This window comes from Buchnera aphidicola (Hyalopterus amygdali) (genome assembly GCF_964059015.1).
Classification (GTDB): Bacteria; Pseudomonadota; Gammaproteobacteria; order Enterobacterales; family Enterobacteriaceae; genus Buchnera; species Buchnera aphidicola_BN.
Genome location: NZ_OZ060383.1, coordinates 576,714 through 632,418 on the forward strand (window position 1 = coordinate 576,714; position 55,705 = coordinate 632,418).

Annotated in this window: 51 protein-coding genes, 7 tRNA genes and 3 pseudogenes (1 of these 61 running past the window's edge); 27 read left to right on the forward strand and 34 right to left on the reverse strand. The window is 24.0% G+C overall.

From position 1 onward, the window contains the following. The 4 genes in view from gshB to hemW are tightly spaced (at most 40 nt apart) and all read left to right on the forward strand, a layout consistent with a single transcriptional unit that may run on beyond the window. A protein-coding gene (gene gshB, locus AB4W74_RS02790; protein ID WP_367681930.1) for a glutathione synthase crosses the window boundary here: on the forward strand, positions 1-835 show its 3' portion. The gene continues 158 nt to the left of window position 1, outside the view; only the last 835 of its 993 coding nucleotides appear in the window; the start codon falls outside the window, past its left edge; the stop codon is at positions 833-835. Continuing rightward, on the forward strand, positions 816-1,238 hold the full coding sequence (gene ruvX / locus AB4W74_RS02795; RefSeq protein ID WP_367681931.1) for a Holliday junction resolvase RuvX: 423 nt from the start codon (positions 816-818) through the stop codon (positions 1,236-1,238). The genes gshB and ruvX overlap by 20 nt, the downstream gene beginning before the upstream one ends. A gap of 15 nt (positions 1,239-1,253) precedes the next feature. Beyond that, positions 1,254-1,934: a YggS family pyridoxal phosphate-dependent enzyme gene (locus AB4W74_RS02800; protein ID WP_367681932.1), complete on the forward strand. Its 681-nt coding sequence runs from the start codon at positions 1,254-1,256 to the stop codon at positions 1,932-1,934. Positions 1,935-1,974: 40 nt separating this feature from the next. Then, positions 1,975-3,102 (forward strand): radical SAM family heme chaperone HemW, encoded by a 1,128-nt coding sequence (hemW, locus tag AB4W74_RS02805; RefSeq protein WP_367681933.1) that lies wholly within the window; start codon positions 1,975-1,977, stop codon positions 3,100-3,102. A gap of 5 nt (positions 3,103-3,107) precedes the next feature. Here hemW and trmB read toward each other — a convergent pair whose 3' ends face one another. After that, positions 3,108-3,830 carry a tRNA (guanosine(46)-N7)-methyltransferase TrmB gene (trmB, locus tag AB4W74_RS02810; RefSeq protein ID WP_367681934.1) on the reverse strand — a complete coding sequence of 241 codons (723 nt, stop codon included), beginning with the start codon at positions 3,828-3,830 and terminating at the stop codon, positions 3,108-3,110. Between the two features lie 110 nt (positions 3,831-3,940). On the opposite strand from trmB, the gene mutY reads away from it, so the two are divergent. From mutY to murI, 3 genes are read left to right on the forward strand one after another with little or no spacing between them, the layout of a single operon-like run. Continuing rightward, entirely contained in the window at positions 3,941-4,984 is a 1,044-nt protein-coding gene (gene mutY, locus AB4W74_RS02815; protein WP_367681935.1) for an A/G-specific adenine glycosylase, read from the forward strand. Positions 4,985-4,999: 15 nt separating this feature from the next. Continuing rightward, positions 5,000-5,236: an oxidative damage protection protein gene (locus AB4W74_RS02820; RefSeq protein WP_367681936.1), complete on the forward strand. Its 237-nt coding sequence runs from the start codon at positions 5,000-5,002 to the stop codon at positions 5,234-5,236. 53 nt (positions 5,237-5,289) lie between these two features. Further along, complete coding sequence (gene murI / locus AB4W74_RS02825) at positions 5,290-6,060, forward strand: glutamate racemase (RefSeq protein WP_367681937.1); 771 nt, start codon at positions 5,290-5,292, stop codon at positions 6,058-6,060. Here the strand turns inward: murI and sbcB are convergent. Continuing rightward, on the reverse strand, positions 6,047-7,510 hold the full coding sequence (gene sbcB / locus AB4W74_RS02830) for an exodeoxyribonuclease I (protein WP_367681938.1): 1,464 nt from the start codon (positions 7,508-7,510) through the stop codon (positions 6,047-6,049). The two genes, murI and sbcB, sit on opposite strands and share 14 nt — an antisense overlap. Before the next feature lie 84 nt (positions 7,511-7,594). Between sbcB and AB4W74_RS02835 the strand changes: the two genes are divergently transcribed. Continuing rightward, positions 7,595-7,903 (forward strand): DUF496 family protein, encoded by a 309-nt coding sequence (locus AB4W74_RS02835; RefSeq protein ID WP_367682261.1) that lies wholly within the window; start codon positions 7,595-7,597, stop codon positions 7,901-7,903. A gap of 15 nt (positions 7,904-7,918) precedes the next feature. Here AB4W74_RS02835 and AB4W74_RS02840 read toward each other — a convergent pair. After that, positions 7,919-7,991 (reverse strand) — tRNA-Asn (locus tag AB4W74_RS02840). A gap of 134 nt (positions 7,992-8,125) precedes the next feature. On the opposite strand from AB4W74_RS02840, the gene AB4W74_RS02845 reads away from it, so the two are divergent. Continuing rightward, positions 8,126-8,198 (forward strand) — tRNA-Ile (locus AB4W74_RS02845). Between the two features lie 89 nt (positions 8,199-8,287). Next, positions 8,288-8,946: pseudogene (gene pyrE / locus AB4W74_RS02850) on the forward strand (orotate phosphoribosyltransferase). 2 nt (positions 8,947-8,948) lie between these two features. Here the strand turns inward: pyrE and dut are convergent. The 14 genes and pseudogenes from dut to pgi form a co-directional block, all read right to left on the reverse strand. After that, complete coding sequence (gene dut, locus AB4W74_RS02855; protein WP_367681939.1) at positions 8,949-9,407, reverse strand: dUTP diphosphatase; 459 nt, start codon at positions 9,405-9,407, stop codon at positions 8,949-8,951. A 30-nt stretch (positions 9,408-9,437) separates the two neighbouring features. Beyond that, positions 9,438-10,193, reverse strand: a complete 756-nt coding sequence (gene cysQ / locus AB4W74_RS02860; protein ID WP_367681940.1) for a 3'(2'),5'-bisphosphate nucleotidase CysQ — start codon at positions 10,191-10,193, stop codon at positions 9,438-9,440. Positions 10,194-10,238: 45 nt separating this feature from the next. Continuing rightward, the gene (rplI, locus tag AB4W74_RS02865; RefSeq protein ID WP_367681941.1) at positions 10,239-10,691 is read right to left on the reverse strand and encodes a 50S ribosomal protein L9; all 453 of its coding nucleotides are present in this window, start codon (positions 10,689-10,691) and stop codon (positions 10,239-10,241) included. Positions 10,692-10,761: 70 nt separating this feature from the next. Continuing rightward, a complete protein-coding gene (gene rpsR, locus AB4W74_RS02870) occupies positions 10,762-10,992 on the reverse strand; it encodes a 30S ribosomal protein S18 (protein WP_367681942.1) in 231 nt (76 codons plus the stop codon). Between the two features lie 64 nt (positions 10,993-11,056). Continuing rightward, a complete protein-coding gene (gene rpsF, locus AB4W74_RS02875; protein ID WP_367681943.1) occupies positions 11,057-11,398 on the reverse strand; it encodes a 30S ribosomal protein S6 in 342 nt (113 codons plus the stop codon). A gap of 172 nt (positions 11,399-11,570) precedes the next feature. Beyond that, entirely contained in the window at positions 11,571-13,775 is a 2,205-nt protein-coding gene (gene rnr / locus AB4W74_RS02880; RefSeq protein ID WP_367681944.1) for a ribonuclease R, read from the reverse strand. 137 nt (positions 13,776-13,912) lie between these two features. Then, a complete protein-coding gene (locus AB4W74_RS02885; protein ID WP_367681945.1) occupies positions 13,913-15,205 on the reverse strand; it encodes an adenylosuccinate synthase in 1,293 nt (430 codons plus the stop codon). Between the two features lie 36 nt (positions 15,206-15,241). Next, complete coding sequence (hflC, locus tag AB4W74_RS02890) at positions 15,242-16,162, reverse strand: protease modulator HflC (RefSeq protein WP_367681946.1); 921 nt, start codon at positions 16,160-16,162, stop codon at positions 15,242-15,244. A gap of 4 nt (positions 16,163-16,166) precedes the next feature. Beyond that, the gene (gene hflK / locus AB4W74_RS02895; RefSeq protein WP_367681947.1) at positions 16,167-17,387 is read right to left on the reverse strand and encodes an FtsH protease activity modulator HflK; all 1,221 of its coding nucleotides are present in this window, start codon (positions 17,385-17,387) and stop codon (positions 16,167-16,169) included. 252 nt (positions 17,388-17,639) lie between these two features. Beyond that, positions 17,640-18,529, reverse strand: a pseudogene (gene miaA / locus AB4W74_RS02900) (tRNA (adenosine(37)-N6)-dimethylallyltransferase MiaA). Between the two features lie 35 nt (positions 18,530-18,564). Beyond that, positions 18,565-20,298, reverse strand: a complete 1,734-nt coding sequence (gene mutL / locus AB4W74_RS02905) for a DNA mismatch repair endonuclease MutL (RefSeq protein ID WP_367681948.1) — start codon at positions 20,296-20,298, stop codon at positions 18,565-18,567. Between the two features lie 28 nt (positions 20,299-20,326). Then, positions 20,327-21,490: a mannitol-1-phosphate 5-dehydrogenase gene (locus tag AB4W74_RS02910; protein ID WP_367681949.1), complete on the reverse strand. Its 1,164-nt coding sequence runs from the start codon at positions 21,488-21,490 to the stop codon at positions 20,327-20,329. Positions 21,491-21,509: 19 nt separating this feature from the next. Continuing rightward, the gene (locus tag AB4W74_RS02915) at positions 21,510-23,453 is read right to left on the reverse strand and encodes a PTS mannitol transporter subunit IICBA (protein WP_367681950.1); all 1,944 of its coding nucleotides are present in this window, start codon (positions 23,451-23,453) and stop codon (positions 21,510-21,512) included. Between the two features lie 167 nt (positions 23,454-23,620). Next, positions 23,621-25,273 carry a glucose-6-phosphate isomerase gene (gene pgi, locus AB4W74_RS02920; RefSeq protein WP_367681951.1) on the reverse strand — a complete coding sequence of 551 codons (1,653 nt, stop codon included), beginning with the start codon at positions 25,271-25,273 and terminating at the stop codon, positions 23,621-23,623. 160 nt (positions 25,274-25,433) lie between these two features. Between pgi and orn the strand changes: the two genes are divergently transcribed. The 3 genes from orn (at position 25,434) to AB4W74_RS02935 (ending at position 27,077) form a co-directional block, all read left to right on the forward strand. After that, positions 25,434-25,970, forward strand: coding sequence for an oligoribonuclease (gene orn, locus AB4W74_RS02925; protein ID WP_367681952.1), 537 nt, complete (start codon positions 25,434-25,436; stop codon positions 25,968-25,970). 66 nt (positions 25,971-26,036) lie between these two features. Further along, a tRNA-Gly gene (locus AB4W74_RS02930) sits at positions 26,037-26,112 on the forward strand. Positions 26,113-26,387: 275 nt separating this feature from the next. Beyond that, on the forward strand, positions 26,388-27,077 hold the full coding sequence (locus AB4W74_RS02935; protein ID WP_367681953.1) for an N-acetylmuramoyl-L-alanine amidase: 690 nt from the start codon (positions 26,388-26,390) through the stop codon (positions 27,075-27,077). Between the two features lie 123 nt (positions 27,078-27,200). Here AB4W74_RS02935 and rpmE read toward each other — a convergent pair whose 3' ends face one another. After that, a complete protein-coding gene (gene rpmE / locus AB4W74_RS02940) occupies positions 27,201-27,419 on the reverse strand; it encodes a 50S ribosomal protein L31 (protein ID WP_367681954.1) in 219 nt (72 codons plus the stop codon). A 538-nt stretch (positions 27,420-27,957) separates the two neighbouring features. Between rpmE and hslV the strand changes: the two genes are divergently transcribed. The 5 genes from hslV to coaD all read left to right on the forward strand — a co-directional run bounded on the left by hslV (position 27,958) and on the right by coaD (position 32,452). Then, positions 27,958-28,488 (forward strand): ATP-dependent protease subunit HslV, encoded by a 531-nt coding sequence (gene hslV, locus AB4W74_RS02945; protein ID WP_367681955.1) that lies wholly within the window; start codon positions 27,958-27,960, stop codon positions 28,486-28,488. A gap of 11 nt (positions 28,489-28,499) precedes the next feature. Next, positions 28,500-29,831 carry an HslU--HslV peptidase ATPase subunit gene (gene hslU, locus AB4W74_RS02950; protein ID WP_367681956.1) on the forward strand — a complete coding sequence of 444 codons (1,332 nt, stop codon included), beginning with the start codon at positions 28,500-28,502 and terminating at the stop codon, positions 29,829-29,831. Positions 29,832-29,994: 163 nt separating this feature from the next. After that, positions 29,995-30,483, forward strand: coding sequence for an Hsp20 family protein (locus AB4W74_RS02955; protein WP_367681957.1), 489 nt, complete (start codon positions 29,995-29,997; stop codon positions 30,481-30,483). 102 nt (positions 30,484-30,585) lie between these two features. Next, positions 30,586-31,362 carry an FAD-binding oxidoreductase gene (locus tag AB4W74_RS02960; protein ID WP_367681958.1) on the forward strand — a complete coding sequence of 259 codons (777 nt, stop codon included), beginning with the start codon at positions 30,586-30,588 and terminating at the stop codon, positions 31,360-31,362. A 592-nt stretch (positions 31,363-31,954) separates the two neighbouring features. After that, positions 31,955-32,452 carry a pantetheine-phosphate adenylyltransferase gene (coaD, locus tag AB4W74_RS02965; protein ID WP_367681959.1) on the forward strand — a complete coding sequence of 166 codons (498 nt, stop codon included), beginning with the start codon at positions 31,955-31,957 and terminating at the stop codon, positions 32,450-32,452. 73 nt (positions 32,453-32,525) lie between these two features. Here the strand turns inward: coaD and AB4W74_RS02970 are convergent, their stop codons facing one another. Both AB4W74_RS02970 and AB4W74_RS02975 read right to left on the reverse strand, forming a co-directional pair. After that, positions 32,526-33,554, reverse strand: coding sequence for a hypothetical protein (locus tag AB4W74_RS02970; RefSeq protein ID WP_367681960.1), 1,029 nt, complete (start codon positions 33,552-33,554; stop codon positions 32,526-32,528). A 131-nt stretch (positions 33,555-33,685) separates the two neighbouring features. Then, on the reverse strand, positions 33,686-34,003 hold the full coding sequence (locus AB4W74_RS02975) for a hypothetical protein (RefSeq protein ID WP_367681961.1): 318 nt from the start codon (positions 34,001-34,003) through the stop codon (positions 33,686-33,688). Positions 34,004-34,314: 311 nt separating this feature from the next. On the opposite strand from AB4W74_RS02975, the gene AB4W74_RS02980 reads away from it, so the two are divergent. Next, positions 34,315-35,070 (forward strand): class I SAM-dependent methyltransferase, encoded by a 756-nt coding sequence (locus tag AB4W74_RS02980; protein ID WP_367681962.1) that lies wholly within the window; start codon positions 34,315-34,317, stop codon positions 35,068-35,070. 47 nt (positions 35,071-35,117) lie between these two features. Here the strand turns inward: AB4W74_RS02980 and AB4W74_RS02985 are convergent, their stop codons facing one another. The 3 genes and pseudogenes from AB4W74_RS02985 to dapF form a co-directional block, all read right to left on the reverse strand. Then, positions 35,118-36,590, reverse strand: coding sequence for an inorganic phosphate transporter (locus AB4W74_RS02985; RefSeq protein WP_367681963.1), 1,473 nt, complete (start codon positions 36,588-36,590; stop codon positions 35,118-35,120). A gap of 121 nt (positions 36,591-36,711) precedes the next feature. Further along, a pseudogene (locus tag AB4W74_RS02990) lies at positions 36,712-37,911 on the reverse strand (MFS transporter). 19 nt (positions 37,912-37,930) lie between these two features. Beyond that, positions 37,931-38,782, reverse strand: coding sequence for a diaminopimelate epimerase (gene dapF / locus AB4W74_RS02995; protein WP_367681964.1), 852 nt, complete (start codon positions 38,780-38,782; stop codon positions 37,931-37,933). Between the two features lie 131 nt (positions 38,783-38,913). Between dapF and cyaY the strand changes: the two genes are divergently transcribed. The 3 genes from cyaY to AB4W74_RS03010 all read left to right on the forward strand — a co-directional run bounded on the left by cyaY (position 38,914) and on the right by AB4W74_RS03010 (position 41,065). After that, entirely contained in the window at positions 38,914-39,264 is a 351-nt protein-coding gene (gene cyaY / locus AB4W74_RS03000) for an iron donor protein CyaY (RefSeq protein ID WP_367681965.1), read from the forward strand. A 95-nt stretch (positions 39,265-39,359) separates the two neighbouring features. Then, on the forward strand, positions 39,360-40,304 hold the full coding sequence (hemC, locus tag AB4W74_RS03005; protein ID WP_367681966.1) for a hydroxymethylbilane synthase: 945 nt from the start codon (positions 39,360-39,362) through the stop codon (positions 40,302-40,304). 11 nt (positions 40,305-40,315) lie between these two features. After that, a complete protein-coding gene (locus AB4W74_RS03010; RefSeq protein ID WP_367681967.1) occupies positions 40,316-41,065 on the forward strand; it encodes a uroporphyrinogen-III synthase in 750 nt (249 codons plus the stop codon). Between the two features lie 5 nt (positions 41,066-41,070). Here the strand turns inward: AB4W74_RS03010 and AB4W74_RS03015 are convergent. The 9 genes from AB4W74_RS03015 to AB4W74_RS03055 form a co-directional block, all read right to left on the reverse strand. Further along, positions 41,071-41,147, reverse strand: a tRNA-Pro gene (locus tag AB4W74_RS03015). Between the two features lie 26 nt (positions 41,148-41,173). Then, a tRNA-His gene (locus AB4W74_RS03020) sits at positions 41,174-41,249 on the reverse strand. 37 nt (positions 41,250-41,286) lie between these two features. Next, positions 41,287-41,361 (reverse strand) — tRNA-Arg (locus AB4W74_RS03025). A gap of 111 nt (positions 41,362-41,472) precedes the next feature. Further along, positions 41,473-42,732 carry a transcription termination factor Rho gene (rho, locus tag AB4W74_RS03030; protein WP_367681968.1) on the reverse strand — a complete coding sequence of 420 codons (1,260 nt, stop codon included), beginning with the start codon at positions 42,730-42,732 and terminating at the stop codon, positions 41,473-41,475. Between the two features lie 127 nt (positions 42,733-42,859). Next, positions 42,860-43,192, reverse strand: a complete 333-nt coding sequence (trxA, locus tag AB4W74_RS03035; protein ID WP_367681969.1) for a thioredoxin TrxA — start codon at positions 43,190-43,192, stop codon at positions 42,860-42,862. Positions 43,193-43,304: 112 nt separating this feature from the next. After that, a complete protein-coding gene (gene rep, locus AB4W74_RS03040) occupies positions 43,305-45,278 on the reverse strand; it encodes a DNA helicase Rep (RefSeq protein ID WP_367681970.1) in 1,974 nt (657 codons plus the stop codon). A 75-nt stretch (positions 45,279-45,353) separates the two neighbouring features. Further along, on the reverse strand, positions 45,354-46,829 hold the full coding sequence (ilvC, locus tag AB4W74_RS03045) for a ketol-acid reductoisomerase (RefSeq protein WP_367681971.1): 1,476 nt from the start codon (positions 46,827-46,829) through the stop codon (positions 45,354-45,356). A 55-nt stretch (positions 46,830-46,884) separates the two neighbouring features. Then, positions 46,885-48,729: a dihydroxy-acid dehydratase gene (gene ilvD / locus AB4W74_RS03050; protein WP_367681972.1), complete on the reverse strand. Its 1,845-nt coding sequence runs from the start codon at positions 48,727-48,729 to the stop codon at positions 46,885-46,887. Between the two features lie 142 nt (positions 48,730-48,871). Beyond that, positions 48,872-48,945, reverse strand: a tRNA-Trp gene (locus tag AB4W74_RS03055). A gap of 163 nt (positions 48,946-49,108) precedes the next feature. On the opposite strand from AB4W74_RS03055, the gene AB4W74_RS03060 reads away from it, so the two are divergent. The 5 genes from AB4W74_RS03060 (at position 49,109) to fdx (ending at position 53,545) form a co-directional block, all read left to right on the forward strand. Further along, entirely contained in the window at positions 49,109-50,323 is a 1,215-nt protein-coding gene (locus tag AB4W74_RS03060; RefSeq protein WP_367681973.1) for an IscS subfamily cysteine desulfurase, read from the forward strand. Positions 50,324-50,359: 36 nt separating this feature from the next. Continuing rightward, entirely contained in the window at positions 50,360-50,746 is a 387-nt protein-coding gene (gene iscU, locus AB4W74_RS03065) for a Fe-S cluster assembly scaffold IscU (RefSeq protein ID WP_367681974.1), read from the forward strand. A 99-nt stretch (positions 50,747-50,845) separates the two neighbouring features. Next, positions 50,846-51,340 carry a Fe-S protein assembly co-chaperone HscB gene (gene hscB / locus AB4W74_RS03070; protein WP_367681975.1) on the forward strand — a complete coding sequence of 165 codons (495 nt, stop codon included), beginning with the start codon at positions 50,846-50,848 and terminating at the stop codon, positions 51,338-51,340. A 37-nt stretch (positions 51,341-51,377) separates the two neighbouring features. Beyond that, positions 51,378-53,210: a Fe-S protein assembly chaperone HscA gene (hscA, locus tag AB4W74_RS03075; RefSeq protein ID WP_367681976.1), complete on the forward strand. Its 1,833-nt coding sequence runs from the start codon at positions 51,378-51,380 to the stop codon at positions 53,208-53,210. Beyond that, positions 53,210-53,545, forward strand: coding sequence for an ISC system 2Fe-2S type ferredoxin (fdx, locus tag AB4W74_RS03080; protein WP_367681977.1), 336 nt, complete (start codon positions 53,210-53,212; stop codon positions 53,543-53,545). The genes hscA and fdx overlap by 1 nt, the downstream gene beginning before the upstream one ends. On the opposite strand, the gene der is transcribed toward fdx, so the two are convergent. Together der and AB4W74_RS03090 are read right to left on the reverse strand one after the other, a co-directional pair. Then, on the reverse strand, positions 53,546-54,904 hold the full coding sequence (gene der / locus AB4W74_RS03085; RefSeq protein WP_367682262.1) for a ribosome biogenesis GTPase Der: 1,359 nt from the start codon (positions 54,902-54,904) through the stop codon (positions 53,546-53,548). It abuts the gene before it with no gap. A 15-nt stretch (positions 54,905-54,919) separates the two neighbouring features. Next, positions 54,920-55,525 carry a YfgM family protein gene (locus AB4W74_RS03090; protein ID WP_367681978.1) on the reverse strand — a complete coding sequence of 202 codons (606 nt, stop codon included), beginning with the start codon at positions 55,523-55,525 and terminating at the stop codon, positions 54,920-54,922. Positions 55,526-55,705: the final 180 nt, after the last annotated feature.

Here is a 55,705-nt window from a genome sequence, read left to right on the forward strand (position 1 = left end):
TCAATCATACGCAACGGCAAAAATAATAGAAGTACAAAAAAAAGAAAAAAATTATTTTAATATAATTAAAAAAAAGGATATGTCATTAAATGAATTAGATGTAATTCTCATGCGTAAAGATCCTCCATTTAATACTGAATTTATTTATGCAACATATATTCTTGAACGAGCAGAAGAAAAAGGATTATTAGTTATCAATAAACCAAAAAGTTTAAGAGATTGTAATGAAAAAATATTTATATCATGGTTTTCAAAATTTACTGCAGATACATTAGTAACAAGACAATTATTAAAAATATATGACTTTTGGAAAGAAAAAAAAGATATTATCGTAAAACCATTAGATGAAATGGGAGGGAAAAACATTTTTCGAATTAAAAAAAATGATCCTAATTTTTCTGTTATTATAGAAACACTTACACAGTATGAAAATAAATATTGTATGGTACAAACTTATCTTCCAGAAGTAAAAAATGGTGACAAAAGAATTCTTATTATAAATGGTAAACCTATACCTTGGTGTTTAGCGAGAATACCGAAATGTGGAGAAACAAGAGCAAATTTAGCTGCAGGTGGAATAGGAAAAGTACAAAAATTGAGTAATGAAGATTGGGAAATAGCTAACTATTTAGGTCCAGTTTTAAAGAAAAAAGGATTAATTCTTGTCGGATTAGATATAATAGGAAATAAATTAACAGAAATCAATGTTACAAGTCCAACATGTATTTGCGAAATCGAATCAAAAAAAAATATTTCCATTACAGGTGATTTAATAAACTATATTGAAAAAAAAATATATAAAAAGAGACTATCCAATGATAGTAATAGCTTTTGATTTCGGATTAAAACATATCGGAGTTGCAGTTGGAGAAAATATTCTTAAAAAAGGCAGAGCTTTAAATAAATTATCTGTACATAATGGAAATCCAAATTGGAATAATATAAAAATATTGTTAAAAAATTGGCAGCCTCAATTTTTAGTTGTAGGGCTTCCACTAAATATGGACGGAACAAAACAAAAAATAACAAAAAAAGCAGAAAAATTTGCTTATCTATTAAAATATAAATTTAATATTATTGTTTTTTTACATAACGAATGTTTAAGCACAAAAGAAGCTAGGTCATTAATATTTCACAAACATGGTTTTAAAGCACTACAAAAAAATAATATACATTCTATTGCAGCTGTCATTATACTAGAAAGTTGGTTTAACCATAATTCATTATTAGGAATTTAAAATAATTAATATAATATGAATAAGGTAAATGAAAATATTGAAATAGTGAAGAACTATATTAAAAATTTTTTCAAAAAAAATAATTATCCCTATAAAAAAATAAAAATAATAGGTGCAAGTAAAAACCAAGAAATTGATACCATTAAATTAGCAATACTATCTGGAATAGATGAATTTGGAGAAAATTATTTACAAGAAGGAATCAAAAAAATTCAAAAATTAAAAAAATACAAAAATATTATTTGGCATTTTATAGGAAAAGTACAATCTAAAAAAACCAAAATAATTGCAAAATATTTTGATTGGTGTCAAACAATAGATCGAGAAAAAATTGCGATTTTATTAAATAAACATAGATCAAAAAATTCAATTCCCATGAATGTTTTGATGCAAATAAATATTTCTAATGAAATTAATAAAAATGGTGTATCTATAAAAAATTATAAAAAATTAGCAAATATTATTTCTTTAATGCCGCATCTAAATTTTCGTGGGATTATGATTATGCCTGAAATAATAAAAAAAAATGTAGAAAAAGATAATGATTATAAAAATGCACAAATTATTTTTAATCAATTAAAAAAAGAATATAAATCAGTTGACACTTTATCATTAGGTACAAGTTTTGATATCGAAAAAGCTTTATCATTTCAAAGCAATATGATAAGAATCGGACATTCTATTTTTAAAAAATAGTATAAAACACTAAAATTTATCAAAATAAAAATACATTACTATGTTTAAACTTCCTCCTATTAGCTTATATATACATATTCCTTGGTGTTTAAAAAAATGTGGATACTGCAACTTTTATTCAAAAGTCAAAAAAAGCACTCTTCCAGAAGAAGAATATATTAAACATTTATTAAAAGATTTAGAAAAAGATGCTATTTTGATAAACCAAAGAACAATAAAAAGTATTTTTATCGGAGGTGGAACACCTAGCTTACTCACTAGTAATGGGATAAAAAAATTAATAAAAGAAATTAAAAAAAGAATAAATATTTCCCATACAGCAGAAATTACAATAGAAGCCAATCCAACAACATTAGAATATAAACGTTTTTTAAATTATAAAGATTCAGGTATTAATCGTTTTTCTATCGGTATTCAAACATTTAATTCAGATCTATTAAAAAAAATAGAACGTACATATGACAAAAAAGAAGCGATATTAGCAATAGAAGAAATAAAAAAAATTAATATAAATTTTAATTTAGATCTTATGTATGGTTTGCCAAACCAATCATTAAATGATGCATTATTAGATTTAAAAATTGCGACCAAATACAATCCATCGCATATATCATGGTACCAATTAACTATAGAACCTAATACTATTTTTTATACAAAAAATCTAAACTTACCCAATGAAAAAATTATATTTCAAATTTTAAAGCAAGGAGATAATTTTTTAAAAAAATCAGGATATAATAAATATGAAATATCTTCATATTCAAGATTAAATTATGAATGTAAACATAATCTTAATTATTGGAATTTTGGAGACTATATAGGAATAGGATCCGGAGCACATGGTAAAATTACAAAAAAAAACGGAGATATTATTAGAACCGTTAAAAATAATATTGATCATTTTATTAATGGAAATTATTTAAAAAAAAAATTTATTGTTATAAAAGAAGAAAAATGTTTAGAATATTTTATGAACGCTTTTAGACTATATCAATCTATATCACAAAAACAATTTGAAGAAAGAACTAATATTAATAAAAGTTATATAAAAGATAAAATTAAAAAAGCAATAAAAGAAGGATATATAAAAGAAAAAAACAATTTTTGGAATACAACAAAAAAAGGTAAAAAATTTCTTAACTCGTTATTAGAAATTTTTTTAGACTAGTAAAATTAGTATTTCTGAAATTGAAACATAAAATCAAAAACTTTTCTTCCTGAAATATTAGCCTTTCTTTCAAATTTTGTAGTTGAACGAAATTGATCTTGTTGACTAAATTTATTTTTTTTTGACAAAAATGTATAATTATCAATATTTTTTATATGATTTAATATATAATAACTATATTCTTTTGAATCAGTAACAATATGTAATATTCCGTTGAAAATTAATTTTTTTAAAATATTTTTCAAAAAACTATATTGTATCAACCTTCTTTTATGATGTCGTTTTTTATCCCATGGATCTGGAAAAAAAATTTGTACTTTTGATAAAGTATGATTTAAAATCATGTTATCTAGTACTTCAATAACATCATGATGAATAATTTTTAAATTATAAACACCATAAAAATGAGCTAAACGTAAACAAGATCCTATTCCTGGTTTATATACTTCTATTCCTAAAAAATTTATTTCAGGAAAATTAATGGCGGATTGTACTAAAGATTCACCCGATCCAAAACCAATGTCTAAAATAATAGGAGCATAATTATCAAAAATAGATGATAGATTTAATGGATATAATTGAAAATCAATACCAAAATTAGGCCAATAGTGCAAAATAGCATTTAATTGAGCATTCGTCATGCGACCTTTTCTAGATACAAAACTACGATTTTCTCGTAAAAAAATACCTTTTTCATTATATTTAGGTATAATAATATTATTTTTCATAATAGATTCACTTTTTCGTAAAATATAAAAAATTAAAATAAACTATAATTATATTTTATTTAAAAAAATATTTGTATTATTTTTTTTCTAAATTAAAAAACTTCTTTAAAATGACTATATATAACTTTTCACAGTTAATACTTAATTGGTATCACAAACACGGAAGAAAAAATCTTCCATGGCAAAAAGATAAAACACTATACAAAGTTTGGATATCAGAAATTATGTTACAACAAACAACTGTTAAAACAGTAATTCCATATTTTCAAAAATTTATATTACATTTTCCAAACATACAAGCTTTAAACAATGCTCAATTAGATGATATCTTATATTTATGGAGTGGACTTGGATACTATAAAAGAGCTGAAAACATTTACAAAACAGCAAAAATCATTAAAGAAAAATACAAAGAAAAATTCCCGACAGAATTTGTAAAAGTCCTTCAATTACCAGGTATTGGAAAATCTACAGCAGGTGCTATATTATCTTTGTCTATGAATTATTTTTTTCCTATTCTAGAAGGAAATGTAAAAAGAATTTTAATGCGATATTATGGTATAATTGGATTTATAAAAGAAAAAAAAACAGAAAAAAAATTATGGAAATTAATTGAATCTATTACTCCAATGAATAATACTGGTAACTTTAACCAAGGAATAATGGATATCGGTGCTTTAATTTGCACTGTAAAAAAACCAAAATGTAATATATGCCCATTAAAAAAAAAATGTATAGCATATTCAGAAAAAAATTGGATACAATACCCTCTAAAAAAAAATAAAAAAATAAAATTAGAAAAAAAATCTTGGTTTATTATAATTAAGCATAAAAATACATTTTGGATGGAAAAAATAAATGAAAAAAAAATCTGGAATAACTTATTCTGTTTCCCAAGATTTAATACTGAAATATGTGCTGCAAAATGGTTAAAGGAAAAAAAAATTGATATATATCAAAAAAACAATATTATTCAAGATTTTAAGCATCATTTTAGTCATTTTGTATTACATATCGTACCAATCCTTATTCAACTACCTTTTTATAAAAATTTTAAAAATACAAAAAAAATAGGAATTTGGTATAATATAAAAAAAAATAACCATATGGGTTTGCCGCAACCAGTTTTAAAAATATTAAATAAATTTAGATAAAAAGGTATTCATATAATGCATCGTATCATTTTTTGTACATTTTTAAAAAAAAAATCTGAAGGTCAAGATTATCCTCCTTATCCAGGAAAATTAGGAAAAAAAATATACAATGAAATATCTAAAGTAGCTTGGAAAGAATGGAAATTACAGCAAACAAAAATTATCAATGAAGAAAAGCTAGATATGTTTAACAAAAATGATAGAAAAAAAATAGAATATTATATGAAATTATTTTTGTTTAAAAATGAATAAACAAATCTTCTATATTAAAATATCAATAATCTTATATTATATATATAAAAAAAGTGCTAATAATTGATTCCGGAATAGGTGGATTATCTGTATTAAATAATATAAAAAAAGAATTACCTAATATACACTATATTTATATGTTAGATAATGAAGCGTTTCCTTATGGAAAAAAAAGAGATAATTTTATAATAAAAAGAATGATTAAAATTATTAATATAATAAAAAAAAATTATCCAATTAAAATTGTTATACTAGGGTGCAATACAGCAAGTACAATATCTTTATCTATTTTAAGAAAATTTTTTAATATCCCTATTATAGGAGTTTTACCTACTTTAAATACTGCTATTAAAACAACAAAAAATAAAATTATTGGTTTAATCGCAACTGAAGGAACAATTAATAGTACTTATATAAAAAAAATGATCTATCAATCTTCTTTTCGATATAATATAAAAATAATAGCTACAAATGAACTTGCAAAAATTGCTGAAAAAAAAATTAGAAAATTATCTATTTCAAATGCAAAATTAAAAAAAATTTTTAATCCATGGATACTACTGCCAATTCCACCTGACACAATTATACTAGGTTGCACACATTTTTCTTTTCTTAAAATAGAAATTAAAAAAAATTTTTATAATCAAATTAACTTTATTGATCCAGGAGAAATAATTACTAATGAATTAAAAAAAACATTTTGTTCGGAAAAAATTAAAAAAAACATTTTATTATGTTCAAAATATAATAAAAAAATTAAACAATTATTATTTTTTTTAAAAAAATATGAATTTAAAAAAATACAGGAAATTAATTTAAATTAATATTTTTATAAAATAAATCTTTATATTGCTTAAAAACATATTTTAATAAATCATGCAGTAATCTGATTTTTTTTTCATCGTTAGAATAAATTTTTAACAAAATTTCAATTTCATTTATATATCCTTCTTTAAATAAAAAGTTAAATTTTTTTAAACAATAATTTAACCATTTTTTCTTCTCATTTTTATTTAATATATAAAAAAAATTACGTGCTTTGTAACGAAAAAATAATTTTTTTAAACGAATATCCTTAAACTCTAATTGTATTTTATTTAAAAAACTTGGTTCCGTTGAGCTAACTTTTTTTATTAATTTTTTATCATATAAATTAAAAAAGGCATCATAAATTTGTAAATCTACATTAGAATGTTGTTTACTATTACTATTTATTTTTAATAAAACTTTTTTAATAAAATTTACTATAAAATAATTTTTCTTTATTAAATTTATTCTCCTTTTATATAAATCAATGTTGAAATTTAATCGATTAGTATCTTCTTTTCGAACTGATTCTATTGGTGCTAAAATAGGACAACGATTTAAATATATTAATATAATTCCTAAATCAAATAAATTTTTACTTGAAACGTTATCAATAGACATAATCTTACAAAAAGTAATTAATTTTTTAATATTTTTAAATAAATCAATTGATATCAATATGTTTTTATTATGTTCATCCCATAATAATGGTAATATACAACTAATATTATTACGTTGAGATCCAAAATAATTGGACACATGTATTATTGGAGTAAAAGATTTTACATTGATTAATTTATATAGTTCATTTTTTTTTCTATATTTGAAAAAAAAATCAAATAATTTTGGTTGTTTTTTTTTTATTAATTTTGCTAATTCAATAGTAGCATATACATCTGAAGTAGCATCGTGAACGTGACTATGTGATATACCATTAATTTTAGATAATTTTGAAAGATTAAAAATAGGAAATCCAGATTCATTTTTTGGCCATTTTATACCACTTGGTCGCAAAGCATAACATGCTCTGGCAATATTTAGTAAATCCCAACGAGAATTGTTATTTTTCCAACTCCATTCATAAGGATCTAAAAAATTACGATATAAAATATTTCTTGTGATTTCGTCATCGAAATGAATATTATTATATCCTATAATGCAAGTATTAGGTTTTGAAAAAATATCATTTATTTTTTTTGAAAATTCATTTTCATTAAGACCATTTTTCTTTACATATGAAGGGGTAATACCAGTAATTAAAATAGAATATGCATTAGGAAAATAGTCATCTGGTGGAAAACAATATAAGCAATTTGGTTCCTCAATGATATCTAAGTTTTTATTTGTTCTAATAGAAGAAAATTGAGCTGGTTTATCTAAAGATGTATGTGTTCCAAAAGTTTCATAATCATAGAATAAAAAATTTAATTCATTTTTTTTAAAAAAATTGGTTGTATCTTTTTTCATATAAATTTTAATAAATAGAAATTATTAATCCTCACTTTCATATTTTTAAAAAATATTAAATATAATTATCAAAGGTTGTTAAATATAATGAACACAAAAAAAACATTCAAAAATGTATTAGAATTTGTACATAAATTTAGAAGAAAAAATAAAATAAAAAGAGAGATATCTGATATTGAAAAAAAAATTAGAGATAATCAAAAAAGAATATTATTACTTGATAATCTTAACCAATATATTGTTCCAGATATGAAATATGAAGAAATTAAGAAAATAATTTTAATGATGAAAAATGATTATGAAGACAGAATTGATGACTATATCATCAAAAATGCTGAACTTTCACAAGAAAAAAGAAATTTATCAAAAGAATTAAAAATAATTTCTGATTAATAAATCTTATTTTATCTCCCCTGACTGGACTCGAACCAGTGACATACGGATTAACAGTCCGCCGTTCTACCAACTGAACTACAGAGGAATAGATTTATTTATATCAAAAAATTACACATATGTCAAATAGATATAAAAATAAAATTTAACTTAAAAAAAAAGTAAAAGAACTATAGATTATTAAAAGAAATTCATTTATAGTATAATAATAAAAAAATATTTGGCCCCTTAGCTCAGTGGTTAGAGCAGGCGACTCATAATCGCTTGGTCGCTGGTTCAAATCCAGCAGGGGCCATAAAAAATAAAAAAAAATATAAAAAATAAATATCATTAGTATTCAAGGTATCAATAAAAAAATTTTCACTACATCTAGGACTGAATTTTATGGAATGGAAAAAAGAATTTATTGAATTTATTTTAAAAAAAAAGTCTTAAACTTTGGTAAGTTTATATTAAAATCTGGCAAAATAAGTCCTTATTTTTTTAATTCAGGATTATTATCAACCGGTGAAGATATTAATAAAATTGGTTCTATTTATGCCCGTGCTATAATTGATTTAAATATTAAATTCGATATGTTATTTGGAACTGCCTACAAAGGAATCCCTATTGTAGTAGCTACTTCTATAGCATTAAAAAATCAATATAACTTAAACATTCCATATTCTTTTGATAGAAAAGAAAAAAAACAACATGGAGAAAAAGGATATTTAGTTGGAAATGAAATAAGGAAAAAAAGAATTATTATTTTAGATGATGTTATTACATCCGGTATTTCAATAAACCGCGCCGTTAAAATAATAAAAAAAGAACAAGGTGAAATATCTTCAATTTTTATTTTATTAGATCGAAAAGAAAAAATAAAAAACTATTCAAACTTAGATAAAAAAAATAATTTTAAAAATATAAAAAATTACAAATTTCATTCAATAATTACGATTAATGATCTTATATACTATCTTGAAAGACAAAAAAAACTTAAAAAATATGCATTACAATTAATTGAATATCATGGACAAAACACTTTTTTTGTTCAAAAATAATACTAAATACCTGAATGACCAAATCCATTTAAACAACGAGCAGTATCTTTTTCGAAATTTTCAACTATAGAAAATTTAGGTTTTAAGATAGGAACGAATATTATTTGGGCAATTCTATCATAAGGATAAACTAAAAAATCTTTCGCACTTCTATTCCATAAAGATATCATCAATTCACCTTGATAATCTGAATCAATTAATCCAGTTAAATTTCCTAGAACAATACCACTTTTATGACCTAATCCGGATCGAGGTAAAATCAAAGCAGTAATATAAGGATTATGAATATGTATCGCAATGCCTGACGGTATCAAAACTACTTTTTTAGAAGATAAAATTATCTTCTCTTTTATACTCGCTCTAAGATCTAAAGCAGAAGATCCAGGAGTTGCATATTTAGGTAATAAATTCTTATTTTTTTTAATTTTTGGATTTAATATTTTAATTTTAATTGTGTTCATAAAAGTCTATTTTAGTATTTTATAAAAATATCAAGATGAAGCTAAAAAACCAGAATTAATTAAAGACGATCGTTGAGACAATGAATAATTTAATTCTTTTCCATCCCATGTCTTTACTGTTCCGCCTGCTGCAGTTAGAATAGCATGACCGGCTGCCGTGTCCCAAATAAATGTATTTCCAAACCTTGGATATATTTGGACCTTTCCTTCAGCTAAATAACAAAATTTTAATGAAGAACCTAATTTTTTTATTTTATAATTAGTATTAATTTGATTTAAAAAAATATCTAATTTTTTATGAGGATGCGAACGACTGATAACAAGCAATAGTTTTTTTGTTTGTGAAACAGAAATTTTTTTTGTATATCCTTTTTTTTTATTTTTTTTCCATGCTTCTTTTTTATTAGAAAAATATAAAATATCAAAAAAAGGAGCATATATTACGCCTAATACGGGTATACCTTTCTTAATTAAACTAATATTTACTGTAAATTCGCCATTTTTTTTTAAAAATTCTTTTGTCCCATCTAATGGATCAATTAACCAATAAGTATGCCAATTTTTATAATTTTTAATATTGTGTGATTGTTCTTCAGATAGAATTGGAATTTCCGGAGAAATTAAAGATAATCCCTTTTTTATAATATTATTTGATTTATAGTCAGCATCAGTTACCGGAGTATTATCTGACTTATAAAAGATATTTTTTGATTGTTTTGTAGAAAAATAACAATCCATAATAGCATGACCGGCGATTTGTGCTAAATTACAAACTTTTTTTAACATTCAACTACATACCGTATATATTAAATTTATTTTTAATATCATTATTTATTTTTTTGCAATAATATTTACTATAAAAGATTCATGTACATCATTATGAGGTTGAAAAGAAACTTTATGCTCTCCTACATGACGTAATACTCCATTTGGTAATCGAAGTTCTTTCTTATTTATTTTAATACCTAATAAATTCATTTCTTTAATAATATTTCTAATTCCTATTGAACCAAATATTTTTCCTTCCTTACCAACTTTTGAAGGAATTGTAATAGATTTTATTTCTTTTATTTTTTCAGCACGAGATTGAGCAATGCGTAATTTACTAATATTTTCTTTTTCTAACTTAATACGCTGAGCCTGAAAAGATTCAATATTCTTTTTATTAGCTAAAATCGCTTTTCCTGTAGGAATTAAAAAATTTCTAGCATAACCAGATTTAACATTTATTATCTCACCAGAATTGCCTAATGTTTTTATTTTTAATAAAAGAATTACTTCCATTTTTTTATGTTTCTCTCTTATTTTCTATTTGTTTTACAATTTTTTAAATATTTTTCTTAATGAATTAATATTAGTGATGCTGATCAGTATATGGAAGTAATGCAAGATAACGTGCTTTTTTAATAGCTCTAGACAATTGCCGTTGATATTTAGCTCGAGTACCGGTGATACGACTAGGAACAATTTTACCGTTTTCTGTAATATAATTTTTTAGCATAGTAATATCTTTATAGTCTATTTCTTGAATTCCTTCTGCAGTAAAACGACAGAATTTTCGACGGCGAAAGTAGCGTGCTGCCATGATTTCAACTTCCTCTTAAATAAACATGTAAATTTTTTAATAAAAATATATTTAATATATAAATTTATTTTTTTTCTTTTTTCTCTTCTTTTAATTTCATTACAGGTGATAAATCGCTTATTGCTTTTTTTACAGACATAATAATATTTCTAATAACTATATTATTAAATCGAAAATCTGTTTCTAATAAATTAATAGTTTTAGGAGAAGTTTCTATATTCATCAAAATATAATGTGCTTTATGTAATTTGTTAATAGGATAAGATAGTTGTCGTCTACCCCAATCTTCTAAACGATGTATAATACCAAGATTATCATGAATCATTTTTTTATATTTATCAATTATTATAGATACTTTTTCACTATAGTCTGGATGAATCATAAAAATTATTTCATAATGACGCATTAAAAGTAATCCTTTTGGATATTTTGTCTTTTTTATTAAAATGTAGTATTACTATTTTGAAAAAAAAGAATATTAATAAAAAAAGATACTATATTTATATATATTTTATTTTAATTTTACTAAAAAATCAATAAATTTCATTTTTTTTAAGATCTATTCACAAAAATGTAAGTTATTTAGACATACACAAAGACAATTCTATCTTACGCTCATTAATATTTACAGCAATAACTTTTACCTGTAAAATATCACCAAGACAATAAGTGTTTTTACTAAATTTTCCAATTAATTTTAATCCAATAGAATCAAAATAGTAATAATCATCACTTAACGATGCTATACGAACTAATCCATCAATAAAATATTGGTTTAAACGAACAAAAAAACCAAACGTCGTCACATTTGAAATAACACCTGTAAGTACATTACCAATTTTCTTTTTCATAAAATCACATTTTAACCAATCGATAACATCTCTAGTAGCTTCATCTGCTCGTCTTTCTGTCATTGAGCAGTGTATACCTATTTTTTTCATTTCATTCATATTATATAAATTACTTTTATACAAACTTTTTTCTTTAAGAAAAATTGTTTTTTCTTTTAACAATAATTTTTTAATAACTCTATGAGTTATAAGATCAGGATAACGTCTAATGGGGGAAGTGAAATGAACGTAACTAGATAAAGATAAACCAAAATGACCACGATTTTCTGGATCATATACTGCTTGTTTCATAGAACGTAATAATATATTTTGAATTATTTCATAATCAGTACGATTAATAATCTTTTTTAAAAAATTTGAATAATGTATAGATTTTGGTACTTCTCCTCCTAACAAAGATAATTTAAATCTTTTCAAAAAAGATCGAAAGTTAATAACACTATCTTTACTAGGACAATCATGATTTCGAAATAAAACAGATAATTGATATTTTTCAATAAATTTAGCTGAAGCTACATTAGCTAATATCATACATGATTCAATAAATTTATGCGCATCATTTCGAATATTTTGATAAATTTTTTTAATTCGAAAATGCGTATCTAATATAAATTTAGTTTCAATATTTTCAAAATAAATACCTTTTTTAGATATATTATATCTTTTTAAAATTTCTTGTAAAGAGGATAAATTTTGAATATATTTCAATACATTTTTATATTTAAAACAAAGTTCAGGATCACCATTCCATATTTTAAATATTTCATTGTACGTAAAACGTCCATGGGAACATATTACTGCCTCATAATGTTTATATTCAAGTAATTCTCCTTTATTTGATAAATTCATTTCACAAATTAAGCACAAACGTTCTACATTTGGATTTAAAGAACAAATATCTATAGATATCTTTTCTGGCAACATAGGTATAACTAAAGAAGGGAAATATATGGAATTTCCTCTTTTTAAAGCGTCTTTATCTAACGCTGTACGAGGTTTAATATAATAGCTTACATCAGCAATTGCTACCCATAAAATCCATCCATTTTTTCCATTGTTTTTTTTTTTACAAAAAATAGCATCATCAAAATCGCGAGCATCTTCCTCATCAATGGTAAAAAATGGTATATGTCTTAAATCTATGCGGTCTTTTAAATCTTTTTTATTAATCGTATTTTTTATTTGAGATAATTGTTTTTTTGCTTTTTCTGACCATAAATAAGGAATACAATGTGTACGTAATGCTATATTAATAGCCAAATTTGTTTCCATTTCTTTTCCAAGAACTTCAACTATTCTTCCTTTTATCTGAGTATTCTTTTGAATAGAATGTTGCTTTAAATTAACAACCACAATAGATCCTATGGAAATTTTTGTACTAAATATAACTGGTTTAGAAATAAATATTTTAAAATTAAATCGACTATCGTTCGGGATAACAACGTCTTTTTTATTATCTATATAATATTGACCTATAATTAAAATTTTATTCGGTTTCAATCTTTTTAATACTTTAGCAATTTTTTTTCCTTTTCTCTCAGATTTGATAATATGAGCTACAACAATATCTCCATGAATACATAATTTCATTTGTTCTATTGACAACCAAATATCATCTTTAAATTTCTCTGTCCTAAGAAAACCGTAACCATCTCTATGGCCAATCACTTGTCCTTGAACTATTTTTTTATTTTCTAGAGTAATGTAATAATCATTATAAGTACGTATAATTTGATTATTTCGTTGCATTAATTTTAATCTATGATGTAATGCTATTTTCTCTTCTTGGTTATAAATATTAAATTTGAGTTCTATTTTTTTTTGATTAATTAAATCTTTAGAATTTTTTAATAAAAATAAAATTTTTTCTTTACATGGAATAATATTATTATATTTCTTATTTTCTTTTTTTTGGTAGGAATCTACTACCATATTTACTTCTCCGCTTATATTTTTTTAATATATATTTAAATTAAACCTATAAAAAAATAAATAATTATTTATTTAATTAATTAAAATTATTAATATTTTTTTTAAATTACATCAAAATATACATAAAAATTTGTAATTTAAAAAAACAATTTTTTTACTAAAATAGTATCTAAACGATCTGGACCTGTAGAAATAATATCAACAGGAATTTTTGCTATTTTTTCAATATGATGAATATAGTTTCGAGCTTCTTGAGGCAAATCTTCTATATTCTTAATACCTGAAGTTTTTTTCATCCATCCTGGATATACTTCATATATTGGAATTATATTATTTAAATTAACATTAGAAAAATTGTTGTAATTCTCTAAAGAATTAATGTTTTTGTAAGATGTACAAATTTTTATTTCTTTTAAATTGTCTAAAACATCTAATTTTGTTATACATAATGCAGATAAAGAATTAATTTTAACTGCATAACGTAAAGCAACTCCATCAAGCCATCCAGTACGTCTTTTACGACCAGTTGTAGATCCAAATTCTTGACCTGTTGTAGAAAGATAATGATCTACATCATTAAACAATTCAGTCGGAAATGGACCTTGTCCTACTCTTGTAGAGTACGCTTTAGTTACTCCTAATATATAATCTAAATTTTTAGGTCCCAGACCTGTTCCAGTCATTACCCCACCTATAGTGCTATTAGAAGAAGTAACATATGGATATGTCCCATGATCAATATCTAAAAGACTACCTTGAGCACCTTCAAAAATAATTCTTTTTTTATCTTTAATAGCCTGATGTAAAATATTAGTAGTATCCTGAATCATATCATAAATAAAATCTGTTATTTCCAATAAATCTTTTAAAATATTTTTATAATCTATTGGTTTACATTTATAAAATGATACTAATTGACTATTATAATAATCAACTATTATTTCTAATTTTCTGGATAATTCTTTTTTATTTTTTAAATCTCCTATTTGTAAAGAACGACGTGCAATTTTATCTTCATAAGCAGGACCAATCCCACGACCTGTTGTACCAAGTAAATAATTTCCTAATTTTTTTTCTCGAGCTAAGTCCATTTGAATATGATAAGGTAAAATTAAGGGTGCTGATGGAGAAATATAAAGACGTTTATTAATAAAATAACCATTTTCTTCTAACATCTTAATTTCTTTAATTAATTCAAAAGGAGAAATTACTACTCCATTTGAAATAATTCCAATTACATTAGGATATAATAATCCTGATGGAATTAAATGAAGAATAATCTTTTTTTTATTTACAACTAAAGTATGACCTGCATTATTGCCTCCATGGTATCGGACTACATAAGAACTATTTGAGGATAAAAAATCGACTATCTTTCCTTTACCTTCATCACCCCATTGAGTACCAAGTATCACAATGTTTTTTTTCATTCTTTAAATACCTATATATTGAATTCATTGTAAGAATTAATTTTTTAATATTTTGTCCATATATTTAAAAAAATCATTATCTGAATTAATTAACATTATATCATTTTTATTAAAACTTTTCTCATAAGCATGCAAACTACGAATAAAAAAATAAAAATCAGATTCTTTAGAAAAAGCTTGTGAAAATAATTTAGCTACTTCTGCTTCTCCTTCACCTTTTATAATCAAAGCTTCTTTTTTTGCTTCTGCTAATATCATAGACACTTTATAATCAGCATTTGCACGTAATTTTTCAGCTTTTTCTTGACCTTGAGAACGTTGACTTCTGGCAACTGCTTCTCTTTCTGCTCTCATTCTATTATATATAGCATCAGATACTTCTATTGGTAAATTAATTTGTTTAATACGTACATCTATTACTTCAATTCCTAAAGCTTTCATGCTATTAATGTTAATTAATGATGTTTTTTCTATATTCATAGTTCCTTCATTTAAAGAATGAAGAACATCTGTTGTCAACCTTCCTCGTGAATCATTTACAATCTCTTTTACATTAAGACGTCCTATTTCAGAACGTAATCGATCGCTAAACTTTCTTTTTAGTAAAACTTCAGCTTGAAAAGTATCTCCACCTCCAGTAGATAAATAATAACGACCAAAATCACCAATACGCCATTTAATATAAGAATCAACAATAAGATCTTTTTTTTCTTTTGTTACAAAGCGATCTGCTTGGTTATCCATAGTATGAATACGCGCATCTAACATTTTAATGTTTTCTATGAATGGAATTTTAAAATGTAAACCAGGATTATATACAAGAGTTTTTTGTTGATTGTTTTTTAAAACTTTTCCAAATTGAAGTACAATTCCACGCTCACCTTCTTTTACAATAAAAAAAGAAGAAGAAAAAAGAAGAAGAAAAAAACTTAATATACAAATAATAATTTTATTCATATGTTTATTTTCTCTCTATATTTTTAATATTATTACGGATAGAATCTGTATAACGTTGTTTTGAAACAATATTTGGCGACAATGAAGAAAACGAATTAACTTTTTTATTTTCTTCTAAAGAATAAGAATTATTTTTCAATGTATTAATTTTATTTTTAACAAAAAATTTTTTATTCAATTCAACTTCACTAAAAATATTATTTAAAGATAAAAATAATTTTGAATCATTTTTTTTGTCAATAAAAATTTTATTATTTTTACTTAATATTTTTTCCATTGATTCTATATAAAGACGTTGTAGAGTCATTTTTTTATTTTTTTTATATTCAGGTAAAATTTTTAAAAAACGCACTACTTCTCCTTGAGCTTCTAAAATAATACGAGAAGAATATGCTTTAGCTTCTTCTAAAATCCTTTGTGCTGTTCCATGTGCTTTTGGTTGTACCTCATTTGAATAGGCTTCAGCTTCACGAACATATTGTTCACGATTTTCACGAGCGGCAATAGCATCATCAAAAGATGATTTCACTTCTTCTGGAGGTCTGGCTGTTTGAAAATTAACATCTAATATAGTTATTCCTAATGCATAAGGTTTAATTGTTTCTTCAATTTCTTTTTGAGTATCACTTCGTACTAAAGTACGTCCTTCAGTTAAAACTCTATCCATAGTTGAATGTCCAATAACCCCACGTAACGCACTATCAGTTGCTTGACGTAAACTATCGTCAGGATAAAAAACAGAGAAAAGATAATCAGCAGGATTAGTAATTTTGTATTGTACGTTCATTTCTACACGTACTACATTTTCATCTGAGGTTAACATAATACCAGATGTTGCTAATTCTCGAACACTTTCAACATTGACTGCTTTTACTTCACTAATAAAAACTGGTCTCCAATTCAATCCTGGTTGAACTAAATGACTAAATTTACCAAAATTTGTAATTACTCCACGTTCAGCTTCTTTAATTGTATAAAAACCACTTAAAAACCAAACAAAAAAAAGTATAAAAACTATAAAAAAAAATGGATTGACTTTCTTTTTTAACATATTTGGAGAACTAGATGTTTTATTGATTATAATATTGTTAATATTATATAAAAACCTTTTTAAATCTAATATTATTTTTCTTTCATTATTTTTTTCACCTTTTTTTTCTTGACTCTTCTCTTTCCCCCAAGGATCTAGTTCTGGTTTATTATAGTTAAATTTATTCCAGGCCATTTTATGCCTCATTTTATTAGTTTTATTGCTTATCAATAATTATCAGAAAAATTAACTTAAATAATGACATTAATTTTAATTAAAAAATATTAATTAGAATTAATATATGCCAATAAAAAAATTTTATTTTTTTATAAATATAATCTAATAAAATTAATTAATACATAAAAAAATTAAAATTAATGAAAATTTATATTTTTTTAAAAAATTATTTTTTATCTAAAATTTACTAAAAAAATTAAATATCTATTTTTATTTAATTATTTCTAAAATTTTATTAAGCAAATAATTTGGATTATTATCATAAAAATAGTGCACATTTTTCCATTTTTTTAACCAAGTTATTTGATGTTTAGCTAATTTTCTTGTTGCAAAAATTATTTTTTTAAACATTTCCTCATAACTAATTTTATATTCAAGATATTCCCACATCTGACGATATCCGATACATCTCATTGATGGTAAATTTTTATGTATATCTCTTCTAAAAAATAAGTTTTCAACTTCTTTTTGAAAACCCAACATTAATATTTTTTTTACACGCATTTCTATTTTTTGATATAACCATAATTTATTTTTTGGTAAAATAGAATATTGAATAATATCATATGGTAAATAATTATTTTTTTTGTTTTTTAAAAAAGTTAAAGTCCTTCCAGATAGATAAAAAATTTCTAATGCTCTTATTAATCTTTGGGTATCGTTTTGATGAATACGATTGGCAGATATAGGATCTATTGAAATTAACTTTTCATATAAGAAATTTTTATTATTTTTTTTTTTCTTAATAAATATTTACGAATTTCAATGTTTGGTCTAGGTAAATCAGATATTCCATGTAACAACGTTTTATAATAAAACATTGTGCCACCAACAAGAAATGGAATTTTACCAATGCTTAAAATACTTGAAATCTCTTTTAATGCATCTTTTCTAAATTCTGCAGCAGAATAAATCTCAGTAGGATCTTTAATATTTAACAAACGATGAGGATGTTTTTTTAAATCTGAAGTATCTGGTTTATCTGTTCCTATATTCATATTACGGTAAATTAATGCAGAATCAACACTGATTATTTCTATTGGTAAATATTTTCTAAGATAGATAGCAATTTTGCTTTTTCCACATCCAGTTGGACCCATTAAAAAAAAAACAATGGGTTTTTTTTCTTTAGAATTTATATTTTTAATGTGCATAATAATGTATCAATATCTATTTTTTTTAATAATTGAGATGAAGGTTTTTTAAATACAGAAGGATAAAAATTTTCTACCTCTAATAATAATGAAGTTCCATCTATGTAATTCCATTTTTTTTTTTCTATTAATATATTTTTATCAAACCATTGTACTATATCTTTAACATAAATCTTTTGTTTTAAACAAAAAAATGAAAGAAAATTAGATAATAAATCAACTTTTTGACCTTTTAAAAAATCAGGAATACTATTGAAGGTAATGGAAGTACTTTTTAAAAGAAATTTAAAACCAAATTGTAATAATAACTCCTTGTTATTAAAAAATATCTCACCTTTCTGAAAATTAAAAAAAAATGTAAAATGAAATGAAAAATTTTTAGGTATTATATGATTTTTAATCATATTTTTTAATTTATATTGATTAACGATTTTTTTTAAAAATGGAAAAGAAATTAAAAAAAAACTAGAGTTATATATCAATCCATAATAATTTTGAAAAACGATTAACAATCTGCCAAGAGAAAAACAATTCTTTTTGAGAATCATTTGAGAATGGGAACTAAACATATCATTGGAAAACATGTCTTTATATAAATTATTCTTTTGATTGTTTAAAGAAACGTTATATTTTTTATCCAACTGTAAAAAAGAAGAATTATAATCTTCACACTCATTCAAATTTTTTTTATAAGAAAAACTATTTTGAAAATATTTCATATTTGATTTTTTCAAATGAAACAAAAGAGATTTATATAAAAAAAAATAAATTAAGTTTTCTTCACGAAATTGAATATCTCTTTTAGTAGGATGAATATTAACATCTATTTTATTAGGAGGTAACGTAATATAAATTACAAAAGATATTTTTTTTCTACTACCTATAACTTCATCAAAAGCACGAAAAACCGCATTTTTAACGAGTTTATTATTAACATATCTATTATTAATGTAGGAATATTGTATCTTTTTAAAAGGTAAATGAGAAAAAATTAACCAACCAAAAAATATAATATCTTTTATTTCTTCTTTTATTTCCAATACAGAATTTATATCAATATCATTAAATATCTCTTTCAATCGATAAATTTTATTTTCATTTTTTTTTATTGCATTAAAATATAAAACATGCTTTTTGTCTCTTTTAAAAGAAAAATTAACATGAAAATGAGATAAAGCTATCTTTTTTATTATTTCAAATATTTTTAAACATTCTAAATTCTTATTTTTTATAAATTTTAAACGAATAGGAATATTATAAAATAAATTTTCTACTATCACAGTAGTTCCTAATGGATGTGCGATAGGTTTTAATGTAGTTAAATAAGACATTCCTTCTGAATATATATTCCATCCTATATTTTTATGTTTATAACATGAAATGACATTAATTCTTGAAATAGATCGAATACTAGATAAAGCTTCACCTCTAAACCCAAATGTATTAATATTATTTAAATCTATAATAGTATGAATTTTACTGGTAGCATGGGGTGAAATTGCAAGTAATAATTCATTTTTTTTAATACCATAACCATCGTCATTTACAATTATAGATTGTAAACCATTTTCTTTAATACTAATATTAATATTTTTTGATTTAGCATCAATACTATTTTCTATAAGTTCTTTAACAACAGATGATGGTCTTTCAATTACTTCTCCAGCTGAAATTTGGCTAGATAAATTTGCTGATAATATACGAATAGTTTGCATATAAACTCATTCTCTAATATAAATATTTTTAAAAAGATTTTAATATAGAATTATATTCTTTAATAATTATATTTATTTCTTTTCTTTTCATATCTAAATTAGTTACTTTAACTAAAGTTTTTTCAATACCAATATTTTTTATTAAGGAGGATAATTTGATAGATTCAATGTCATTTTTATTTTTATAATGTAAAGCAGCAGCAATACCTCGGACTAAATTAAAATATGGGAAATTATATTGTATGGCACCTAAAAAAGGTCTAATTAAACGTTCATCTTGACTTAACTTTTGTATTGGATTACGTCCAATACGTTCAATTCTATCTGAAAAGATAGGGTTTTTAAAACGATTGAAAATTTTATTAATATAAGAAATATGATCTTTTTTATTAAATTTATATCTTTTAATTAAAACTATTCCACTTTCGTTCATGGCATTTTTTACAATATTTTCTATAGTAGAATTAGAAATTGTTTCATATATGTTTGTATAGTTTTTTATAGAACCTAAATATGCTGCTATAGCGTGACCTGTATTAAGAGTTAAAAATTTTCTATCTATAAAAGATATTAAATTATCACTTACTTTCATATCAATTATTTCAGGAATTTTTCCTTTAAACTGATTTTTATCAACAATCCATTCTTGAAATTTTTCAGCAATCAAAGATAGATTATTTTTTTCTTCTGAAGAAGAGCAAGTGGGTATAATTGTGTCAATACTACAATCTACAAAACCAATGTATGTATCAATATAATTATGATATTTAATAGGTATTTTATTAAGTATACTCTTTTTTAAATAAGAGCTAGCTCTAATTTTATTTTCGCATGCAATAATATTTAATGGTTTAATAGAATTGCAACGAATTTTTAAAATAATTCCTTCTAAAAGAGACATAGCTACTTTATCAAGAGCATTCGGTCCAACTGCAGTTGTAATGAGATCTACATTAGAAATAATGTTTGAAATTTTTGGATCAGAAAAATGCACAGCAGTGATATTTTTTATATATATATTTTTTTTAAAATTATCACTAATTAATTTGATTTTATATTTTTTATAATGATTAATAGAGTTAATAATATTCTGATTTATATCTGAAAAAATTAAATTAAAACCAGAATTTGATAATACTCTTCCGATAAAACCACGACCAATATTCCCCGCCCCAAAATGTAATGCTTGCATAAAATGATTCCAATTAAAATTATTTCTTTGTGATATTTAAATTTAAATATGATAAAATTTCTTTAACACTGTTTGTTGTAGATAATTTAAAGATAACGTCTTTATCATCTAGTGCATTAGTAATTTTACTAACTACCATAACATGTTCATTGTTTTTTGCAGCAATACCAATAACAATATAAGCAATATCATCTGCATTTTCTCCAAAATGAACACCTTTTGGAAATTGACAAAAAACTACACCAGTTTTTAAGATAGAATCTTTCGCTTGAATAGTACCATGGGGTAGAGCCACTGATTCACCCAACCAAGTAGAAGCTATTTTTTCTCGATCAAGCATTGCATTAATATAATTAGTTTTAACATATCCTTGTTCCACTAAATATTGACCAACAATTTTAATTGCTTCTTCTTTGTTTTTAGCACTTTGATTAATAAAAATGTTTTTTTCACTTATTTCAAAAAATATTTTTGGCAAAATTTCTTTTTTAAAATTATTATTTATCTCGGAAATATCGTCAAATTCGTTATGAATATTCTTATAGGAAAATTGGTTTGTGGATAATTTTTTTACTAAATTGTCATAAAAATCATTATCAAGAAAATTTATTAATGATATATGTTGTGCATCAGGAGCATATTTTTTTGCTCGATTAGTTAGATTCTTATGTGTAATAACTAGATCTACATTTTTAGGTAATAAATGAATAGCAATATTAGAAACAGAAATATGTACTAAATTCTTGCTGACTATTTTTTTTCGAAGAATACTTGCCCCTATAGCACTTGAACCCATACCTGCATCACAAGCAATGATAATTTTTTTTATATTTTCAATATTTTTAATATTGTTAAAAAAAATATATTTTCTTTTATTTTTTTTTGATAAATTAATTGATTTTTTATTAAATACTTTTCCAAAATTTTTATTTTTTCCTAAATTTTCAATACAGTGGAATTTAAAAAAGAAAAAAGAACTAATAAAAGAAACCAAAAAAGAAGAAAATATAGAAAAAATATTAATAAGATATAAATCTTTTTTTGTCATAGCTAAAATAGATAAAATAGAACCTGGTGATACAGCAGAAATTAATCCACCTTTAAAAAAAACCAGCATAAAAATACCTGTCATACTTCCTAATATCAAAGATATTATTAATATTGGTTTCATTAATATATAAGGAAAATAAATTTCATGTACTCCTCCTATAAATTCAATAACTGCTGCTCCTCCTGAAGATTTGTATAGTTCTCTATCTCCGAAAAAAAAACAGGCTATTAATACACCTAATCCTGGTCCGGGATTTGATTCTATTAAAAAAAATAAAGAACTTTTACTTTGTGATATTTCTTGAATACCCAAAGGAGTAAAAATACCATGATTTATTGCATTATTTAAAAATAAAACTTTAGCTGGTTCTGTTATAAAGGAAATTAATGGCAACAAATTATAATTTATAGCAATTTTTATTAATTCTCCTAAAGAGTGAGACATCCATTGAATAAATGGACCAATAAAAAAAAATGAAATAATTGTTAAAAATGTTCCAATAATAGCTAGAGAAAAGTTATTAACCAACATTTCAAATCCGCTTTTAATTTTATTTTTAATTATTTCATCAAAAATTTTTATTATCCATGCGCTTAATGGACCAGCAACCATGCCACCTAACAACATCGGTATATCTGCACTCATTATCATACCTATAGTTGCAATACTGCCAACTAAACCACCTCTTTCACCTGAAATTAAACGACCTCCAGTATATCCTATAAGAATAGGCAGAAGATAAAAAATCATAGGGGGGATTAACTGAGCTAATATTTTATTAGGCTGCCATCCTAATGGTATAAACAAAGCATTCATAATCCCCCATGTAATAAATATACTTATATTAGGCATAATCATATTACTTAAAAATTGACCAAAATTTTGTATTTTTAACTTTATTAAAGTTAGCATGAAGTTTTTCTCATATTTTATATATATAAACGAGGACGTTTTTTATCAATTAACCTTAATAGGTATTTCTTTTTAATAAAAAAATATTTTTTAATACCTACTATTATTTTATTAATACAATAGAAAATTTTTTTAATATTTAAAAATTAAAAAAAGAAAAACTAATGTTATTTTTTTAAAAAATTTTTATAAAACTTAATTAGACCTTCAGTCGAAGAATCATAAATTTTTTTATTTTTTGCTTTTTCGTGAAGTCTGGAATAAATATCTGTAGCTAATTTTTTACCTATTTCAACACCCCATTGATCAAAACTAAAAATATTTAATATATGACCTTGAACAAAAATTTTATGCTCATACAACGCAATTAATATACCTAAATTATAAGGTGTTATTTTTCTTAATAAAATAGAGTTTGTAGGTTGATTTCCGTGACATATTTTAAAAGGTAAAATTTTATTTATTCTTTCTTGATTATCTTTTATAATAGCATTATCTTCGAAAAAATTGGGATGATTTCCAAAAGCAAGCGCTTGAGTCTGAGCTAAAAAATTAGATATTAGTTTTATATGATGATCATCTAAATAATTATGAGAAAGAACAGGTATAATAAAATCACTTGGAATTAATTTAGTGCCCTGATGCATTAACTGAAAAAAAGCGTGTTGACCATTCGTACCTGGTTCACCCCAGATAATAGGTCCAGTATTATACTCAACTTTTTCCCCATATTTATCAACTGATTTACCATTAGATTCCATATTAGATTGTTGAAAATACGCAGCAAAACGATGCATATATTGATCATATGGAAATATTGCTTCTGTTTCAGAACCAAAAAAATTGGTATACCAAATACTAATGAGAGCTAATAATATAGGAATATTTTTATCATTTGAAGTATTATAAAAATGATTGTCCATAACATGTGCTCCTTCCAAAAATTTTTCAAAATTATCATATCCAATAGATAAAATAATTGATAATCCAACAGAAGACCACAATGAAAAACGACCACCTACCCATTCCCAAAATTTAAAAATATTTTTTATATTAATTCCAAAATTTACAGCATTCTTTATATTAGCTGATAAAGCAAAAAAATGGTTATTTAAAGCATCATTTTTTTTAAAATAATCTAAAAACCAAGATTTTGCACTATTGGCATTAGTTATTGTTTCTTCTGTAGTAAATGTTTTTGATGCTATTAAAAATAATGTTGTTTCAGGATTGATCTTTTTTAAAACTTCAGAAAGATGTGTACCATCTATATTAGAAACATAATGAATGTTTAAATGATTTTTATATGGACGTAATGCTTCTGTAACCATATAAGGACCTAAATCTGATCCACCAATCCCTATATTAACAATATCAGAAATTGATTTACCTGTATAACCTTTCCATATCCCATTAATAACTAAATCTGAAAATTCTTTCATTTTTTTAAGTACATTGTTTATTTCTGGCATAATATTCAAACCATTTAATAAAATTGGAAAGTTACTTCTATTACGTAAAGCAATATGTAATACAGGTCGATTTTCAGTTATATTAATTTTAGACCCAGAAAACATCAAATGAATAGCAGATTTAATATTCATTTCTTTTGCTAAATCTAATAATAACTTTAAAGTTTTTTTAGTAATGCGATTCTTTGAAAAATCAAATAATATTTCATTATCAAATAAAATAGAAAATTTTTCAAATCGATGAAGATCATTAGAAAAAAGATCCTTTAAATGAATATTTTTGATATCTTCAAAATGATTTTTTAAATTTTCCCAAGATTTAGTTTTAATAGGACTTATAATTTTCATCTTGTTGGTCTCAACTAAAATTTTATGTATTTAAAGATATATATTTTTTATTAAATTTTTATTATACTATATTCATCATTTTTTTAACTACAAAAATGCAATTAAAAAAATATAATTTTTTAAAATTTAATTTTTTATAGCATAAAATTTATAAAAAGTTATGACAATTAATAAAAAAAATTTAATTTGGATTGATTTAGAAATGACTGGATTAAATGCCGAAATACACCGAATTATAGAAATTGCTACATTAGTTACAGATATTAATTTAAATATAATTGCAGAAGGTCCAGTTATAGCTATTTATCAAAAGAAAGAGCATATCTTAATGATGGATGAATGGAATACCAAAATACATAAAAAAAACGGATTAATAAAAAGAGTAAAAAATAGTATATACAATGAATCACAAGCTGAATATGAAACTATATTATTTCTAAAAAAATGGGTTCCAATTCAATCATCACCTATTTGCGGTAATAGTGTTTATCATGATAGAAAGTTTTTAAATCGATATATGCCTAATTTAGATAATTATTTTCATTATAGATGTATAGATGTTAGTACTATTAAGGAATTAGTATTACGTTGGCGTCCTGCAATGTATAAAAAATTTAAAAAAAAAAATCATACAGCACTAGAAGATATTCATGAATCTGTAATGGAATTAAATTTTTATAAAAAAAAGTTTTTTTAAAAGAAAGCTTGATAAATAGATTTTATCTATATAAAATGTATTAGATTAAAATTTTTATATTTTTTTGCGGGAATAGCTCAGATGGTAGAGCACAACCTTGCCAAGGTTGGGGTCGCGAGTTCAAATCTCGTTTCCCGCTCCATAAATTTATTAAACCAACTATATAATAATTAAAATATACTAAAAAATAGCATTGCAAAAAATAATATATTATAGATAAGGAAAATTTATGATTTTTCATTCCTCCTATAACTGGATTATACTTTCTATTTTATTAATTACCTTTCAAATACAATCTGAAAATAAATTTAATTCTAAAATACACCATTCGCAGAAAAATAAATATTTTTTTTTAATCAAATAAAAAAAGAAGAAAAAAAACAAAATGTTTCTAAAAAATCAAAAAAAATTATTATAGTGATAGATCCAGGTCATGGAGGACAAGATCCAGGAGCAATAAATAATCTCGGTTTACAAGAAAAAAAAATAAATTTAAAAATCGGGATAAAGCTTAAAAATATACTACAAAATAGTAAAATGTTCTACCCGATTTTAACACGATATAACGATTCCTATATTTCTTTAAAAAAAAGAACAGATTTTATAAAAAAAAATCACGTAAACTTTTTAATATCTATCCATGCAGATTCTTCTAAAAAAAAATATGTATCAGGTGCATCAATTTGGATTAGTAATAAAATTAGAATGCATCGCGAAATTGATAATTTTATAAAAAATAAAAAAGAAAAAGTATATTTTTCTAAAAATGTTCAAAATATACTTAAAAAAAATAAATATAATTTTTTTTTAAAAAAAACCATTCTTGATTTACAATTTAATAATTTTCAAAAAATGGAAATTAACTTGTCTAAATATATATTTCAACAATTTAAAAAAATCACAAAATTAAATAAAATGCATCCAAACTATGCTAGTTTGGAAATATTAAGTGCAATAAATACTCCCTCTATTTTAATAGAAACTGGATTTATTACAAATTTTTTAGAACAAAAAAAATTAAGAACAGATAAATATCAATATCAAATTGCAAATGCTATTTATCTTGGTTTAAAAAATTATTTTCAAAATACATCTCTCTCATTTTAAAAATACGTAAAACTATTTTATAAGGAATCTTTAGAGAATATTCTAAGCATATCAATAGAATTAAAGGTATGCTATTGAAGATACTTAGAATAAAAAAACAACTAATTATTAATTAAAGTACAACTACATCGTATCTTTATTGATTATTTTAAAACGTTTTTGAAATCTTTTAACTCGGCCTCCAGTATCAATAATTCTTTGTTTTCCAGTATAAAACGGATGACATTTAGAACATATATCTAAATTTAAATTATGATTAATAGTTGAAAAAATTTGAATTACATTTCCACATGAACAGGTAGCTGTTATCTGCGAATAAGCAGGATGTATTTTTTTTTTCATAAAAGTTTTCCTAAGTATGTTAAAAAATTTATTCTATTATACGATTATTATCTAATAATAATTAATATTTTTCATCCAAACGTGATATCTAAAAAAATATGTATAGCGATCCAAATAAAATTAATTTAACTAATTTTAAAAAAATAAATAAAAAAAAAGAATATATTTTTTAAAAAAATATCATATTCTCATTTTTATAATGATTATTGTACTTTTTTTTTCTTTTTTAGACTTTTTTATAAAAAAATCAAATAAATTAGAGAAAAAGAATTTTATAGAAAAAAAAACAAATGATAACTTATTACCACCTAAACCAAAAGAAAAATGGACATATATTCGAAAATTAGAAAATTTATAACTTTTAAAAAATTAAAAAAATAAAATATAATTATTTTAATAAAAATATTTATAAAAAATTAAATAAATGATATTCAAAAAATTTAGAGTAAACATTTTTCTCATTACACCATTAGTTTCATTATTTATATCATTGAAAAAGATATAAAAAATAAAAAAATTATCTTTAAGAGGTTTTCTCGTGACCACAATACTAAGTGTAAGATTAAAAAATAAAGTAGTAATCGGAGGTGATGGACAAGCAACTTTAGGCAATACTATTATGAAAAGTAATGTTAAAAAAATCAGAACACTTTATCATGAAAAAGTAATTGCTGGTTTTGCAGGTGGAACTGCAGATGCTTTCACTTTGTTTGAAATGTTTGAAAAAAAATTAGCTATGTATCAAGGTCAATTGCAACGTGCTGCAATTGAGTTAGCAAAAGATTGGAGATCTGATAGAATGCTACGTAAATTAGAAGCTTTACTAGCTGTAGCAGATAAAAATACTTCATTGATCATTACTGGAAATGGAGATGTAATACAACCTGAAGATGATCTAATAGCTATAGGTTCTGGTGGATCCTACGCTCAATCAGCAGCACGTGCACTAATTGAAAACACTGACCTAAATGCTAATAAAATTGTAAAAAAATCATTAAAAATAGCAGCAAATATTTGTATCTATACAAATCATATTTTTACTATAAAAGAACTATTTTCAGAAAAATAAGGATTATTTATATGTCTGAAATGACCCCCCCTCAAATTGTTTCTGAACTTGATAAATTTATTATTGGTCAAAAAAAAGCAAAAAAAGCCGTTTCTATCGCATTAAGAAATCGTTGGCGTAGAATGCAATTAAATAGTGATCTACGTCATGAAATTACTCCTAAAAATATTTTAATGATTGGTCCTACAGGGGTAGGAAAAACAGAAATTGCGCGAAGATTAGCTAAATTAGCTGATTCACCTTTTATCAAAGTAGAAGCAACAAAATTCACTGAAGTCGGATATGTTGGAAAAGAAGTAGACTCAATTATTAGAGACTTAACAGATGCATCTATAAAAATAGTGCGTATCAAACATATTGAAAGAAATAAAAATAGAGTTGAAGAAATTGTTGAAGAAAGAATATTAGATATTTTAGTACCAAGACCAAAAAATAATTGGACAGAAAAAGAAAATAGTGAAAGTTTATTAAATACTATTCAAATATTTAGAAAAAAATTAAGAGAAGGTCTTCTTGATGAAAAAGAAATTGAAATTAATGTATTGGCAACTACTATGGGGGTAGAAATAATGGCACCTCCTGGTATGGAAGAATTAACAAATCAATTACAATCACTATTTCAAAATTTAGGAGGAAACAAAAAAAATAGTAGAAGACTGAAAATAAAAGATGCAATTTTATTATTACGACAAGAAGAAGCATCAAAATTAATCAACCAAGAAGAAATTAAAAAGGAAGCAATTAATGCAGTAGAACAAAATGGAATTGTATTTATTGACGAAATTGATAAAATATGCAAACGAAGTGATTCTTCTGGTCCAGATATTTCTCGAGAAGGTGTACAAAGAGACCTACTTCCATTAATTGAAGGTTGCACTGTATCAACTAAATATGGAATGGTTAAAACAGATCATATTTTATTCATTGCATCAGGAGCATTTCAAACATCTCGACCTTCAGATTTAATACCTGAACTACAGGGACGTCTTCCTATTAAAGTAGAGTTGCAAGCGCTTACAATCGATGATTTTGAAAAAATTTTAACTGAACCTACTGCATCTATTACTACTCAATATAAAGCACTAATGAAAACAGAAGGTGTGTACATAAACTTTACAAAAGAAGGCATTCGAAATATTGCTGAAGCAGCATGGAGGGTTAATGAATCAATGGAAAATATTGGAGCACGTCGTTTACATACAGTTTTAGAAAAACTGATGGAAGATATTTCTTTTAATGCTAGTGAGAATCATGGAAAAACCATCGAAATTAATTCAGAATATGTTGGAAAACATCTCGATCAATTAATATCTAATGAAGATATGAGTCGCTTTATTTTGTAATGATCTTAAAAAGATTTATGCATTATTTTAATAGAAATTAAAAAAATAAATATTTTTAAAAATAGCCATTGAAAAGAAAAAATAAGACCTTATATAATTTACACAATTCTTTTTAAATTAAATAATATTTTCTTATAATATATAATTTAGTAAAGGAGATTTTATGTCTTATCGTTCATTTTCTTTTTTACCAAATATAGATCAAAATCATATTTTTTCAAATAGATTTAATAAAATTGATAAAATATTTAGTAAATTAACAGGAGAAAAACCTTTATCAGAAACACCAGCATATAACTTATTTCAAATCAATGAAAACCAATATGAATTAATATTAAGTATTCCCGGATATAAAGAAAAAGAATTGGATATTTCTATACATAATAATCAATTAATAATAAAAGGGAAAAAGAAAAATCAAAACAATGAAGATACAAAAAAAATAAATCAATGTTTACATAAAGGTATTATATTTAACGAATTTTCTTTGAATTTTAATTTTGATCACAAAATAAAAGTAAAAAAAGCAGAATTAAATTTAGGTTTATTAAAAATTGATTTTGAATGTAAAATTCCAGAAGAACAAAAACCTAAAAAAATATTCATAAACATTCCTGATGAAAAAAAAGAAATTGAAAAAAATAAAATATAAAAATTTTTTAAAGTAGTAAAATGAACATTTTTTTAAAAAAATCATTGTACTTGTTTTAAATAAGTACAATGATATATATTATATCAAAATAGGAATATATTAATGAATCCATGGATTAATGCTAATATTTTAGAAGTGCGTAAATGGAACGAAAATTTATTTAGTCTAATTTTAAAAGCACCTATTGCGCCTTTTCAACCGGGACAATTTACAAAATTGGCTGTCAACGAAAAAAAAATAAGTTCTGAAAAAAAAAATACACAAAAAAAAATTCAAAGAGCATACTCATTTGTTAATGCTCCAAGTAATAAAAATTTAGAAATTTATATTGTTCGAATAATACACGGAAAGTTAAGTAATATTTTATATAATTTAAAATGCGGAGATAATATTTTTATCAAAAAAAATGCGTTTGGATTTTTTATCCTAGATGAAATACCAAGTTGCGAAACATTATGGATGTTTGCTACCGGTACTGGAATTGGTCCCTATTGTTCTATATTACAAGAAGGTGGTAAAAATATTAATAAATTTAAGAATATTATATTAATTCACGCTGTACGATATGAAAATGAATTAATTTATCTCCCCTTAATAAAAAAACTTTATAAAAAATACAGTGGAAAATTGAAGATACAAACAATAGTAAGCCGAGAAAAAAGTATTAACTCATTGAACGGAAGAATTCCATTTTTATTGAAAAATCAAGTTTTAGAAAAAAAAATAGGTTTTAAAATAAATTGTTACAATTCACATGTTATGCTATGTGGAAATCCTAATATGGTAAAAGATACATATTTGTTTTTAAAAAAATATCGTTATATGGAAAGACATCTTAGACGTAAATCTGGTCATATTACCATGGAAAATTATTGGTAATCTACTTAGAGACTAAGTAAAAAAAACGAGTAAAAATTTAACTATTTTTTAAGTTTTTAATTGAAAAAAATCCTACTATCTAACTAAATCAAAAAATATTTTTATATAATAATTATTTATTTTTTTAAAGGTAAATATATAAAAAATAATTAATTGTTTTTCTTAAAATCATTTTATTATTATATATCATTTCATAAAAACTATTTTCTATTCAATTCATTAAAAAAAATCTATATTTTAAATAATTATTTTTTTATAAAAATAAATTACTTAATACTTAAGTACAATTAGTTAAAATTTTAGATAATAAACTAAATAATTAATTTTTTAAAAAAATATTAAATATAATTACATGTAGATAACTTTTTTTATAATTTAAAAAAATTATACAATGTTACTGTATTCTTGTTTTTTATACTTAATTAAAAATAATATTAAAAAATATAAAAAATATTATTTTTTATTTAATTTGAAATGTAGACTCTATTTTTTAATATTTTTTTATATAATTACTTTTAAAAAAAGTAATTTCAATGTAAAAAAATATTCTATATTCTTTTCAAGAATTTATATATTAAATTAATAAATAAAAATGAAAAAAATTGCAATATATCCCGGAACATTTGATCCAATTACATATGGTCATTTAGACATTATTACACGTGCAACAAAAATTTTTGACAATATAACTATTGCTATTTCTAATAATATAAATAAAAAAACAATTTTTAGTTTAAAAGAGAGAATCATTTTAACAAAAAAAGCTACATTACATCTTAAAAATATAAAAAAAGTAATTGGTTTTAATGGTTTACTGGCTAATTTAGCTAAAAAAGAAAAAACTAATATTTTAATTAGAGGGGTAAGAACAATATTTGATTTTGATTATGAAATAAAATTAGCTGCAATAAATAAACAAATTTATCCTGATTTAGATAGTATTTTTTTTCTTTCCTCTAAAGAGGTTTCATTTATTTCCTCATCTTTTGTTAAGGAAATAGCAAAATATAAGGGAAACATAAAACCATATCTTCCTAAAGAAATACATTTTGCTTTACTAGAAAAATTTAAAAAAAATACTAATATATAGATATTTTTTTCTGAAAAATAATAGGGTATATATTATATACCCTATTATATTTTTTAATACTTACTTTTTAGAATTACTCAAAGAAATATGAATATTGCATTATTGGTGAATTGTTAGAAGAAAGAATTACACTTGTACGTACACCAAAAGAATGAGTTTTTTGCATTGAATGATCATCTTTAGAACATACATCAGATAAGTTTGTAGTAACTAATTTAATTCTATTATTACTAATGTGAGTAATCATATAAGAATTTCTTGAATTTATAATTTGATATTGATTTAATTCCGGATGTTCATCAAGTAATTCAGTATACGATTGCATTAAAATTTTTGGATGTGCATATGTAGAAATTAATTTTTGATCTGCAACATTTGGTACTAATTTTTTAAATGTTTCTATCATTTCTTCCTTTTTTGTAGAATGAATCCAATTTCCATCAACAATAAAAAGAGATGAATTAAAATCACTCATAAATTCTTTATTTAATTCTTGAGATGATTGTAATTCTTCATATACTTTTTGAAAATCTCTAATTGCAGATAAAATTTTTCCGGATGGTCTATCGGATGTATCTGAAACTGTCCAATGACTATTATTATCCATAAAATAATTATAATTAGATTTTTCAATACTTCTATTCATTCTGTCTTTGAATTTTTGATTAACTTTTAAAACACCTTCTTGTACTTCTATATCAAAATTTTCATCTAAATTAGATGGATACCATGTATTTGTATTATCTTTTTTAGGCTCTATAACTTCAAGATCTGGAAAAGAACTTTCATATTCAGGATGATTTGGATTATTATTTAATTTATTAACAACTTTTAATCTCCCGTCTTCTTTAACTTTTTCAATTAAACTATGTATAAAAAATTTTGAAGATTCAATTGTTCTTCCTAATGCTTTAACTTGTTCAATTAATTTATCAATTTTTGAACTTGTTTCTTTTGTTGATTCTGTTGGCTGTGTAAATAATGCACATCCTGCATCAAAAATTTTTAAAATTGTGGTGCCATTAAAAATATTTATAGTTTCAGTTTTAATTTTTTCACAAATGTCAAAGAATGTATCTTTTATTGTATTAATACATGACATAAATTTTTTTTTTAAATCAAAATCTTTAATTTTTTCTTGAATTAATTGTTGAATTTTGTTAATGAGGTCAATAGGATTGTAAATTATATCAAGTGGATTAATAGAATTTTCAGAAGATTCAGAGGAGGATTCTAAAGCAGTTTTTTTTTCGCACCATTTATTAAGTGATTTAATTTAAGCAAATATTTTACATAAAAATTTTCTAGGTCTATTTTATCTTTTTCATCTTCTTCGACACTTTTATTTTTATTTTCAATATTATTAATGGATACTTTAGTACTGCTAATATCATTAATTAAAAAGTTTTCTTTTTTTACTATATTTTTATTAACTTTATCGTGTCTATTTGGTAATGTTTTAGCAAATTTTTCACTAATTTGAAATTGCATTTTTTTTGGTTCAGGAAGTCTTGGATTTAATTTATCAACTAGAGTAACATTAGATGACATAATTTTTTTTCCTTTTTTTAATTTATTATTTGATTCTTAGTAAAAATATTTTTTATATTTTTTAAAATATATTTTTATTCTCAATCAAAAAAAAGTTAAAATATTTATTAATTTTTTTGATTTTAAAATTTTACATATAAAAAATTAATTTTATAATAAGTTGAAAACTTTAATAAGTTAAAATAGTTAAGTTTTAAATTTTTTAATTAATAGTTAATTAAAAAATAAATAATAAAAAACTTTACTATAAAACATAGTAAATCGTATTTTTGTAAAAGTCAATTATTAATGTAAAAAAAAATAAAAATATTATGAATATATATTTAATGATACAAAAAAAGAATAAAAAAACAATTGATTTAATTAATAAATACAATTTAAAACATGATGAAAATTCTGCTATGGCTTTAATAATAAATTCTACTTCTTTAGAACTATACGATCGTTCTACACCTATAAAAAAACCTATTAAAGTTGACTTTACTTCAAAAAAAAATAATTATAGATGTTTGAATTTAAAAAAAAACGAGCTTCTTTACAAAGCTGTAGGAATAAAAAAAAATTATCTTCCTTCTATTCTTGATGCAACAGCAGGATTAGGAACTGATTCTTTTTTACTTTCTTCTTTTGGATGTTTTGTTATAATGATAGAAAAGCATCCTGTAATTGCAGCTTTATTAAGAGACGGCCTTGAAAGAGGCTACAAAGATAAAAAAATTGGTAATTGGTTAAAAAAAAGACTACATCTAATTTTTAATGATAGTTTAAACATGTTAAAAATACCAATTCTACAACCAGATGTCATTTATTTAGATCCAATGTATCCAATTAGAAAAAAAAAGTCGTCTCCTAAAAAGGAATTTCAATTTTTACGGAAATTAATAAATAGTGACTATCAACCTGAGAAATTATTAAATATCGCTAAAAAACTCGCAAAAAAAAGAATTGTTGTAAAGCGTCCATCTTATGCTAGTCCTTTATCCAAAGATAAAGTAGATTTTGTTATCAGTAATAAATCTCATCGTTTTGATATATACCTCCCCTTAAAAAAAAATAGGAGCACATGATCTAAATATATGCTCCTATATAAAATAATCTTCAATTTTAAATATTTTTATATAAATAAAAGCATAATCCGATAAAAAAAACTAGATAATAAAATTGAAATGGGCAAAGTTAATATCCAAGCAAGAGCAATATTTTTTATTGTGTTAACTTGAATTCCATTTCCGTCTCCTAACATTGCTCCAGCTACAGATGAAGATAAGATATGTGTTGTAGATACTGGTATACCTGTATAACTAGCTATACCAATAGAAATAGAAGCAGTTATTTGTGCTGACATAGCTTGACCATATGTCATTCTCTTCTTTCCTATTTTTTCACCAATTGTGACAACTATGCGTTTCCAACCGATCATGGTTCCTATAGATAAAGATAACGCAATAATTAATATTATCCACATTGGTGCATATTCAATTGATTTAAGTATATTTACCTTACTTTCTTCTAAAAAATATTTTTCTTTTTTAGAAACATTTAAAAGATGTATTGTTTGATCAATATTTTCTGAAAGAAAAAGAAAAAAATGACGTAGTTTAAATTTTTTTTCTATACTTAATTCGTTATAATTGTATATTTTAGATAATAAAGATCTAGTTTTTTTTATATTTCTTATAATTTTAAAGTAATTATAATTTTTAATTGGATAGTTATTTTTTTTTTGATTACTAATATTTTTAATTATTATGACTTTATTAGTTGAATAGTATTTATATAATTGATTAATTGTATTTTTTGTATAGAGAATTTCTTTTTTAGATGTATTTAAGTTAATTAAAAAACCAGACGGCACAATTCCAATAAGTACAAGCATCAGCAAGCCAATACCTTTCTGACCATCATTAGCTCCATGAGTATAACTAACTCCAATAGATGATAAAATTAAAGCAGCTTTAATTAAAAAAGGTGGTGTTTTTTTTCCATCTTTTTTTTCTCGTTCTAACGGCGTCATATGAATATGATGAAAATTTTTTTTATTCTTTAAAAAAAAACGAAATAAAAATATCAAACTTCCAGAGATAATTAATCCCACAATAGGAGAAAAAACGAGAGATAAAAAAACGTTCATCATTTTAGGGATGTTTAATGCTTCAACTAAAGAAGAATTAGTAATCATTGCATTAGTTAAACCAATCCCAATGATTGCCCCAATTAACGAATGTGAACTTGATGCTGGCAAACAAAAGTACCAAGTAAGTAAATTCCATAATATAGCGGACAATAACATAGAAAAAACCATAGCAAGTGCATGTTTTGAGCTACTATTTAATAGTAAATCATTAGGTAATAGATGAACAATAGCATATGCAACTGTTAGCCCACCAAGTAAAACACCAAGAAAATTAAAGACACCAGACATAATTACAGCAAAGGGAGCGGACATTGCACGGGTATAGATGAGCGTTGAAACAGCATTAGCTGTATCATGAAAACCATTAATAGCTTCATAACATAATACAAAAAATAAAGCAAAAAAAACAAACAAACTATGATTCAAATCGGAAGACGAAAATAAATATAGCATAATCTTTAAGCCATTTTGATGAATTGAACTAAGTTGATTATCTGTAAAAAACCATGTTATAAAAAATGAAATATAAATTTTATTAAAAAATAAAAAAATATTTTTTGTATATTGTATTAATTTATTTTATTTTTTTTAATTTAAATGACATAAATATTCCGAAAATTAGTACAAGAATAATAAAAGTCGAAATACCTTTCCATTTTAAATAGAACCAAAAAAAACCTCCGCATGTACCAAATATACTTGACCCTAAATAATAAAAAAATAAATATAAAGATGTTGCTTGTACTTTTGCAAATTTTGCATAAGAACCAATCCAACTACTGGCTATTGAATGAGATGCAAAAAAACCGCCTGAAAATATTATTAATCCTAAAATAATCATTAAAATATGATTGCATTGTGTAATTAATAGTCCTAAAATCATTAATAATAATGATATGCTTAATATATTATTACGACTATATTTATGTGTTAAAATGCCAGCTTTAGGAGAACTATAAACTCCCGTTAAATAAATAATAGATAAAAAACCTATAGTTGAGGGAGACAAAAAAAAGGGGGGCAACATTAAACGATAACCTATATAATTAAAAATTGTAATAAAACTTCCCATTAGGATAAATCCTATTACAAATAAAATAAATAATGTAGGATTTTTAAAATGTAAATAAAAATTTTTTAAAAATTTATGAACATTTATAGAAATAGAATGAAAATTTTTTGATGATGGTAAAAAATATAAAAAAAGACAAGATGAAAAAAAAGAAAAACAACCAATGACTATAAGTGCAATATTCCAAGAAAAATATTCAGCTAAAATACTGCTTAAAAGTCGACCTGAAAATCCACCTATAGTATTTCCACTAATATATAAACCCATGCAAAATGATACATATTCAGGGTCAATTTCTTCCATAATATAAGTCATAGCAACTGCAACAACACCACTTAAAGCGAGTCCTGTCAAAGAACGAAGAAAAACAATAAACATCCAACTATTTGTAGTTGCACATATAATAGTAAGTATTGCTGCAACTAACAAAGAAAAAGACATAATTGATTTACGGCCAATCTTATCTGATAAAGGACCGATAAATAATGTTCCAATAGCCATTGTTGCAGTGGCTGCTGATAAAGACAAACTGCTTTCTGTAGCACTTAAAGAAAATTCTTTAGAAAATATTGGTAAAATTGATTGTACACAATATAAAATAGAGAAACTAGAAAATCCTCCTAAAAAAAGAGATAAAACAATTTGATTAAATTTTTTTGTATTTTTTTTTTAATAACATTTTTATGTTCCACAATTGTAAATTTTTTAGAAAAAATATTTTTTATATATATATATGTCCATCATAAACGTAATTTGCTGGTCCTTTCATATAAAGAGGATAATTAAAACCGTTCCAATTAATTTCTAATCTTCCGCCTAATAAATCAACTCGAACATTTTTATTAAGAATCTTTTTAGCTATACCAACTGCAACTGCAGCACAAGCATTACTACCACAAGACTGTGTTTCACCTACATCACGTTCATAAACCCTTAATTGAATATGATTTTTATTTATAATTTTCATAAAACCTACATTTATTCCTTGAATAAAAAGAGGATGTCTTTCTAAAATTTGACCAATTTTTTTTACAGGAGCATGAATGATGGATTCTACTTGAATAATACAATGAGGATTCCCAATAGTAACCAAATTACATTTTAAATTTTTATTTAGAAGCTTTACAGAAAAATTATTAGATATAATTTTTTTAGAGACAGGTATATTTTTTAAGTCAAAACTAGGTTCGTTCATATTTACTTGAATGTTGTTATAAGATATAAAATGAACGCTTATATATTTTTTATTAGTACTAAAAGTAATGTGTTTTTTATTTGTTAAGTTTTTTAGTAAAACAAATAAACCAACGCATCGAGCACCATTACCACATTGTTCAACTTCATTTCCATTAGAGTTAAAAATGCGATAGTGAAAATCAAATTGCGAATTATGTGATTTTTCAATTATTAATAATTGATCAAAACCAATTCCTGTATTTCGATTAGATAATTTTTTTATAATAGATGAAGAAAAAACATAACTTTGTTTAATTAATTCAACAACCATAAAATCGTTACCTAATCCATGCATTTTAGTAAATCTAATTCGTTTTTTTTGATCATTTGAAAACATATTATTTCCTAATAAATTTATTATAAATATAACTTCTATAAATAAGATAAATTAAAAAAAATTCTAATTAATTTAATAAAAACTATCTTTTTAGATTAATATAATAAAATTTATTATTCAAGGATATAAAAATGAAGAAAAATATAGTTATTAGTGAAAAAAATAATAATTTTTATAAATTAGTAGACGACTTGTTTTTAAAGATAGAAGATAATTTAAATGTTTATGAAAATAAAATTGATATTGATTATGAAATAGAAGACTATGTTATAACTATTACTTTTGCAAATAAAAGTTTGATTATAGTCAATAAGCAAGAGTTTTTAAAACAAATATGGTTAGCTACAAAATTAAATGCATATCACTTTAATTATAAAATAGATAAATGGATTTGTAATCGCACGGATAAAAATTTTTGGGAAATATTTGAAAAATCATGTTCTATACAAGCTAATGAAAATTTAGTTTTTTGCTATTCTTAAAGAAAATAAAAATAAAAAATGGATTTTTTATTTTTAATATATTTTAGAAAACTAAATATTTAAATAATATTTCTATACTCAATATGAATGGTAATATGCAAAAAAAAATATTAAGAATTGCTACTAGAAAAAGTCCTTTAGCTTTACAACAAACTAAATATGTTCAAAAAAAAATATTGTCTTTATATCCTAATTTAGATATTAAAATAATACCTATCGTGACTCATGGAGATCATATATTAAATAAATCTCTTTCTAAGATTAGTGGAAAAGGTTTATTTATAAAAGAATTAGAGTTTGCTCTTCTTGAAAATAAAGCAGATATAGCAATACATTCTATGAAAGATCTTCCTGTCAATATTACAAAAGAGCTATGCTTGATTAGCATATGTAAAAGAGGCAATGCATTAGATTCAATGGTTTCTAATCATTATGCATCTATTAACCAATTGCCGAAGGGGGCGATTGTTGGTACCTCTAGCTTAAGAAGACAATGTCAACTAATCACATATCGACCAGATTTAATTGTATCTCCCTTGAGAGGAAATGTAGAAACAAGAATTGCTAAATTAGATGAGGGTAAATATGATGCAATAATTTTAGCTACTGAAGGATTAAATAGATTATGTTTAAAAAATCGAATTACTCAAATTATACCAGCTGAATTATCACTTCCTTCTTGTGGTCAAGGTGCTATTGGGATTCAATCAAGATCACATGATAAAAAAGTATTATTTTTTTTATCAAAATTAAATCATTTTAATACTTTTATTGAAGTAAAAGCAGAAAGAGCATTCTGTAAAAAATTAGAATCTGGATGTCAAATTCCAATTGGAAGTTATGCTATTCTTAAAAAGAAAAAAATTTGGCTTAGAGGATTAGTTGGTTCACCAGATGGTGCAGTTATATTAAAAGGTGAAAGATTTGGTTGGTATAATACTGCAGAAGAAATGGGTTATTCTCTTGCTAAAGAGTTGTTAAATAATGGTGCAAAAAAAATTCTTGATAATTTTTATATAAAAAAACCATATTGTATATGAAAATATTAATTATGCGACCCTCTCCAGAGGGAGAAGAGTTAGTGCATTATTTAAATAATGCAGGAATTTTTTCTTTTCATTTTTCTTTTTTTGATTTTTACCCTAGTACAAGTAAGAATAGAATTTCAAAAAAAATTTATGATTTGTATATATCAGATATCATTCTTATTTTTTCTAAAAAATCTATTAATTATATTAATATATATTTTTTAAAAAAAAAATTAATATGGCCTATATATCCAAAATATTATGCTATTGGGGAAAGTACTGCTATTTTTTTAAGTAAATATGTTCAAAAAAAAATCTTTTTTCCTAAAGATCAAGAAAATAGCGAAAATTTATTAATGCTATTATATAAAAACAATCTTTTAAAAAAGAAAATAACTTTGCTACAAGGAAGAAATGGAAGAAATTTAATAAAAAAACATCTTCAACAACAGGGTTGTGATATTTCCATAATTGAATGTTATAAAAGAATATTTAAAATTATTGATTTTTGCAAAGAGGTAAAAAAATGGCGCGATTTAAAAATAAATACTATTTTAATAACTAGTAGTGAAGTTTTAAATAAGTTAAATAATGAAATTTCCATTTTAGATAAAAGAGAATGGTTATTTAAATGTAAAATATTTGTTATTGGAGAACGATTAGCAGGTATAGCAAAAAAAATTGGTTGGAATAGGAATGATATAATCATTTCAGATTATGCTAATAATAAAAAACTATTTAGACTAATTATGAAAGAAAATAAAAAAAATTAACTTTTTGGTCGGCGAAAGAGGATTTGAACCTCTGACCTACTGGTCCCAAACCAGTTGCGCTACCAAGCTGCGCTATTCGCCGCGTATATTATAAAAAATAATTAATTTTGGGGTGGCTAATGGGATTTGAACCCATGACCACTGGAATCACAATCCAGGACTCTACCAACTGAGCTATAGCCACCAAAAAATTTCTATTATTATAAAAAATTCTTTTAAAGTGCGCTCGACAGGATTTGAACCTGATACCTCTACCTTCGGAAGATAGCGCTCTATCCAAAATGAGCTACGAGCGCATAAAAAGTAAAAATAAAATTTACCCTATTTTAAGATTATTAATCTTATTTGTCTAGTTTTTTTTATTTTTTTAAAAAATTAATATAACATGAAAAGATATTTTAAATATTTTATGAACGTTTCATCATATCAAAAAATTCATCATTGGTTTTAGTCATAGATAATTTGTTTAATAAAAATTCCATTGCATCTATTTCACTCATAGGATGGATAATTTTTCTTAGAATCCACATTTTTTGAAGTTCTTCTGGTAAGGTTAATAATTCTTCTTTTCTAGTTCCAGATCGATTATAATCAATAGCAGGAAAAACGCGTTTTTCGGCTATTTTCCTAGATAAGGGAAGTTCCATATTTCCTGTTCCTTTAAATTCTTCATAAATAACTTCATCCATTTTTGAACCTGTATCAACTAATGCTGTTGCGATAATTGTTAAACTCCCGCCTTCTTCTACGTTACGAGCAGCACCAAAAAATCGTTTAGGTCTGTGTAAAGCATTAGCATCTACTCCTCCTGTTAAAACTTTACCTGATGCCGGTACAACGGTATTATATGCTCTTGCTAAACGCGTAATAGAATCTAGTAATATAATTACGTCTTTTTTATGTTCTACCAATCTTTTTGCTTTTTCAATTACCATCTCGGCAACTTGAACGTGTCTTGATGCCGGTTCGTCAAACGTAGAAGCAACAACTTCACCTTTCACTAATCTTTGCATTTCAGTTACTTCTTCTGGTCTTTCATCGATTAGTAAAACCATTAATACACAATCTGGATGATTATAAGCAATACTTTGTGCAATATTTTGCAATAGAATAGTTTTTCCTGCTTTTGGTGGTGCTACAATTAAACCTCTCTGACCACGTCCAATAGGAGAAGCTAAATCAAGTACTCTTGCTGTTAAATCTTCAGTAGATCCATTTCCTCGTTCCATTCTTAATCTAGAATTAGCATGTAAAGGTGTTAAATTTTCAAATAAAATTTTACTTCTGGCATTTTCAGGTTTATCATAATTCACTTTGTTAACTTTAAGTAAAGCAAAATATCTTTCACCTTCTTTTGGCGGCCTTATTTTTCCAGAAATAGTATCACCGGTACGTAAATTAAACCTACGAATTTGACTTGGTGAAACATATATATCATCAGGACCAGCTAGATAAGAACTATCAGCAGAACGTAAAAAACCAAATCCATCTTGTAATATTTCTAAAACGCCGTCTCCAAATATATCTTCTCCACTTTTTGCATGTTGTTTAAGGATTGCAAAAATAATATCTTGTTTACGCATACGCGCTAAATTTTCCAACCCCATTTTTTCACCCAGAGTAATTAGTTCAGAAACTGGCATATTTTTAAGTGCGGTAAGATTCATAATGGTGGGTTCTTAGTAAAATCGGGGTAAATCTCGAAATGATAATTTTGATATAAATTATAAAATTTTTTATTTTTATTGATAAATTTTTCATAAAATTCAATTTTTTTTATTGAAGATCAATCATTTATATTTGTTGAGTATTTTCATCTAAAAACTTTTTAAGTTGTATTTTAGAAATTGCTCCAATTTTAGTTGCAAGTACTTCACTATTATGAAACAACAGTAATGCAGGAATTCCTCTTATAGAATATATCGGAGCAGTTTTTGGATTTTTTTCAACATTTAACTTAAAAAATGTAATTTTTTTGTAATAACTCTTTGCTACTTCTTCTAAAATAGGTGTTAAGATTTTACATGGATTACACCACTCTGCCCAAAAGTCTACCAATACAAAATCTTTTGATTTTAATACCTGTTCTTGAAAATTTTCATCATTAAGTTCAGTTATTATATTCATATTTTATTTTTTCTCTATTATTAATAATAAAACAATTTAAATAATTATATCATTTTTAAGAATTTATTTAAACTAAAATTAAATAATTTTAATTATGTAAAAAATTACATTTTTATTTTATTATTTTTTTATAAAGGTTATCACAATATATTTCTTCCTGATTCCATTGTAAATCTTCTTGAGGCAACTCAAATAAAAATCTACTAGGTACCATTTGTAATTTTTGACCATATTTATATCTATTTTGACAATATGTAAAAAATAATTGTTTTTTTGCTCTAGTCATACCTACATATGCTAATCTTCGTTCTTCTTCAATATTATCATCATAAATACTTTTTATGTTAGGTAAAATACCTTCACTCATACCAACTATAAAAACTGAAGAAAACTCTAATCCTTTAGATGAATGCAAAGTCATTAATTGAACTTGATTTACAATTTCATCTACTTTTTTTTGTTTTTCTAAAATATCACGTAAAGTCATTTTTGTGATAATTTGTAGTAATGTCATTGGTTTTTCAAATTTATTTCCGCTGAGCATATCTTTTACCCAACTTGATAGTGTGTAAATATTATTTATACTTTTTTGAGCTTTTTTAGGATCTTTTGAAATCTTATTTAACCATAATTCATATTTAATATCATTTATTATAGTATCTAAAATATTGTGTGGATTAAAATATGCTAATTTAATTGTTTTTTTTATCCATGAAATAAACTTTTTTATTTTTAAAATAGTCTTTTCTTTTAAAATTTCCTTGATTTTTACATTATTAATAGACTCAAAGAGACTGATGTTTTTTTCTGTAGCAAATACTTCTAATTTATTTAATGTTTTTAAGCCTATTTGACGTTGTGGAGTATTCAAAATTCTTGAAAATGCATAATTGTCATTTGGATTAATAATTAAACGCAAATAACTTATTAGATCTTTTATTTCCGGACGAGAAAAAAATGATGAATTATTAGAAATATTATAGGGTATATTATTTTTTAATAATATTTTTTCGAGAATTTGAGACTGATAATTACCACGATAAAGTATAGCATAATCTTTATATTTTATTTTATTTTTAGAACATTGTTCAATTATTTTATTTGCTATTTTTTCTGCTTCATTTTCTTCGTCCTTTCCAATTAATACCTTAATTTTATTTCCATATTTTAAATTAGAAAATAATTTTTTTTCAAAGTAATGCAAGTTATTTGCAATTAATTTATTTGCTGCTTTAAGTATTCTTCCGTAAGAACGATAATTTTGTTCCATTTTTATTATTTCTAGATTGGGAAAATCTTTTTTTAGTAAAAAAAGATTTTGAGGTTTTGCACCTCTCCATGAGTATATTGATTGATCATCATCTCCTACTAAAGTAAAATTAGAATTTATATTAGTAAGCGTTTTTATAAACTCATACTGGCTATTATTTGTATCTTGATATTCATCAACTAACATATGGAAAATTTTTTTTTGCCAACGATCTTGAATAATTTTATTATTTTTTAATAAAAGAGTTGGTATACAAATTAAATCATCAAAATCTAATATATTTGATTCACGTAGATAAATATTATATTTTTTATAAAAAAAAGAAAAATTTTTTTCTAATTCTGATTCTGCAGATAACTCGACTTGCAAAGGAGTAAGAAATTTATTCTTCCAAAAAGAAATCATAAATATTAATTTTTTTAATAATTTTGTGTTTTTTTTTGTTTTTTTGTCAACTATTTTTTTTAGTAAAATTAGTTGATCTTTTTCATCAAACAAGGAAAAATTAGGATTAAATTTAAGAGAATGAATTTCTTTTTTTATAATTTCTAATCCTAGCGAATGAAATGTAGAAATAATCATTTTTTTTATTTTTAAAACACTTAAATATTTTGAAAGACGAATTTTTATTTCGTGAGCTGCTTTATTAGTAAAGGTGATAGCAATAATATTACTTGGATTAAGTCGACAATAATTTATTAGATAAATAATTTTATTAATGATAACTTTTGTTTTACCCGATCCAGCCCCTGCTAATATTAAACAGGGACCATTAATAAATTCTATAGCATATTTTTGAGTAGAATTAAGAGACATAAAATGTTAAGTTAATGTAAGATTGATTAAATTATAAATTTTTTAAAGATGATAAAAAAAAATTAATTATATTTATTATTCTTTAATTGAAATAGATTTCATTTCTTTCATATATTTTCTTAATTTTTTACCAACAATTTCGATTGGATGGTTCCGAATTTCTTCGTTAATTTTATATAATTCAATATTATCTATTTTAGTAGTCGGTACTGAACAACCTAAATCGTATTTTTCGAGATTCATAATAAAATTTTTTAAAATAGGATAGGCTGAATTTGAAAAAAGATAATTACCATATTCTGCTGTATCTGAAATAACAACATTCATTTCATACAATTTTTTTCTTGCAATTGTATTTGCAATTAATGGTAATTCATGTAAAGATTCGTAATAAGCTGATTCACTTTTAATTCCTGATTTAATCATAGTTTCGAAAGCTAATTCCACGCCTGACTTAATCATAGCAACCATTAATGTTCCATGATTATAATAATCTTCTTCAGATATTTTTTTTGAATAATCAAGATTATTTTTTTCAAAAAGTGTATTTTTTGTATCTTTACGCCAATTTAATAAATTTTTATCATTATTTTTCCAATCTATCATCATTTCTTTAGAAAAAGCACCTGATATAATATCATCCATATGTTTTTTAAATAGGGGTGATAAAATTTTCTTTATCTTATTAGATAGTTTTAAAGCTCTTATTTTTGATGAATTTGAAAGCCTATCCATCATTAATGTAATACCTCCGTGTTTTAGAGATTCTGTGATAGTTTCCCAACCATATTGTATTAATTTTGCTGAATAACCTGCATCATATTTATCTTGAATTAATTTTTTATAACATAGCAGAGAAGCTGTCTGCAGCATGCCACATAAAATTGTTTGTTCCCCCATTAAATCTGATTTAACTTCAGCAATAAAAGAAGAATCCAATACTCCAGCACGGTGTCCACCTATTGAAAAAGCCCATGCTTTTGCAACTTCTAATCCTATTTTTTGGTGGTCATTATCAGTATGAACAGCAATTAATGTAGGTACTCCGAATCCTCTTTTAAATTCCTCTCTTACTTCTGTTCCAGGGCATTTTGGGGCAACCATAATTACTGTTATATCTTTTCGTATTATTTCTCCACATTCTACAATATTAAAACCGTGTGAATAACCTAAAAATGCATTTTTTTTCATCAATTTTTGTATTTCTTTTACAACGTTTTGATGTTGTTTGTCAGGTGTTAAATTAATAACTAAGTCAGCTTTTGGTATTAGTGATTCATAATCATTTACTTCAAATTTATTTTTAGTCGCATTTAACCAAGATTGATTTTTTTTTAAAATACTATTTTTTTTTAGTGCGTAAGAAATATTGAGACCAGAATCTCTCATATTTAAACCTTGATTTAAACCTTGTGATCCACATCCTACAATAACTATTTTTTTATTTTTTAAAATAGCATTTTGATTTTGAAATTCATTTCTTTTCATAAAACGACATTTTTTAATTTCGTTAAATTTTTTACGAAAACATAATTTATTAAAATAATTCATATAGATAATTCCCAATATTTTATATTTTTTTATTATTTACTATTAATAAAAAATTTTATAAATCAAATAATTTATTTTTATCTCTTATTGCTCCTGTGTCTGCGCTGGAAGCAAAAGATGCATAGGCACGAAGAGCAAAAGAAATAGTTCTTTTCCTATTTTGAGGTTTGTATGCTTTAGAGCCTTTTAAATTTTCTTGAATAATACGAAGATTTAGTTCTTTTTCTGGAATATTTAAGTGAATGGTTTTTTCATAAATATTAATTTGGATATTATCACCATCTTTTACTAAAGCTATTACACCTTGACTTGCTGCTTCAGGTGAAATATGTCCTATAGATAAACCAGATGTTCCGCCAGAAAAGCGACCATCGGTAATTAAAGCACATGACTTATCTAAATTCATCGATTTGAGATATGTTGTTGGATATAGCATCTCTTGCATTCCAGGTCCACCCTTAGGACCTTCATAACGAATAACTATTATATTACCAGGAATAATTTTTCCTGATAAAATAGCATCAACCGCATCTTCCTGACTTTCATATACTTTAGCAAATCCGGAAAAAATATAATTTTTTTTACTTACACCAGCAGTTTTTATTATACAACCATTTTTTGCTAAATTTCCATATAAGATAGATAACCCGCCATTTTTACTGTAAGCATTTTTATATGAACGAATACATCCGCTAATACGATTATCATCTAGTGTATTCCATCTATAATTTTGAGAAAATGGTTTAACTGTACGTATTCCTCCTGGACCTGCATGAAACATTTTTATTATTTTTTTATCTTTTGTAGATAAGATATCATATTTTTTTAGTGTTTCTTCTAAATTTAAACCTAATATATTTTTTGTTTTTTTATGTAGTAAAAGAGCACGATTTAATTCTCCTAAAATTCCCATTACGCCTCCTGCTCGATGCACATCTTCTACATGATATATATTAGTGCTTGGAGAAACTTTACAAATATGAGGAACACGTTTAGAAAGATAATTAATATCTGACATTTTAAAATCGATATATCCTTCATACGCTGCAGCTAATAAATGTAAAATAGTATTAGTAGATCCACCCATTGCAATATCTAACGACATAGCATTTTCAAAAGATTCTTTGTTGGCTATGTTTCGTGGTAATACATCTTGATTATTATTATCGTAATATTCTTGTGTGATGTTGACAATTGTTTTTGCTGATTCTTGAAATAATTCTTTACGATCAATATGCGTTGCTAATAATGTTCCATTTCCAGGCAAAGCTAAACCTATAGCTTCCATTAAACAATTCATTGAATTTGCAGTAAACATGCCTGAACAAGAACCACAAGTTGGACATGCTGACATTTCTATTGTCTTTATAAAAGATTCAGATTGATTGGGATTTCCGCCATGAATTATAGCATCTACTAAATCAATTTTTTCTTTTTTTTTTGTTTTTCCAGCTTCCATTGGTCCTCCTGAAACAAAGACTGATGGTATATTTAAACGTAATGATGCCATAAACATAGCTGGAGTTATTTTATCGCAATTAGAAATGCATATCATTGCATCAACGCAATGAGCATTGATTACATACTCTATAGAATCTGCAATTAATTCACGAGATGGTAGAGAATATAACATGCCTGAGTGTCCCATAGCTATTCCATCGTCTATTGCAATAGTATTAAATTCTTTTGGAACAGCATTGTGTTTTTTAATCTCTTCAGAAATTATCTTTCCTACTTCTTGTAAATGAATATGTCCTGGTACAAATTGAGAAAATGAATTTACTACAGCTATAATTGGTTTTTTAAAATCTTCATCTATCATACCAGTAGCACGCCATAAAGCTCTTGCTCCGGACATATTTCTACCATGTGTAGTTGTGAATGAACGATATCGTGGCATTGAAAAAATTACTCCAAGGAATATTATTTTTTTAATAGTAGGAATTATATATTATAAAATATAATAATCAGTTGATGTTTTTTGTTTTTTAATTGATATGAAATTAGATGTTTAAAAAAATATTTACTTTTTGACATTCTTTCAGGGGTGGAAGGACTTGAACCTACAACTTTCGGTTTTGGAGACCGATGCTCTACCAAATTGAACTACACCCCTAATAATATTTTAAAATTAATTATATTACTAATTAGTATAAAAGTCTAGTTTACATATTATATATTTTGTATTTAATCTATTTATTTTTTAAACACAAAAAATGATAGAATATTCTCTTCAGTAAGATATTTATTCTACATTTCTCAAATAAGGTAATTATTTAGTGAAAACTCCAATTTATTTAGATTATGCATCTACTACCCCAGTAGATTTTAAAGTAGCAAAAAAAATGATGAATTATTTAACAATAGATGGAATATTTGGCAACTCTGCTTCTCGATCTCATAAATTTGGTTGGGAAGCGGAAGAAGCAGTTGATATTGCTCGTAATGAAATAGCTGATCTAATTGAATCAGATCCACGAGAAATTGTATTTACTTCAGGTGCAACTGAATCAAATAATTTAGCTATAAAAGGTGTTTCTTTTTTTCATAGAAAAAAAGGCAATCATATTATTACAAGTAAAACGGAACATAAGTCTGTATTAGATGCTTGTAGATATTTAGAAGGGATAGGTTTTTCTGTAACTTACCTTACACCTAAAAATAATGGAATGATTGATTTAAATGATTTAAAAAAAAATATTAATGATAAAACTATTCTTGTTTCTATAATGCATGTAAATAATGAAACTGGGATTATACAAGATATTGTTAATATATCTAAAATATGTCGATCTAACGATATTTTTTTTCATGTAGATGCTACTCAAAGTATAGGTAAAATACCAGTTACAATAAAAAATTCGTTTATAGATTTAATGTCTTTTTCAGCTCATAAAGTGTATGGCCCAAAAGGGATTGGCGGATTATACGTTCGCAGAAAACCACGTGTTCGTTTATTATCATTATTGCATGGCGGTGGACATGAAAGGGGGATGCGATCAGGAACTTTACCTGTTCATCAGATTGTTGGAATGGGTGAATCATTTAAATTGGCAAAAAAACAAATTAATGATGATTTTACACATTTAACTAATTTAAGAAATGATTTATGGAATGGTATTAAAAATATTGAAGAAGTGTATTTAAATAGTGATTTAAAACAAGGGGCACCTCATATTTTAAATGTTAGTTTTAATTATATTGAAGGTGAATCATTAATTATGGCACTTAAAGATTTAGCTATTTCTTCTGGTTCCGCGTGTACTTCTTCGAGTTTAGAACCTTCATATGTTTTAAAAGCTTTAGGTATTAAAGATGAGTTAGCACATAGTTCTATTCGTTTTTCAATTGGCAGATTTACAACAAGCGAAGAAATTCAACATACAATAAAATCAGTACATGAATCAATTAATAAATTACGAGCACTTTCGCCATTGTGGGAAATGTTTAAATCAGGAGTTGATTTAAATAGTATAGAATGGGATCATAGTTAAAATAATATAATTAAAAAATTGATAAGGTAGAACAAAATGACTTATAGCAAAAAAGTTATGGATCATTATGAAAATCCACGTAATGTGGGATCGTTTTCTAGTTCTGACATTAATGTTGGGAGTGGATTAGTTGGAGCTCCTGCTTGTGGTGATGTCATGAAATTACAAATCAAAGTAAATGAAAAAGGTGTTATTGAAGATGCCTGTTTTAAGACATACGGCTGCGGATCTGCAATAGCATCTAGTTCATTAGTAACAGAATGGATTAAAGGTAAATCTATAAAAGAAGCAGAATCAATTAAAAATACAAGAATAGTAGAGGAATTAGAATTACCTCCAGTCAAAATACATTGTTCTATTTTAGCAGAAGATGCTATTAAAGCAGCAATTGCCGATTATAAAAACAAAAAAAATAAAAATTAAATTTTAAGGTGCTATTTTTTAATGTTGAAAGAAATGATTCTTTCAACATTTTATTTTAATAATCATGTTTTTTAAGTATCTTTTTAATTTGGATGATTTATGGATTATTTTAAATTGTTTAATTTACCCCAAAAATATACAATTAATAAATTTTTGCTTACTGAAAATTTTTATAAATTACAATTGAAATTTCATCCTGATTTATTTACGAATAACTCTCGAGATGAAAAAAAAATAGCTTTAAAAAAGTCAATAGAAATAAATAGAGGATATCAAATTTTAAAAGATTCTTTAAGCAGAGCGATTTATTTACTTTCCCTAAATGGTTTAAAAATTAGCAAGGAAAAATTTTCTGCTCATGATCAGATTTTTTTAAAAAAGTATTTTTTTTTACATGAAGAATTAGATTATTTAATAAAGCATGATGACAAAAAAGTTAAATTAGATATTTTATTTGAGAAAGTTAAAAAAAAGATACAAAATTATGAAGAAAAAATTGAAGTTGAATTCAATAAAAAAAATTGGAATCAAGTAATCAAACTAATAGCAGGACTTTTATTTTTTAAAAAAATACAGGATCGCTTTAAAAAATAAAAGTAACTTATTCGAATTAAGAATTAGGATTTTTTAAATGGTTTTTTTTAAAGATAAAATTAAACAGAAATTAGTTTTAGGTGTTGATTTTGGAACTACTTATTCTCTTTTATCTAGTATAAATAAAAATGATGTTATTTTATTAAGAGATGATAAAGATCGTTATCTTTTGCCATCTATTGTTCATTATAAAAAAAATAAAATTTTAGTTGGTTGGAAAGCTGAAGAAAAATTAGTTGAAGATTCATTAAATACTATTACTTCAGTAAAACGTTTAATTGGTCGTTCTTTTGACTTTGTGAAAAGAGAATTTCCGATATTACCATATGTTATAGAAGAAAATAAAAAAGATGGAGGTATTTTATTTCATACAGATGGTGGAATTTTTAGTCCAATAGATGTTGTTGCTACAATATTAAAATTTTTAAAAGAAAAAGCATGTAGTTTTTTTAATCGTGAAATTGGTAAAACAGTAATTACTGTTCCTGCATACTTTAATAATATTCAAAGAGAATCGATAAAAAAAGCTGCCAATTTAGCCAAAATTAATTTAATTAGATTATTAAATGAACCAACATCTGCTGCCCTTGCGTATGGTTTGCAATTACATAAAAATGGAATTATTGTTGTTTATGATTTAGGAGGAGGTACTTTTGATATTTCTGTTCTGAAATTAAATAAGGGAATATTTGAAGTTTTAGCAACAGGTGGTGATTCTAATTTAGGTGGAGATGATTTTGATATTTGTTTATCTAGCTATATTTATAAAAAAGCAAAATTATCAAATATATGCAATAATATTTTTCAATCTTTACTTCTTAAAAAGGCAAGAGAGATTAAATTAAAATTAACTCAAAATGAAAAAGTAAAAATAAATTTTTTTGATTGGCATGGAGAGATTTCTCGTGATGAATTTAATTTAATTATTAAAAATTTAGTAAAGAAAACACTATTAATTTGTTCTAATATTCTTAAAGAAATTGAGATTAAGGTAGAAGATGTTAAAGAAATTATTATGGTGGGTGGATCAACACGTGTTCCTATTATTTTTACAGAAGTAAAAAATTTTTTTAAAAAATCGCCATTAATTTCTATAAATCCAGATCAAGTCGTTGCAATAGGTGCGGCAATACAATCAAATATGCTTGTTCAAAATAATTATTATAAAAGAACAGTTTTATTAGATGTCATACCACTCTCATTGGGTATTGAAGTCATGGGTGGTTTTGTAGAAAAAATTATTTTACGTAATACTTCTATACCTATTTCGAAAACAAAAGAATTCACGACTGCCAAAGATAATCAAACCGCCATTGTTATTCATATATTACAAGGAGAAAGAGAACTAGTAAAAGATTGTATTTCGCTTTCAAAATTTGTTTTAAAAAACATTACTCCTAAGAAAGCCGGTATGGTTCGTATTTTAGTTACATTTGAAATAAATGCTGATGGTTTAATTAATGTAAAAGCATTAGAAAAATCTAGTTCTATCGAGAAAACTATTCGAATTAATAATACTTTTTTTTTACAAGACAAAAAAGTCGATAAATTAGTTCATGAATCTAAAATTTATGGTAAAAAAGATTATTATTTAAGAGTTAAACAGGAAAAAAAGAGTGAATCGAAACGTATTTTAAAACTTTTAAGTGATGCTTTATATGAAGATGGAAATTTAATTAGTTTAGAAGAATTGAAAAAAATAAAAGAGAATCAAAGTAAATTAGAAGAATCGATAAATAAAGATGATTTTTTTGCTATGAAATTAAATTTAAAAAAATTAGAGAAAGTTTGCGAAAATTTTTTTTCATTAAGAATTAAAAAAACTATTGATAGTTGTTTAGTTAAAAACTTATTAGATGAGAGTAAGTAATGCCAAAAATTTTCTTTTTACCCCATAGAATTTTACTACCAGAAGGTGGTTGTTTTAAATGTCAAAAGGGTGATACCATTTTAAATGTTGCATTAAAAAATAAAATTAAATTAGAACATGCTTGTGAGAAATCTTGTGCTTGTAGTACTTGTCACTGTATTATAAGACAGGGTTTTCTTTCTCTTTCAGGATGGTCTGAAAAAGAAGAAGATGTATTAGATAAGGCATGGGGTCTTGAACCAACTAGTCGATTAAGTTGTCAAGCGATTGTAGGAGATGTTGATATTCAAGTAGAAATACCCTTTTATAATAATAATCATTCAATAAAAGATTAATTATTTTTTTAAAATATATGGATTAGTACTTTCCTTAAACTCTATCTTTATTGAAGTTCCGTTTGTTTTTAGTTCTTTATTAAAAAAGTTTTTTAAATATTTTTTATATGATAGGGATAAATCTTTTACTTGATTTCCATGTATAATAATTTTCACTGGATTAGAGCTGCCTAAATGTGCGTATTTTAATTTTATTCGTCTTCCATTTATGATTGGAGGTTGATGTTTTTTTATTGCTGTATGCATGGTTTTCATAAGGAATGAAGTATTTATTTTTCTTGTAGATAATTTATATATTTCATTAATAGATTTAAAAATTTCAAATATTCCTTCATTAAGTAGTGCTGATATAAAATGTATTTTTGAGAAAAAACAACATTTTAATTTATTTTTTATTGAATTTTTTAAATCTTTTTTTTCTGAAAAATTTAATAAATCCCATTTGTTAAAAACAATAATTAATGGTTTTCCGGATTCTTCAATAAAATTTGCTAATAACAGATCTTGCTTGCAAATTTTATTTATTGCATCTATTACTAGCAATATGACATTTGATTTTTCAATTGTTTGTAAAGTTTTAATTGTAGAAAATTTTTCAATTATTTTATTGTTTGATTTTCTAGATAACCCAGCAGTATCGATGAAAATATAATTTTTTTTATTGTACTGAATAGGTACATGTATACTATCTAATGTTGTACCGGGGATTTCAGAAGTAATTAATCTTTTTTTCATTATTATTTTATTAATTAATGTTGATTTTCCAACATTTGGTTTTCCTATACATGCAATTTTTATTGAAAGTTTTTCTTGATCAGTATATTTTTTTGTTTTTTCTTTTAGGTCATTAATTGTAAAATTTTTTTTTATCCAAGGAGTTAAATACTTAATAATAAGATTATTAATTCCTTGGTTATGACTAGCAGAAATTTTTACATTATCTTTAAAACCTAGTGAATAAAATTCATTAATTTTAGAGTCTTCTTTAATCCCATCTATTTTATTAATTACAACAATTGTTTTTTTTTGATATTTTCTTATTTTTTTAGCAATTTCATATTCTTCAGGCATAACTCCGTCACGAGCGCTTACTATAAATAAAATAACATTGCATTCTTCGATAGCTATCAATGTTTGTTCATGACTTTCTTGATCTGATTTTTTTGAATCAGAATTTATCCCACTTGTATCAATTATGATAATTTTTTTATTTTTTTCTAAATAAAAAGATCCATAATTTCTATCTTTAGTAAGACCTGGGTAATTTGCAACCAGTGCATTTCTGGTTTTGCTTAATACATTAAATAAAGTAGATTTTCCTACATTAGTGCGTCCAATTAATACAATGACAGGTAACATTTTAAACATCCATTTTTATTTTAAATTTGCATTTATTTTGTTTTTTGCTTCGTTGATTTTTATGTTAATTATTTCTTTAAATGTATTATTTTTTTCGAAAATTTTACTTGTTTCCCATGCTAATATTGCTTTTTTTATTTTTTTTTCATTCATAAAAATGTCTCCTTTCATATTTTCTACTATATTTTTCCAGTTATTGTCTTTTATTTCCTTTAGTATTTTAATTGCTTCTTCATGTTTTTTTTCTTGAATTTTTATTTTTGCAATTCTTAATTTAATCATGTTTTTTATATTTTCTTCTTTTACATATTTTAATCCATTATTTAATTGGATAACAGCTTTATCTAATTTATTATCTGAAATATATTTTTTTGCTAAAAAAAGAGAAATTAAAGTTCCATAAATGTTTTTTTTTTCTAAAATATAATTTTCAATTTTGTTTAAATTTTGATTTTTTTTTGCATTTATTTTTTTAATTATTTCTTCATATTGAATTTTTTTAAAGTTTAGTTTTTGTTTTTTTTGTATTGTAAAAAAATATATAAAAAATGTTGTAATAACAACGAAAAATAGAATTAAAAATTTTATTTTTTTTATTTTTTTTATTTGATTTAAATGCATCTTTATTTGCCTTATTTTTTAATTTAATTTTAATTTTTATATGAAATATTTTTTTAAAAAGTATTTTTTTATGTATTTTTAGTCATGAATGCAATGTTAAATTTTTAAATTTTTTTATTTTAATCAATTTTTGTTCAAATAAAAACATAAAAAAAAAGTTATCCTCATGAAATACACTAA

Coding starts and splice junctions, on each gene's coding strand:
- AB4W74_RS03090 (WP_367681978.1), bottom strand. CDS start 55,525: ATGCATTTAAATCAAATAAAAAAAATAAAAAAAATAAAATTTTTAATT.
- dapF (WP_367681964.1), bottom strand. CDS start 38,782: ATGTTTTCAAATGATCAAAAAAAACGAATTAGATTTACTAAAATGCAT.
- dut (WP_367681939.1), bottom strand. CDS start 9,407: ATGAACACAATTAAAATTAAAATATTAAATCCAAAAATTAAAAAAAAT.
- AB4W74_RS02910 (WP_367681949.1), bottom strand. CDS start 21,490: ATGCAAGCATTACATTTTGGGGCGGGGAATATTGGTCGTGGTTTTATC.
- rpsR (WP_367681942.1), bottom strand. CDS start 10,992: ATGGCAGCACGCTACTTTCGCCGTCGAAAATTCTGTCGTTTTACTGCA.
- ruvX (WP_367681931.1), top strand. CDS start 816: ATGATAGTAATAGCTTTTGATTTCGGATTAAAACATATCGGAGTTGCA.
- AB4W74_RS02970 (WP_367681960.1), bottom strand. CDS start 33,554: ATGTCATGTATTAATACAATAAAAGATACATTCTTTGACATTTGTGAA.
- trmB (WP_367681934.1), bottom strand. CDS start 3,830: ATGAAAAATAATATTATTATACCTAAATATAATGAAAAAGGTATTTTT.
- coaD (WP_367681959.1), top strand. CDS start 31,955: ATGAAAAAAATTGCAATATATCCCGGAACATTTGATCCAATTACATAT.
- rho (WP_367681968.1), bottom strand. CDS start 42,732: ATGAATCTTACCGCACTTAAAAATATGCCAGTTTCTGAACTAATTACT.
- hflC (WP_367681946.1), bottom strand. CDS start 16,162: ATGAATAAAATTATTATTTGTATATTAAGTTTTTTTCTTCTTCTTTTT.
- ilvD (WP_367681972.1), bottom strand. CDS start 48,729: ATGCCACGATATCGTTCATTCACAACTACACATGGTAGAAATATGTCC.
- cysQ (WP_367681940.1), bottom strand. CDS start 10,193: ATGTTAAAAAAAGTTTGTAATTTAGCACAAATCGCCGGTCATGCTATT.
- AB4W74_RS02800 (WP_367681932.1), top strand. CDS start 1,254: ATGAATAAGGTAAATGAAAATATTGAAATAGTGAAGAACTATATTAAA.
- AB4W74_RS02955 (WP_367681957.1), top strand. CDS start 29,995: ATGTCTTATCGTTCATTTTCTTTTTTACCAAATATAGATCAAAATCAT.
- rep (WP_367681970.1), bottom strand. CDS start 45,278: ATGTCTCTTAATTCTACTCAAAAATATGCTATAGAATTTATTAATGGT.
- trxA (WP_367681969.1), bottom strand. CDS start 43,192: ATGAATATAATAACTGAACTTAATGATGAAAATTTTCAAGAACAGGTA.
- hslU (WP_367681956.1), top strand. CDS start 28,500: ATGTCTGAAATGACCCCCCCTCAAATTGTTTCTGAACTTGATAAATTT.
- mutY (WP_367681935.1), top strand. CDS start 3,941: ATGACTATATATAACTTTTCACAGTTAATACTTAATTGGTATCACAAA.
- AB4W74_RS02960 (WP_367681958.1), top strand. CDS start 30,586: ATGAATCCATGGATTAATGCTAATATTTTAGAAGTGCGTAAATGGAAC.
- AB4W74_RS03010 (WP_367681967.1), top strand. CDS start 40,316: ATGCGACCCTCTCCAGAGGGAGAAGAGTTAGTGCATTATTTAAATAAT.
- AB4W74_RS02885 (WP_367681945.1), bottom strand. CDS start 15,205: ATGAAAAAAAACATTGTGATACTTGGTACTCAATGGGGTGATGAAGGT.
- AB4W74_RS02915 (WP_367681950.1), bottom strand. CDS start 23,453: ATGCTAACTTTAATAAAGTTAAAAATACAAAATTTTGGTCAATTTTTA.
- hflK (WP_367681947.1), bottom strand. CDS start 17,387: ATGGCCTGGAATAAATTTAACTATAATAAACCAGAACTAGATCCTTGG.
- rpmE (WP_367681954.1), bottom strand. CDS start 27,419: ATGAAAAAAAAAATACATCCTGCTTATTCGCAGATAACAGCTACCTGT.
- hscB (WP_367681975.1), top strand. CDS start 50,846: ATGGATTATTTTAAATTGTTTAATTTACCCCAAAAATATACAATTAAT.
- rnr (WP_367681944.1), bottom strand. CDS start 13,775: ATGGTAGTAGATTCCTACCAAAAAAAAGAAAATAAGAAATATAATAAT.
- cyaY (WP_367681965.1), top strand. CDS start 38,914: ATGAAGAAAAATATAGTTATTAGTGAAAAAAATAATAATTTTTATAAA.
- rpsF (WP_367681943.1), bottom strand. CDS start 11,398: ATGCGTCATTATGAAATAATTTTTATGATTCATCCAGACTATAGTGAA.
- AB4W74_RS02820 (WP_367681936.1), top strand. CDS start 5,000: ATGCATCGTATCATTTTTTGTACATTTTTAAAAAAAAAATCTGAAGGT.
- AB4W74_RS02975 (WP_367681961.1), bottom strand. CDS start 34,003: ATGTCATCTAATGTTACTCTAGTTGATAAATTAAATCCAAGACTTCCT.
- hemW (WP_367681933.1), top strand. CDS start 1,975: ATGTTTAAACTTCCTCCTATTAGCTTATATATACATATTCCTTGGTGT.
- orn (WP_367681952.1), top strand. CDS start 25,434: ATGACAATTAATAAAAAAAATTTAATTTGGATTGATTTAGAAATGACT.
- rplI (WP_367681941.1), bottom strand. CDS start 10,691: ATGGAAGTAATTCTTTTATTAAAAATAAAAACATTAGGCAATTCTGGT.
- hscA (WP_367681976.1), top strand. CDS start 51,378: ATGGTTTTTTTTAAAGATAAAATTAAACAGAAATTAGTTTTAGGTGTT.
- sbcB (WP_367681938.1), bottom strand. CDS start 7,510: ATGAAAAAAGATACAACCAATTTTTTTAAAAAAAATGAATTAAATTTT.
- fdx (WP_367681977.1), top strand. CDS start 53,210: ATGCCAAAAATTTTCTTTTTACCCCATAGAATTTTACTACCAGAAGGT.
- iscU (WP_367681974.1), top strand. CDS start 50,360: ATGACTTATAGCAAAAAAGTTATGGATCATTATGAAAATCCACGTAAT.
- pgi (WP_367681951.1), bottom strand. CDS start 25,273: ATGAAAATTATAAGTCCTATTAAAACTAAATCTTGGGAAAATTTAAAA.
- hemC (WP_367681966.1), top strand. CDS start 39,360: ATGCAAAAAAAAATATTAAGAATTGCTACTAGAAAAAGTCCTTTAGCT.
- der (WP_367682262.1), bottom strand. CDS start 54,904: ATGTTACCTGTCATTGTATTAATTGGACGCACTAATGTAGGAAAATCT.
- AB4W74_RS02980 (WP_367681962.1), top strand. CDS start 34,315: ATGAATATATATTTAATGATACAAAAAAAGAATAAAAAAACAATTGAT.
- ilvC (WP_367681971.1), bottom strand. CDS start 46,829: ATGAATTATTTTAATAAATTATGTTTTCGTAAAAAATTTAACGAAATT.
- mutL (WP_367681948.1), bottom strand. CDS start 20,298: ATGCAAACTATTCGTATATTATCAGCAAATTTATCTAGCCAAATTTCA.
- AB4W74_RS02985 (WP_367681963.1), bottom strand. CDS start 36,590: ATGCTATATTTATTTTCGTCTTCCGATTTGAATCATAGTTTGTTTGTT.